Annotated in this window: 51 protein-coding genes (1 of these 51 cut by a window edge); 6 read left to right on the plus strand and 45 right to left on the minus strand. The window is 55.6% G+C overall.

Going from position 1 to position 57,671, the window contains the following annotated elements; all coding sequences use genetic code 11:
- Nucleotides 1-39 precede the first annotated feature (39 nt).
- The 3 genes from CFB04_RS07810 to CFB04_RS07820 all read right to left on the minus strand — a co-directional run bounded on the left by CFB04_RS07810 (nucleotide 40) and on the right by CFB04_RS07820 (nucleotide 4,347).
- The gene (locus tag CFB04_RS07810; protein WP_088534750.1) at nucleotides 40-1,524 is read right to left on the minus strand and encodes an OmpA family protein; all 1,485 of its coding nucleotides are present in this window, start codon (nucleotides 1,522-1,524) and stop codon (nucleotides 40-42) included.
- A 197-nt stretch (nucleotides 1,525-1,721) separates the two neighbouring features.
- Complete coding sequence (locus CFB04_RS07815) at nucleotides 1,722-2,108, minus strand: winged helix-turn-helix domain-containing protein (protein WP_088534751.1); 387 nt, start codon at nucleotides 2,106-2,108, stop codon at nucleotides 1,722-1,724.
- Between the two features lie 403 nt (nucleotides 2,109-2,511).
- On the minus strand, nucleotides 2,512-4,347 hold the full coding sequence (locus CFB04_RS07820; RefSeq protein WP_088534752.1) for a UbiD family decarboxylase: 1,836 nt from the start codon (nucleotides 4,345-4,347) through the stop codon (nucleotides 2,512-2,514).
- A 161-nt stretch (nucleotides 4,348-4,508) separates the two neighbouring features.
- On the opposite strand from CFB04_RS07820, the gene CFB04_RS07825 reads away from it, so the two are divergent.
- The 3 genes from CFB04_RS07825 to CFB04_RS17895 are packed head-to-tail and all read left to right on the plus strand — an operon-like array spanning nucleotide 4,509 to nucleotide 7,570.
- A complete protein-coding gene (locus tag CFB04_RS07825; RefSeq protein WP_088534753.1) occupies nucleotides 4,509-5,819 on the plus strand; it encodes a hypothetical protein in 1,311 nt (436 codons plus the stop codon).
- Nucleotide 5,820: 1 nt separating this feature from the next.
- Entirely contained in the window at nucleotides 5,821-6,282 is a 462-nt protein-coding gene (locus CFB04_RS07830) for a cytochrome c3 family protein (protein ID WP_088534754.1), read from the plus strand.
- Between the two features lie 46 nt (nucleotides 6,283-6,328).
- Nucleotides 6,329-7,570 (plus strand): hypothetical protein, encoded by a 1,242-nt coding sequence (locus tag CFB04_RS17895; RefSeq protein WP_157698758.1) that lies wholly within the window; start codon nucleotides 6,329-6,331, stop codon nucleotides 7,568-7,570.
- A gap of 112 nt (nucleotides 7,571-7,682) precedes the next feature.
- On the opposite strand, the gene nifS is transcribed toward CFB04_RS17895, so the two are convergent.
- The 3 genes from nifS to CFB04_RS07850 all read right to left on the minus strand — a co-directional run bounded on the left by nifS (nucleotide 7,683) and on the right by CFB04_RS07850 (nucleotide 11,264).
- Nucleotides 7,683-8,849 (minus strand): cysteine desulfurase NifS, encoded by a 1,167-nt coding sequence (gene nifS / locus CFB04_RS07840; RefSeq protein ID WP_088534756.1) that lies wholly within the window; start codon nucleotides 8,847-8,849, stop codon nucleotides 7,683-7,685.
- On the minus strand, nucleotides 8,846-9,703 hold the full coding sequence (gene nifU, locus CFB04_RS07845; protein WP_088534757.1) for a Fe-S cluster assembly protein NifU: 858 nt from the start codon (nucleotides 9,701-9,703) through the stop codon (nucleotides 8,846-8,848). Before nifU ends, nifS begins: the two co-directional genes overlap by 4 nt.
- Nucleotides 9,704-9,845: 142 nt before the next feature.
- Entirely contained in the window at nucleotides 9,846-11,264 is a 1,419-nt protein-coding gene (locus CFB04_RS07850) for a phosphoglucomutase/phosphomannomutase family protein (RefSeq protein WP_088534758.1), read from the minus strand.
- Between the two features lie 232 nt (nucleotides 11,265-11,496).
- On the opposite strand from CFB04_RS07850, the gene CFB04_RS07855 reads away from it, so the two are divergent.
- A complete protein-coding gene (locus CFB04_RS07855) occupies nucleotides 11,497-11,793 on the plus strand; it encodes a PxxKW family cysteine-rich protein (RefSeq protein ID WP_088534759.1) in 297 nt (98 codons plus the stop codon).
- A 123-nt stretch (nucleotides 11,794-11,916) separates the two neighbouring features.
- Nucleotides 11,917-12,387 carry an NUDIX hydrolase gene (locus CFB04_RS07860; protein ID WP_088534760.1) on the plus strand — a complete coding sequence of 157 codons (471 nt, stop codon included), beginning with the start codon at nucleotides 11,917-11,919 and terminating at the stop codon, nucleotides 12,385-12,387.
- Here the strand turns inward: CFB04_RS07860 and CFB04_RS07865 are convergent.
- The 39 genes from CFB04_RS07865 to CFB04_RS08055 all read right to left on the minus strand — a co-directional run bounded on the left by CFB04_RS07865 (nucleotide 12,365) and on the right by CFB04_RS08055 (nucleotide 57,142).
- Complete coding sequence (locus tag CFB04_RS07865; RefSeq protein ID WP_088534761.1) at nucleotides 12,365-13,201, minus strand: menaquinone biosynthetic enzyme MqnA/MqnD family protein; 837 nt, start codon at nucleotides 13,199-13,201, stop codon at nucleotides 12,365-12,367. The genes CFB04_RS07860 and CFB04_RS07865 overlap by 23 nt on opposite strands.
- A gap of 99 nt (nucleotides 13,202-13,300) precedes the next feature.
- Nucleotides 13,301-13,702: a glycine cleavage system protein GcvH gene (gene gcvH / locus CFB04_RS07870; protein ID WP_088534762.1), complete on the minus strand. Its 402-nt coding sequence runs from the start codon at nucleotides 13,700-13,702 to the stop codon at nucleotides 13,301-13,303.
- A 5-nt stretch (nucleotides 13,703-13,707) separates the two neighbouring features.
- Complete coding sequence (gene accC / locus CFB04_RS07875) at nucleotides 13,708-15,048, minus strand: acetyl-CoA carboxylase biotin carboxylase subunit (protein ID WP_088536747.1); 1,341 nt, start codon at nucleotides 15,046-15,048, stop codon at nucleotides 13,708-13,710.
- 91 nt (nucleotides 15,049-15,139) lie between these two features.
- Entirely contained in the window at nucleotides 15,140-15,610 is a 471-nt protein-coding gene (gene accB, locus CFB04_RS07880) for an acetyl-CoA carboxylase biotin carboxyl carrier protein (protein ID WP_088534763.1), read from the minus strand.
- Between the two features lie 67 nt (nucleotides 15,611-15,677).
- A complete protein-coding gene (locus tag CFB04_RS07885) occupies nucleotides 15,678-16,745 on the minus strand; it encodes a Xaa-Pro peptidase family protein (protein WP_088534764.1) in 1,068 nt (355 codons plus the stop codon).
- Between the two features lies 1 nt (nucleotide 16,746).
- The gene (gene aroQ, locus CFB04_RS07890) at nucleotides 16,747-17,199 is read right to left on the minus strand and encodes a type II 3-dehydroquinate dehydratase (protein ID WP_088534765.1); all 453 of its coding nucleotides are present in this window, start codon (nucleotides 17,197-17,199) and stop codon (nucleotides 16,747-16,749) included.
- Nucleotides 17,196-17,558, minus strand: coding sequence for a GTPase (locus CFB04_RS07895; RefSeq protein WP_088534766.1), 363 nt, complete (start codon nucleotides 17,556-17,558; stop codon nucleotides 17,196-17,198). The genes aroQ and CFB04_RS07895 overlap by 4 nt, the downstream gene beginning before the upstream one ends.
- Entirely contained in the window at nucleotides 17,555-18,355 is an 801-nt protein-coding gene (locus CFB04_RS07900; RefSeq protein ID WP_088534767.1) for a lipopolysaccharide assembly protein LapB, read from the minus strand. The genes CFB04_RS07895 and CFB04_RS07900 overlap by 4 nt, the downstream gene beginning before the upstream one ends.
- 2 nt (nucleotides 18,356-18,357) lie before the next feature.
- A complete protein-coding gene (gene aroB / locus CFB04_RS07905) occupies nucleotides 18,358-19,440 on the minus strand; it encodes a 3-dehydroquinate synthase (protein WP_088534768.1) in 1,083 nt (360 codons plus the stop codon).
- A gap of 18 nt (nucleotides 19,441-19,458) precedes the next feature.
- On the minus strand, nucleotides 19,459-19,974 hold the full coding sequence (locus CFB04_RS07910; RefSeq protein WP_088534769.1) for a shikimate kinase: 516 nt from the start codon (nucleotides 19,972-19,974) through the stop codon (nucleotides 19,459-19,461).
- Nucleotides 19,958-21,142 (minus strand): chorismate synthase, encoded by a 1,185-nt coding sequence (gene aroC, locus CFB04_RS07915; protein WP_088534770.1) that lies wholly within the window; start codon nucleotides 21,140-21,142, stop codon nucleotides 19,958-19,960. Before aroC ends, CFB04_RS07910 begins: the two co-directional genes overlap by 17 nt.
- A gap of 112 nt (nucleotides 21,143-21,254) precedes the next feature.
- Nucleotides 21,255-24,041 carry a type IV pilus secretin family protein gene (gene pilQ / locus CFB04_RS07920; protein ID WP_231934442.1) on the minus strand — a complete coding sequence of 929 codons (2,787 nt, stop codon included), beginning with the start codon at nucleotides 24,039-24,041 and terminating at the stop codon, nucleotides 21,255-21,257.
- Nucleotides 24,042-24,051: 10 nt separating this feature from the next.
- On the minus strand, nucleotides 24,052-24,579 hold the full coding sequence (locus tag CFB04_RS07925) for a pilus assembly protein PilP (protein WP_088534771.1): 528 nt from the start codon (nucleotides 24,577-24,579) through the stop codon (nucleotides 24,052-24,054).
- The gene (locus CFB04_RS07930; RefSeq protein WP_088534772.1) at nucleotides 24,566-25,159 is read right to left on the minus strand and encodes a type 4a pilus biogenesis protein PilO; all 594 of its coding nucleotides are present in this window, start codon (nucleotides 25,157-25,159) and stop codon (nucleotides 24,566-24,568) included. The genes CFB04_RS07925 and CFB04_RS07930 overlap by 14 nt, the downstream gene beginning before the upstream one ends.
- 42 nt (nucleotides 25,160-25,201) lie before the next feature.
- Nucleotides 25,202-25,750 carry a PilN domain-containing protein gene (locus tag CFB04_RS07935; protein ID WP_088534773.1) on the minus strand — a complete coding sequence of 183 codons (549 nt, stop codon included), beginning with the start codon at nucleotides 25,748-25,750 and terminating at the stop codon, nucleotides 25,202-25,204.
- Nucleotides 25,747-26,799, minus strand: a complete 1,053-nt coding sequence (pilM, locus tag CFB04_RS07940; RefSeq protein ID WP_088534774.1) for a type IV pilus biogenesis protein PilM — start codon at nucleotides 26,797-26,799, stop codon at nucleotides 25,747-25,749. The genes CFB04_RS07935 and pilM overlap by 4 nt, the downstream gene beginning before the upstream one ends.
- A 20-nt stretch (nucleotides 26,800-26,819) precedes the next feature.
- Complete coding sequence (locus CFB04_RS07945) at nucleotides 26,820-27,020, minus strand: helix-turn-helix transcriptional regulator (RefSeq protein ID WP_088534775.1); 201 nt, start codon at nucleotides 27,018-27,020, stop codon at nucleotides 26,820-26,822.
- Between the two features lie 237 nt (nucleotides 27,021-27,257).
- Nucleotides 27,258-27,899 (minus strand): pilus assembly protein PilX, encoded by a 642-nt coding sequence (locus CFB04_RS07950; protein ID WP_088534776.1) that lies wholly within the window; start codon nucleotides 27,897-27,899, stop codon nucleotides 27,258-27,260.
- A gap of 20 nt (nucleotides 27,900-27,919) precedes the next feature.
- Nucleotides 27,920-29,137, minus strand: a complete 1,218-nt coding sequence (locus CFB04_RS07955; RefSeq protein WP_088534777.1) for a prepilin-type N-terminal cleavage/methylation domain-containing protein — start codon at nucleotides 29,135-29,137, stop codon at nucleotides 27,920-27,922.
- 16 nt (nucleotides 29,138-29,153) lie between these two features.
- Entirely contained in the window at nucleotides 29,154-29,558 is a 405-nt protein-coding gene (locus CFB04_RS07960) for a prepilin-type N-terminal cleavage/methylation domain-containing protein (RefSeq protein WP_231934443.1), read from the minus strand.
- Nucleotides 29,533-30,027, minus strand: coding sequence for a Tfp pilus assembly protein FimT/FimU (locus CFB04_RS07965; protein ID WP_088534779.1), 495 nt, complete (start codon nucleotides 30,025-30,027; stop codon nucleotides 29,533-29,535). Before CFB04_RS07965 ends, CFB04_RS07960 begins: the two co-directional genes overlap by 26 nt.
- Before the next feature lie 2 nt (nucleotides 30,028-30,029).
- Entirely contained in the window at nucleotides 30,030-34,778 is a 4,749-nt protein-coding gene (locus CFB04_RS07970) for an Ig-like domain-containing protein (protein ID WP_088534780.1), read from the minus strand.
- Nucleotides 34,775-35,059, minus strand: a complete 285-nt coding sequence (locus tag CFB04_RS07975) for a hypothetical protein (RefSeq protein ID WP_088534781.1) — start codon at nucleotides 35,057-35,059, stop codon at nucleotides 34,775-34,777. Before CFB04_RS07975 ends, CFB04_RS07970 begins: the two co-directional genes overlap by 4 nt.
- 282 nt (nucleotides 35,060-35,341) lie before the next feature.
- Nucleotides 35,342-36,136: a DsbC family protein gene (locus tag CFB04_RS07980; RefSeq protein WP_088534782.1), complete on the minus strand. Its 795-nt coding sequence runs from the start codon at nucleotides 36,134-36,136 to the stop codon at nucleotides 35,342-35,344.
- Between the two features lie 97 nt (nucleotides 36,137-36,233).
- Nucleotides 36,234-36,725, minus strand: a complete 492-nt coding sequence (locus tag CFB04_RS07985; RefSeq protein ID WP_088534783.1) for a Tfp pilus assembly protein FimT/FimU — start codon at nucleotides 36,723-36,725, stop codon at nucleotides 36,234-36,236.
- Nucleotides 36,726-36,855: 130 nt separating this feature from the next.
- Nucleotides 36,856-38,226 (minus strand): sigma-54 dependent transcriptional regulator, encoded by a 1,371-nt coding sequence (locus CFB04_RS07990; RefSeq protein ID WP_088534784.1) that lies wholly within the window; start codon nucleotides 38,224-38,226, stop codon nucleotides 36,856-36,858.
- The gene (locus tag CFB04_RS07995; RefSeq protein WP_088534785.1) at nucleotides 38,223-39,824 is read right to left on the minus strand and encodes a sensor histidine kinase; all 1,602 of its coding nucleotides are present in this window, start codon (nucleotides 39,822-39,824) and stop codon (nucleotides 38,223-38,225) included. The genes CFB04_RS07990 and CFB04_RS07995 overlap by 4 nt, the downstream gene beginning before the upstream one ends.
- A 36-nt stretch (nucleotides 39,825-39,860) precedes the next feature.
- On the minus strand, nucleotides 39,861-40,661 hold the full coding sequence (locus CFB04_RS08000) for an A24 family peptidase (RefSeq protein WP_088534786.1): 801 nt from the start codon (nucleotides 40,659-40,661) through the stop codon (nucleotides 39,861-39,863).
- A 76-nt stretch (nucleotides 40,662-40,737) separates the two neighbouring features.
- Nucleotides 40,738-43,398 (minus strand): valine--tRNA ligase, encoded by a 2,661-nt coding sequence (locus tag CFB04_RS08005; RefSeq protein WP_088534787.1) that lies wholly within the window; start codon nucleotides 43,396-43,398, stop codon nucleotides 40,738-40,740.
- A gap of 232 nt (nucleotides 43,399-43,630) precedes the next feature.
- A complete protein-coding gene (locus CFB04_RS18435) occupies nucleotides 43,631-44,689 on the minus strand; it encodes a response regulator (protein ID WP_088534788.1) in 1,059 nt (352 codons plus the stop codon).
- 127 nt (nucleotides 44,690-44,816) lie between these two features.
- Nucleotides 44,817-45,980: a serine hydrolase domain-containing protein gene (locus CFB04_RS08015; protein WP_369833258.1), complete on the minus strand. Its 1,164-nt coding sequence runs from the start codon at nucleotides 45,978-45,980 to the stop codon at nucleotides 44,817-44,819.
- Nucleotides 45,981-46,013: 33 nt separating this feature from the next.
- Complete coding sequence (locus CFB04_RS08020; protein WP_088534790.1) at nucleotides 46,014-46,403, minus strand: DUF2914 domain-containing protein; 390 nt, start codon at nucleotides 46,401-46,403, stop codon at nucleotides 46,014-46,016.
- Nucleotides 46,404-46,491: 88 nt separating this feature from the next.
- A complete protein-coding gene (gene argJ / locus CFB04_RS08025; protein ID WP_088534791.1) occupies nucleotides 46,492-47,670 on the minus strand; it encodes a bifunctional glutamate N-acetyltransferase/amino-acid acetyltransferase ArgJ in 1,179 nt (392 codons plus the stop codon).
- 42 nt (nucleotides 47,671-47,712) lie between these two features.
- Nucleotides 47,713-50,403, minus strand: a complete 2,691-nt coding sequence (secA, locus tag CFB04_RS08030; RefSeq protein ID WP_088534792.1) for a preprotein translocase subunit SecA — start codon at nucleotides 50,401-50,403, stop codon at nucleotides 47,713-47,715.
- Nucleotides 50,404-50,621: 218 nt separating this feature from the next.
- Nucleotides 50,622-52,514: a tetratricopeptide repeat protein gene (locus CFB04_RS08035; protein WP_088534793.1), complete on the minus strand. Its 1,893-nt coding sequence runs from the start codon at nucleotides 52,512-52,514 to the stop codon at nucleotides 50,622-50,624.
- A 15-nt stretch (nucleotides 52,515-52,529) separates the two neighbouring features.
- The gene (locus CFB04_RS08040) at nucleotides 52,530-53,867 is read right to left on the minus strand and encodes a TldD/PmbA family protein (protein WP_088534794.1); all 1,338 of its coding nucleotides are present in this window, start codon (nucleotides 53,865-53,867) and stop codon (nucleotides 52,530-52,532) included.
- A gap of 38 nt (nucleotides 53,868-53,905) precedes the next feature.
- A complete protein-coding gene (locus CFB04_RS08045; protein ID WP_088534795.1) occupies nucleotides 53,906-54,358 on the minus strand; it encodes an N-acetyltransferase in 453 nt (150 codons plus the stop codon).
- Between the two features lie 222 nt (nucleotides 54,359-54,580).
- Nucleotides 54,581-56,242 (minus strand): DNA repair protein RecN, encoded by a 1,662-nt coding sequence (gene recN, locus CFB04_RS08050; RefSeq protein WP_088534796.1) that lies wholly within the window; start codon nucleotides 56,240-56,242, stop codon nucleotides 54,581-54,583.
- A 45-nt stretch (nucleotides 56,243-56,287) separates the two neighbouring features.
- On the minus strand, nucleotides 56,288-57,142 hold the full coding sequence (locus tag CFB04_RS08055; RefSeq protein WP_088534797.1) for an NAD(+)/NADH kinase: 855 nt from the start codon (nucleotides 57,140-57,142) through the stop codon (nucleotides 56,288-56,290).
- 135 nt (nucleotides 57,143-57,277) lie between these two features.
- Between CFB04_RS08055 and CFB04_RS08060 the strand changes: the two genes are divergently transcribed.
- Nucleotides 57,278-57,671 carry the start of a glycogen/starch/alpha-glucan phosphorylase gene (locus CFB04_RS08060; RefSeq protein WP_088534798.1) on the plus strand. The gene runs 2,126 nt beyond the window's last position, so the window shows 394 of its 2,520 coding nt (coding positions 1-394); it begins with the start codon at nucleotides 57,278-57,280; the stop codon falls past the right edge of the window.

The following is a 57,671-nucleotide window of genomic DNA, read 5'->3' on the forward strand; positions in this document are numbered from 1 at the left end:
CGGAAAACCGGAGGGGCTCTTTGGCAAATAAATGCTATGCTACTTCCGCACTACGCAGTCTATCACGGCGTTGATGCGACGATTTTTCTGCCGCCCTTCGGGGGTGTTGTTGTATGCGATGCGCCGGGTGTATCCGTACCCTTTTGCGGAAAGCCGCGAACGTTCGATCCCGAATTCCTCCGCAAGATATTTGACCACGCTTTCAGCACGCTCCCGGGAAAGCTTCATGTTGAAGTCGTGACCTCCTGCATTGTCGGTGTGACCTTCGACAACGGCTGTTGTTGTGGGGTACTTCTTCATGTAGTCGGCAACGCGGGCGATCTCCTCCCGGCCTTCGGGCCTTACCTTAGCGCTGCCGGTATCGAATTCGAGCTTCAACTGCGTACATAAGCGGTCAGGTGGTTTGATCTCACGGACATCGAAGGCACAATCGATAATCGCCTCTACCCGCCTGTTCCTCTGACGGTCCTCTTCAGTGGCGTTTTCGGCCACGGGACGGCTGGAACCAAGCCCTTTAGCTGTGAGGCGAGAACGGTCGATTCCGAATTTTTCGACCAGATAATCGACTACACTCTCCGCACGGCGCTGCGACAACTCCAGATTGTGCCCGGCAGCTCCAACATCGTCTGCGTGCCCTTCTATCACGGCAGTAGTGGTTGGGTACTGCTTCATAAACTCTCCAACCTTCGCCATCTCATCATGATACTCGGGACGCACAGACGCCCGATCGATGTCCGATTCAATATTGAGTGAAATGCAGTATTTATAGCGGCCGGGTGCCGGCTCCGCCGAAGGGGGGGGCTGTAAGGGCTCCTCACCTGCAGGAGGCTGCTCCATCCGAGCTTGAGGAGCAGGCGCACCTGAAGCCATCGGCTGCTTCGGCGGCGCTACGGTACCGGCAGCCGGCTTCTCGCCGGAAGGCATCGCAGTGGTGGGCCCGCCGGCTCCGGTGCGTTCCGCGCTGGAAGGCTTTTGCGCAACGCCCGCCCCTGCCCCGCCGAACTGCCAGCTCAGGCCGGCGGTGTACTCAAAGTTGTGGAATGTCCTGTCCTCACGCATGACAAGGTGGCGCAAGTCTCCGCGAAAAGCCATACTATCGCTTATAAACCACTTCACCCCGCCTCCATACGAAAACTGCTCATCAGTGAACGTCGGCTGCCTGTTGTAGTCAACGGAAGTTGCACCGTACCCGGCAGCGACATAGGGCACCATGCGTGCGTCAGGCAGAAGATGCAGGAGAAGTTCTCCCCCGTATCTGAACGCGTTGGCGTCTCCAGCGGCTCTGGTGCTTTCAGTGCGTGCGTAGTCGAAGAGAACCTCCGCCCCCAGATAACGATTGAAGTTGTAACCTCCCCGCACTCCCACCACCGGCCTTGTTTCAAGGTGCTGTTCACCATCGAAACTATAACCGCCGACCATGCCGGAGAAGGTGAAGCAGTCGGAGCAGATTCCCGCCGCCCCGGCTTGCGCTCCCCCGGATATGGCAAGTGCTAAACCGATCAAAAGGCCGGTCGATCTCTTCATTGGGCAAGCCTCCTTAGGGAAATTAGTATTACAGGGTGCAGGATCGATCCTGTAACGCCTGATAATTATATTTTCCTAATTTTGCCTGTCAAGTCGAAGCCTAATGTGAGGCAGGACTAAATTTAAAAAGATAGCGAGGAAGGAAGAAGAAAGCCCTTCGGAAAGGGCTTGTCGGCAGGCTTTCAGTGCATGTGTGCCTACAGCTCATTTTTCATGATGTAGCCCTGACGGAAGACGGTGTGTATAAGCTTGGAGTCAGCTCCGTAATCAATCTTTTTTCGAAGATAATTGATATAGACATCAACGATATTCGTGTTTTTCTTCAGTTCAGCACCCCATACATAGTCGGCGATCATGTCACGGCTCAAGATCTCATTGGGGTGAAGCATAAAATACTCAAGCATACGTGCTTCTTTTTCCGAGAGCTTGATCTCCTTTTCGCTCCGCCACGCTTTACATGTCACCGGGTCGACGCACAGATCATGGAAGGTAACCTCGGAAATCCTGTCCTTGTTCCCTCCCCTCCTCGTATAGTCCTTCACGAGATAGGTAGCGTCGTCCTCCTCCCATACCGAAATCTTCATCGATGGCCCTCTCTATCTAAATTTCATAGCATATGCGACGGATGCAGCTGATACCGGCTGTGAATCTCGATCCCAACGGATCGGTACGCGAAAAGACCGGAATTTGACAGGAACAATTGCACCACCTCGGGAGACAAAGGGAGATGTTTTTAATTTTATGCAAATCAGAAAGGAAAGACAATCTCCTACAACCCCCCGGTATTCCCACGCCGATAACAGCAAACAAAAGCTTTATTCCATAATTAATTTAAGGGAACTAACAACACAAGACTTGGCTAGCATGCGATACATTTCTGAAAATGCCTGATTAGCAAGAGGCATACCGGAGAAAGTTCTGTGAGGATGAGAGACGAAGAAGGGGAGCTGACTGGCGTTATGACATAAGCCGACGCGCAGTAGCGATTCAGATAATGCCGTGAAGGGGGCCACCGGGAGCACCAAGGGCGTCAACCCGGCGCTCCACGCCTGCATCCTCTACAAGGGGAGGGGCATGATGAGGTTTTATTCGGGCGTCTATGACGAGTGATCCGAGGCAGCCCCAGTGTTTGCAATGAACAAATGGATGGATTCCGTAGATGTCAGCAGCCGGATTTGAGCGGGTGAACACTGTCCAGAGGAAATTGTTGAGGGTTCGTGCCGCAAACTCACTATCATCCACAATCACTATCAGAGGGAAAGCGGATATGGGATCATCGGCACCGTATGCCGCACAGAATGCGGCCATATCCATCGTAAGGCATTCCCTGTATTCGCGGCATGACGGCCCTGTGACTCCGAGTACCCCCGGAAGACATACACGAGGATCCTTGAACCCCTCCGGAAGCCGCAGATCCGCAGGAATGGTGAGAGGAAGATCGCGCCGCTTCTCCCCCGCTGCAGCTATCACTACCTTGGATCCCTGATTCAAACCACTCCCGGAATAATCAAGTGTATCGATGGTTGTGCATGTCTGAAAATGAAGATCGCGCCGCCAGTCGACCCGTTCCAGCACGTGACGGAGAAAGGCCGGTATATCGTGAATATCGAGTTCCGGATTGTCTTCGTGGGCGGCGATCCACAGGTACTTGGCCAGAGAAAGCTGTCCCTGCCCCAGAATGGCATTTGCAAGGGTCAGCAACTCGCGCGGCTCGCGCTTCGCATACGGCACATACCGCTCTCTTCCTATGGCCAGGAGGAGCGGATGCACTCCCGCCGCATCCACGGCATGTACCGCATCGACTCCAGGAAGTACAGTCGGGATCAGGGGGCCGGTAAGCTCGTGGATGAAAGCACCGAATGTAGTGTCCTCCTGCGGAGGACGTCCCACCGAGGTAAATGGCCAGATAGCATCGCGACGATGATAGACCTGCTCCACCCGCAATACTGGGAAATCGTGCGCAAGACTGTAGTAGCCGAGATGGTCTCCGAAGGGTCCTTCGGGAAGAGTCCTCTCAGGATCGATAATACCGGTGATGCAGAAGTCCGCCTCGGCTGGTACCGGAAGACCAGGAAGCGATACCATAGGCAGCCTGTGCCCCCCTAGGAGTCCGGCGAACGAGAGCTCCGGCATCCCTTCCGGCAGCGGCATCACCGCAGCAACCGTCATGGACGGCGGCCCTCCGACGAAGATATTGACACGAAAGGGGATACCACGCTCAAGCGCTTCTGCATGATGGACTCCCATTCCTCTATGGATCTGGTAATGGACCCCCACCTCCCTGTCCTGCCGGTACTCTCCACCGGAAAGCTGTACCCGATACATCCCCAGGTTGGAGCCCCGCATCCCCGGCCTAAGAGCACTTTCGGTGTATACCTGCGGCAGGGTTATGAACGCTCCTCCGTCGTCCGGCCATGACTTCAACTGGGGGAGGTCACTGATGTTAGCGCGGTGAGCGAGAACGGCTCCCCGCTTTCCCAGTTTCGGCAACAGGTGAACGGCAGCAGGAACAGCCTTGAGATACGCGAAGGGAGCTTTGAAAAAAGCTGCCGGATTCACCTTCAGTTCAACCAGCCGGGCGATATCTTCGAGCGTATCCCGGAACAGATATCTCGCACGGGGGAGAGTTCCGAAAAGATTGCCGAGCATGGGGAAGCGACAGCCTTTCACTGCCGTGAAAAGAAGCGCCGGCCCACCTGCCTGATAGACACGCCGCTGGATCGCAGCAACCTCTAAATCCGGATCAACCTCGCGATTGATGCGAAGCAGGTCTCCACGCGCCTCCAGATCCTTGACGCACTCCTGTAGATTTCGATATCCCATTAGCCCACTTATTACGCTTGATGTCGTGCAGACACAGACGGCACATTAATACCACCCGAAGACTCAGTCAATAGGAAAACCATATAAGCAGGCATTAAGAAACAGGCAGCGCCTGCCGATACGAGAAGGCATATGCCTGATTCAGCGCCTGGAGTCTCTCCATGAGGTACATAGCCGGAATTTACGCTATTATGCTCGTCTTGCTGCCTTTCGACCTCTTTGCGGCAGACATAGGTGTAGATGCGATGTCTCTGTTCCGGCTGGAAGAACGAAACGCTCCCGCAGTCGACTCGCGACGAATCGCCCCTGCCACTCAATATTTCACGGTCAATCTCGGAAAGCTTGCGGACGGTAACCTGTCCCTGCATATCCATGGGTGGGGAAGGATCGACCTTGCTGACCAAAGCCGCAACGGCGGGAACACCGACGGGAACGTCACGTATGGCTACCTGAGCTATCGGCTGCCGCAAGGGGATGGACAATTGAAAGCAGGCCGTTTCTTCGTCTACGATCTCGGGCACGTTGAGCAGGTCGACGGGGCAGGCGCTCGGGTCGACCTGCTTCACGGATTCGTCCTCTCCGGATTCGCAGGGAAACCGGTGGGGCCCGGCGGTCCGACGGACAACAGGGGAGATTTCCTCTACGGCGGCCGGCTCGGCTACCGGTATGGTGGCTTTCTGGAGCTCGGTATCGCGGCTCTTCATGAACAGGGTACCGAAAGCAGACAGTACGTTGCAGCATTAAACGATCTGCGAAACGAAAAGAACTTTCACGAACTTATAGCTGGAGATATCTGGATTGCCCCAAACGGAATCGCCGACTACTCGGGGCGCATATTCTATGATCCAGGCGTTCGAGAACTGGCGGAACAGAACCATTTTGTGACGATCCGCCCTCGGACCGATTTGTCACTGGCCTTTGAGTACAATCAACAGCGTCTCGAAGGTTTTTTTGCCGTGACCGCTCTTCCCTCCACCGTATTTCGTCCCGCTCCCGGCACTGAAGTCGTCTCCTACAGCGCCGTAGCCAGTTACACGGCGACCAGCAGAATCGAGGTGTCGGCAGATGCAAAGCAAACGAAATATGATGCTGCAGAGCGGGGAAAAAGCAGAAAGTTCGGGCTGAACATAGATGTCTCGTTTCTGGATGGGAAAATCCGAACCGGGGGGGGGCTTCACCGGGTCGATTCTCAGGTGCCCCGAGTCACCTCCTACAATGAAGTCCACGGCTATGGGCTCTACACAGCGTCGAGATATTTCGGCTCGGCAGACATCATCACGCATCTTTTCGATGAAGCAATCTATGGAAAAACAAGCTCCGTCACCGGAACCATCACAACCGGATACCGCGTCACGCCCGAACTCGCCCTCTCCGGGGATATCAGCTATGGCTGGAGCCCGCAACTGGTCAACGATCTGCGCGGATTACTTAAGCTTACATATCATTACGAGAGCAGCAAAGGAGCACGGTAACATGAAGGGACGTCGTCTCTTGGCGATAATCGCAGTATTCAGCGGAATGATCATTTCGGCGGCCTGCAGCAGAATCGCCTCTCTTCCCGCAGGGCATCCGGAGCCGCTTGCGGAAGGGAAGGTTGCTTGCAGCGAGTGCCATGAGGATGCGGTTAGAGGCGTTCTCAAGCCCTATGCTTCCTTCGATCACTCCGTTTCCTTCATCAGAAGCCACCGGCTCTATGCCCAGCGCGACGACAGGCTATGCGCAACGTGCCACCAGAGCTCATTCTGCAATGACTGTCACGTGAACCGTGTGGAGATAAAGCCTTCGCTCAAGTATGGGGAACGCCCTGACCGGGAATTCATGCACCGAGGGGACTATCTCACGCGCCACAAGATCGACGGCAAGCTCGATCCGACAGGCTGTTACCGCTGCCACGGCAGGATGAACAACAAACAGTGCGTTGCCTGCCACCGATGACGGGCCGTCCATTTTCATAGTTACTTTTGGAACTGATGTGAGAGTGATGTTATCTTACATAGCTGCCATAGTGGCTGCAGTATCCCTCGCCGCGCTGTGGGGATGCGGTACCGCCAATGATACGGCACCCGCCGTCGACTCCACCGGCAAACATCCCACAAACTGGGTCGTCGGCCACAGGAGCGCCTTTCACCGCACGCCCGAGCAATGCAGGGAATGTCATGGACCGGATCTTGCGGTAAGAGGATCAACAGGAGGTATAACCAGAATAGGTTGTTTCGCCGCAACGTGGAACGGAATGAGCTGCCACGCCTTGGTGAACGGGCAGCCTCACGGGCCACGCAACCTCCCCCATGCAATCCCCTTCACCTCTCCCGGAACCCATGGCCCTGAGGCGAAGAGAGACCTGGTTGGTTGCCAGGAATGTCACGGTGAGCCAGGGATCTCCGGCAGCAATCCACGATTCAATGCAACGATCGGCTCCCTTAGCGCCGGATGCGAAGCCTCCGGCTGCCACATAACCAATGCGGCGCACCCGGTACCTTGGCTGACCCACGGCTCCGCCGGAAACCTCATGAGGGCATGCTCTCTCTGCCATGGGACTACCCTCCGGGGTGGAGTCGCTCGCTCCTGCTTCAGCGCGACCTGTCATCCTAACAGCGCGCCGGGCACCGTGCCCGTTGCCGGCCAATGCACCTCGTGCCACGGCAAGCCCCCCAACGGCCTCCCCGGCGCAAGCTCCCCCAACATTGCAGGAGCACACGCCAAACACGGCAACGTTCCGGGTATCGGCAGCATTTGCGAGACCTGTCACACGGGAGCAGGCACCGGAACCGCCAACCATGCCAACGGCCGAGCTGATGTCGCCTTTACCTCCACATATAATGCTAAATCGGGGCCCTCTGCATTTGATGGCGGAACCCAGACCTGCACAAACGTCAGTTGTCATGGGGGTGAGGCAATAAGCTGGACGCAGGCATTCGAGAGCGAGGTCCACGACGGGTGCATACGGTGCCACGCCTTCGGAACAAACCAGTACAACAGCTACCACTCGGGAAAGCATCCGGAGCACGAGCGTTCTGGCCCCAACGGCCTTCTCTGTACCGATTGCCATGACATCGAAAAGCTGCGGCAGAAACATTTCAGCGGACTGTCAACACCTCAGTTTGAGGGGACACCTAGGGACACCCTCCGGGATGAAGTTCGGTATAACGGCACTACCTGTTCCCCACCAGGACTCAGCCCTCTGGGAGCCTGCCATTTCGATCCTGTCGAACGGGCCTGGTAAATTCCGGCGTGCTGTTTCAAGCTTCAGATATCCTCGACGCCACTCCCAAAACAAAACAGGCCCATGCTTGATCCAGCATGGGCCTGTTCCTGCTACTGATACTGTATGGCCGTTACTTTGTATATTCCCGCCCGAACGGCGATATCTCCCGCAGTCGCTGAATGATAGGAGGCACTTCTCGAATGATGAGGTCGATCTCCTGGTCGGTGTTGAATCGCGATAGCGAGAAGCGGATGGAGCCGTGAGCGCAGGTGAACGGAACCCCCATCGCCCGCAGTACGTGGGATGGTTCGAGCGACCCGGAGGTACAGGCACTGCCGGAGGACGCGCAGATTCCTTTTTCGCTCAGCAGGAGCAGGATAGCTTCCCCTTCCACAAATTCGAATGCAATTGAAAGGGTGTTGGGCAGCCTTTCGGCACCATCGCCATTGATCCTTGCCTTCGGAACAAGCTTCATCAGCTCCCGCTCCAACCGGTCCCGCATACCCCGTACTCGGGTATCCTCGTCCTTCAGGTGCATTCCAGCCAGTTCACACGCCTTGCCGAGCGCGATGATGGAAGCCGTATTTTCAGTGCCCGCCCGACGGCTCTTCTCCTGGTGCCCGCCTATCATGAACGGCCGGAACGGCACTCCCTTGCGGAGGTACATGGCGCCGCACCCTTTCGGTGCATGGAGTTTGTGACCCGAAAGGGCAAGCATGTCTATGGTCGAAGTTGCCATATTCAGCGGTATCTTCCCCACAGCCTGGACAGCGTCGGTGTGAAAAATCGCCCCCTTTTCCTTTACTATGGCACCGACTTCCTCGACAGGAAAGACGACCCCTGTTTCATTGTTTGCATACATGACAGATACAATGGCGGTGTCATCATCGACAGCCCGCTTCAGTTCGTCGAGATCAAGCCTCCCCGATGAATCTACGTTCAGCTCCGTCACCCGGTAGCCCCGTTTGGAGAGGTTCCGACAGAGGGTAAGGACAGCAGGATGCTCGACGCGGGTAGTTATGATGTGCCTGCGTTCAGGAAAAACTTCAAGGGCTGAACGAATCGCCGCATTGTCGCTCTCAGTTCCGCAGGAAGTGAAAATAATCTCGTCTGGCGATGCTCCAAGCAGCGCTGCAACGCGGCTTCGTGCTTCATCCACTTTTTTCTGGACCTGCCCGCCAAAGAAGTGCATCGAACTGGGGTTGCCGTACAGTTCGCAGAAATAGGGGCGCATCTCCTCGAATACGGCCTCATCGACTTTGGTGGTGGCGTTATTGTCTACATATACCTCCTTCATCCCTCCACCTCCTCGATTACTATGTCGTCCGCAACCAGCTCCCGCAGCCGCATCTCGACGAACTTAGCGGTGTTGCCGGAAGACACGCACCCTGCACATGCCTTGCGGAAGGCGATCTGAACCCGGCTACCGTCGATGTCGATCAACTCAAGGTCCCCACCGTCAGCCCACAGCTGCGGACGCACCTCTTTCTCCAGAGTTTCCTGGATCAGCTGCATCTTACGCAGGTTAGTGAGCCGCTCCGGTTTCTTCGGAGCTTCTTTGGCCTGTCCACCCACCACTTCGGCAATCAGCTCCTTGATGCGCGGGATACAGCCGCCGCAGGCACCCCCTGCCTTGGTAAAGTGGGTCACCTGCTCTGCCGTGTGGAGCTTGTTGGAGGCAATTACCTTCTTGAGGAACTGATCGGTAAGCCCGAAGCACTTGCAGACGATCTCTCCTTCCATCGCTGCATGATCATGGTCCTGATGAGTAGGAAGCGGTCCTCCCCTGTACTTGGCAATGGCCACTTCCAGGGCTTCCTGCCCCATGACGGAACAGTGCATCTTTTCTTCGGGCAGCCCACCTAGGAAATCTGCTATTTCCTGGTTGGATATCTTCAGCGCCTCGTCGAGGGTCTTTCCCTTAACCATCTCGGTAAGGGCCGACGAAGAGGCGATTGCGCTTCCACAGCCGAAGGTCTGGAACCGGGCGTCGACAATCCGCTCCTTCTTCTCGTCAAGCTTGATAAACAGCTTGAGTGCATCACCACATGCAAGGCTGCCAACTTCTCCGACTGCATCCGCATCCTCTATTTCACCAACATTTCTCGGATTCAAGAAATGATCTTTAACTTTTTCAGTGTAATCCCACATGTTTCCTCCAATAAAGATGTATAGTCACGGACTGGTGATTATAACCCGAACGGCTTATTTTTCTCAACGAAAAGCCCGGATGGGATAAAAAAACGCCACGGACCTGCGTCCGTGGCGTCCGTCTTTCATGTTCGTACTCGCGCTACGAAAGGATAAAGTCACGGCCAGCTGTCATAATTGCCTGCAGACGCTCGAACGAAGATGCCTCACCGTAAAGCCTGACTACAGGTTCCGTTCCCGATTTGCGAAACAGAAGCCAACTGCCGTCGTCCAGAATGAACTTGTTTCCGTCTATGGTTACAACGTCCCTCACCTTTACCCCTGCGAAGGCTGCCGGAATCTCTTTTATTTTGGTCGGAAAGGCTGCTTCAAGCTCCGGCGAGAGGTTCAGGTTTTCCCGCTTCGTCACGTATCGACCTACCCGTTGATACAACCGCTCCAGTAGCGCCTTCACCGACATTCCTTCACGGGCGACCATCTCTGCAACTAGAAAGCAGGCCAGTATCCCATCCTTCTCCGGGACATGCCCCATTATCGATAGGCCGGCGCTCTCCTCCCCACCGATAATGATTTTGTTCTGACTGATCAGTTCGCCGATATACTTGAAGCCAACAGGTGTCTCGTGGATCTCTATCCCGTGGTGATGAGCGACAGCATCGACAAGATGAGATGTTGCGACGCTGCGTGCTACTCCCCCCTTCATCCCACGCACACGAACAAGGTAGTCGAAGAGCAGGGCTATGATGTAGTTCGGCTCAATGTAGGTTCCATCTTCATCTACGATACCGAAACGGTCGGCATCTCCGTCCGTTGCGATACCGAGCTTAACATCAGGATCTCCCTTCACGAGTCGGATGAAATCCTGGATGTATTTCTCCGCCGGCTCTGGTGGAAACCCTCCGAAGTAAGGGTCTCTATGGGAGTTGATGATCTTGAACGGCACCCTCCGCTCGACTAGAGGCTTCTCTAGATAGCCACGGGCAGTTCCGTAGAGGGGATTGAGTGCGAGAGTGCCGAGACGGGCGAGGGACTCGAAGTCGACCTTCTCCTTGAGAGCGTCAAGGTACGGCTGCTGCGGGTCTATTTCCTCTATCAGTCCGTCACGGGATGCCTGCTCGAATTCAGGTCTCTCCGGGCATATCTTCCCGACCATCTCATTCGCTCGACGCTCAATATCCCTGGTGGTGTCAGGAAGAGCCGGCCCTCCCCAGGCAGGAGAGAACTTGATCCCGTTATAACGGGGCGGGTTGTGACTCGCTGTAAAGTTGATGCCTCCCGCTGCCTTTCGTCTTAGAATCTCGTACGAAATCACCGGCGTCGGCGTATCCCGATCGCACAGAAAAGTCTTAATATTCGCTCCCGCCAGAATACGTGCCGCCTCACGTGCAAATTCATCCCCCATGAACCGGGAGTCGCAGCCAACGATGAGCCCCTTGTCTTTGTCCGGTCCTGCCGCCACATGGTCGGCGATGGCACGTGTAACGACCCTCACGTTGTCGAACACAAAATCATCGCATAAAATGCCGCGCCACCCCGATGTGCCGAAAGCGATACCCCCCATCCCTCCTCCTTTTCTGTCAGGCAGGAAACTACTGCTCCCAAGTGCGAGACGCCCTGCAAATGTGATAATGAATGGCTTGAAAAAACCTTTGACAAGGTTAATATAGAGGCATCCGTGAGTCAAGGGAAAGGGCCGGAAGCAGGGGGTTTTTCCTGTTGACTTTTTTCTTTCCTAATTGGTAGAGTAGCTCTTGCCAACGATTTCGCAGCAGCAACAAGAGGAGGATTAACTCATGCAGTGTCAAACGGTTCTTCCTGGTACCGAGTGTACTTTCTGGGGGAAACAAGGGTGTGCATTTTCTGACGGAGCTTGTCAGGTTGTGGTCGAGAATTGTGAGGGATGCGAGCGGGTAGTCGAAAGTTCGATAGGCAAGGTCTGTAGTGCCTATCCTGCTCCCCAGAAAAAATGGCAGACCGGTCTCTGCAACTTCGCAACACACGTAAAAGTGGAAATCAAGAGCGAAGAGACTAAAGTCAATCCTCTCAAAGCTTCCAAAAAAGCTTCCGGGGGCGGGGGCAAGAAGAAGTAACAGCTCCTGGACCGACACGGAAAAGGGAGGGGTTTCCCCCTCCCTTTTTTATTGCTTCCGATCCGCGCGTCCTCTGGTAAACTTTCCTCCAGCGATTTTAGACCCTTCTCTCCTGAGGACATCATGGCTTATGAATTTTTAAGCTGCCCGACATGCGGCGCGAAGCTTAAGGAGTACCGTAACCCGCTGCCGACCGTTGACATCATCATAGAAGTCGACGAGGGCATTGTCCTCATCGAACGGAAGAATTCTCCTCTAGGTTGGGCACTGCCCGGCGGATTTGTAGACTATGGGGAACCTCTGGAAAAAGCCGCCATCCGGGAAGCTTTGGAAGAGACATCGCTGCGGATCTGCAACCTGAGGCTTCTCGGCTGCTACTCGGACCCCGCACGAGATGTTCGTCATCACACCATCTCCGTCGTCTATGTGGCGAGCGGACACGGCATCCCTTGTGCGGCTGATGACGCCGCAAATCTACAAGTCTTTCCTCTTGATTCAATTCCGGCAAAACTTTGCTTCGACCATCGGCTGATCTTGGACGACTACCTGCGCCGCAGAAGCGAGGGGATGCTTATTCCGATAAATTCGGACTAAAGAGGCGGATCTGCGGTCTTTCTGCTATGATCCCCAGCTCAGATGCATAGCCGAAAAAGGTATCGACCCCTTTCAGGTGTTCAGGCGTCAGCTCATATGAAATAATCCGCCAGTAGTCGGCAAGATCCTCCTCACTCATCCAGCTCCGTTCTGCACACCTTGATGCTATGCGGGCATAGGTGCCGTAAGCGCGTTCCTTTGCCTGAACAAGCTCTCTCCATAAAGCAGCAACCTCATTAGGCTTCCCCAACGCAGTTTTCTCCGTAACAAGCCAGAGGGCAAAAACGAAGGGAAGTCCGGTGAATCGCCACCACAGCTCGCCCAGATCATAAACATGCAGCCCATGAAACTTCATGCTTTCCCGAAGCGCGGCATCCCCTATCAGGAGCAGAGCGCTGAAATCCCTCAACGCTTCTGCGAGCGGCAGGCCGGTGCGCTCCATATCGTTGAGGAAGCCGAATTGCTTTCGAAGGATGATCTTCAACAGGTTAACGGACGTGTCGGAGTCGGTGGTAAGACCGATGCGGGCGCCGTCAAGCTGCTCCATCGGAAGTCGCGAAAAGAGCAGCACGCTTTTTACGGGACCTACGGAGCTTATGGACAATTCAGGAAGAAGCAGGTATTTCCCTGGTGATTTCCCATACTCTATGGAAGATGAGGGACAGACATCAATTTCCCCACTGCGGAGTAGGGCGTTGAGAACGGACGGAACGCCTCCTACAAAAGAGTACTTACTGCAGGCGGGGCTATCCAGGAGTGCTGAAAAAATTGGTGTACAATTGGCATATTTGATATGGCCTATGTTCAGGGTCATGTGCAACTCCGAAGTTATCAAGGGAAAACGCGGGGCAAAAAAAGAATCAGGCGAGAAAACTCTCGCCTGATCTCTATCAATACATACTGCCGTCAGTCTTTACTCTTCCCCTTCCGGTTCACCGTCTGAAGTGGTTTCTGTGTAATCTTCAGCAGAAAGCAGTGAATTCAGTTCCTCAGGGTCAGACATCTCTACAACGACAAGCCACCCGCTGTCATATGGATCGTCGTTGATCAGTTCGGGAGCATCCTTAAGCTCCTCGTTAATCTCCACAACCTGCCCGCCGATAGGGGCATAAAGCTCCGCAACCGTCTTCCGGGCCTCTACCGAACCGAATGAATCATCCTGCTCCAGTTCGTCGCCTACATCAGGAAGATCAACACCGGAGACCGGTCCCAATTCATGCTGGGCGAAATCGGTAAGCCCGATCACGGCCCGGCGCCCTTCCAACCTTATCCAGACATGCTCCTTGCTGTACTTCAGCTCGTCGGGAAACTCCATGATGATTACTCCAACACGATCCGCTCAAGGAAACTCGTGTCTATATTCCCTTCTATGAAATCCTTGTTGGCCATGATGCGCTTGTGGAATGGGATCGTCGTCTTGATGCCTTCGACTATATACTCGTCCAAAGCACGGGCCATTCTCCGGATTGCATCTTCACGCGTCTCTGCATGTACTATCAGCTTTGCGATGAGCGAATCATAGTGAGGAAGCACGGAATAGTTCTCGTAGACGAAAGAATCCACCCGCACTCCAAGCCCCCCCGGAGTATGATAGGCGGTGATCCGGCCCGGGCATGGCGTGAATTTCACCGGATCTTCGGCATTTATACGGCACTCGATTGAATGGCCGTTTATTTTTATATCACTCTGCTTGTACCGAAGCTTCAGGCCGGCAGCCGACCTTATCTGCTCCCTGATGATGTCCACACCGGTCACCATTTCGGTTACGGGGTGCTCCACCTGGATGCGCGTGTTCATCTCCATGAAGTAGAAGTTGTTATCCTTATCGACAAGGAACTCCATGGTACCTGCACTGTTGTAGCCCACTGCACGCGCTGCGCGGGTGGCAGCCTCTCCCATTGTCTTCCTCAGCTCGGGTGTACTCACCGAGGAGGGAGCCTCTTCGATAAGCTTCTGATGCCGACGCTGGATCGAACAGTCTCGCTCACCGAGGTAGATCACGTTACCATGCTTGTCGCCGAGAACCTGAATCTCCACATGACGGGGATTTTGGCAATATTTCTCGATGTAGACTTCAGGGTTGCCAAAGCCCGCTTGGGCCTCGGCACGCGCAGTAGCAAAGGCATTGGGAAGAGCGGCGGGTGAATGAACGATTTTCATTCCCCTGCCTCCCCCCCCGGCAGTCGCCTTTATAATTACGGGAAACCCGATTTCCTTTGCAATCCTTACAGCTTCGTTGACGTCACTCACACCTTCCTTGGTGCCGGGCAGAATGGGCACTCCTTCCTTGATGACGGCCTGACGGGCGCTGATTTTGTCACCCATGAGTCGCATACTCTCTGAGGAGGGGCCGATGAAGGTTATGCCGCAGTTCTCGCAGATTTCGGCAAAAGCTGCGTTCTCCGAGAGAAAACCGTATCCCGGATGAATCGCCTCGGCGTCGGTCAGTTCGGCAGCGCTGATAATGGCATTGATGTTAAGGTAGCTCTGAAGGCTGGGAGCGGGACCGATACAGACGCTCTCATCGGCCAGCTTTACATGGAGCGACTCGCTATCGGCGGTTGAATAGACTGCAACTGTCCTGATGCCTAGTTCCTTGCACGCACGGATAATGCGCAGGGCTATTTCGCCGCGGTTGGCGATAAGTATCTTATGGAACATGTATATCTCCAGGGAAAGAAATCTTTCCGTATCGCTGAAACGTCGCTCCTGCTTTTCGGGCACATGGACCCGTCAGCATGGGCTATGTGCGTTATACGCGCTCGACCATGAAGAGGCTATCGCCGAATTCCACCGGCTGAGCATTTTCCTTCACAATTTTGACGATCTTGCAGCGGAACTCCGCCTCTATCTCGTTCATCAGCTTCATGGCCTCGACGATGCACAGGACCTGCCCCTTCTCGACAATCTGCCCTACCTCCACATACGGGGGTGCATCGGGAGCCGGTGCCCGGTAAAAGGTCCCTACGATGGGGGAGGTTATAGCGTCTCCCTGCTCCTCGACAGGTGTGGCCGCGGAAGCGGACTGCGCCGGTGCTGCAAGGGCAGCGGGAGCTGGAGCGGAAACCGCCTGCGGCATGGCTACGGGCGCGGCAACCTGCACGTATTGAGTCGCGCTTCCCCGCTTGATCCGTATCTTGTCCTCGGCATTCTCCAGCTCGAACTCGCTTATGTCGGTTTCCGTCACCATCTTTATCAGCAACTTGAGATCCTTGATATCCATCCTCTTCTCCTTTCTTCATAACAGAAGGCCCGGAGTCCCGGGCACGCTGTGCATTTCGTCCCTGACCTCAAATGACAATGAGATCCTTGGGCACTTTGCTCAAGACGCGGTAACCGTCAGCTGTAACAATTACCGTGTCTTCTATTCTGACTCCTCCCCATTCGGGGATATAGATGCCCGGTTCAACAGTGATTACCATCCCTTCTTTCAGGACTCCATCGCTCCGGAACGAGACGGTTGGCTTTTCGTGTACCTCCAGTCCAACGCCATGCCCGAGACCGTGCCCGAAACAGGATCCATAACCCTTGCTTTCGATATGGCCGCGCGCTATGGAATCCAGCTCCTTAAGCGCAACCCCCGGCTTTACCCCCGCCAGAGCAAGATCGTGGGCGTCCTTTACGATCGAGTAAATCTCGCGCTGACGTGAATCCGGTTTCCCTATGGCCACCGTCACCGTTTCATCCGAATGATAACCGTCGAAACGGGCGCCGAAATCGAGAGTAACAAGTTCACCGGCGGCAATGACCTTTTCGCTGGCGCGCCCGTGAGGAAGAGCTCCCCTTACACCGGAGGCGACGATAAAATCAAAGGCCTTATCCTCCGCCCCTTTCTGTTTCATCAGAATTTCAAGTGCTAGGGCAACATCCCGCTCAACCGATCCCGGTCTCAGCTGATCCAGAACCTGGATCAACGCCTCGGATGCTATGGATGCACTTCTATCAAGAAGTTCAACCTCTGCCGCATCCTTCAGGAGCCGCAGTTCATCAAGCTCCGAACCTACCGCAACCAGCTCCACCCCGGGGAGAGCGGCGGATAGAGCGTCATGAAACGAGACGGTCATATGCTCCGCCTCGATTCCCAGACGACGGCTACCCGCCTTCTGGACGCATTCAGCTATCCCCTCTACCTTGGACCGATATGTGACGGTGGAGGAGCAAAAAACCTCACGTTCTGCTTGGGTGGTATATCGGGAATCGGTGAGAAACCACCCCTCGTCATGCCGAATGAGCAGTGCGCCATCACTGCCGGTAAAACCCGACAGGTAGCGGATATTCGGCAAATGCAGGAAGAGAAGGGCTTCGACCTCAAGCCTCTCCATGAGGCGCCGGGCCGAAAGGATTCTGTCTTTTAGCATACTAGGGACCTTCTGACAATCCTTTTTTAATATGATTAAAAATGGCCCGAAGCCCCATCAGATAACTATCTACGCCAAATCCGGACACCTGCCCGACAACAACCGGGGCCACGTAACTGCGGGTCCGAAACTCCTCGCGCCGGTGGATGTTTGAGAGGTGCACCTCCACGGCAGGCACAGCAACGGCTGCAAGGGCATCCCGTAATGCGACACTGGTATGGGTGTAGGCAGCGGGGTTGATGACAATTCCATTCACCGAAGAAGCCGATGCGTGTATCTTGTCGATTAGCGCCCCCTCCGAGTTCGACTGAAACGTTTCCACTTCTACGCCGAGTTCGACGGCAAGCTCACTGATTGCTGCATCTATCTCCGCAAGTGTAAGGCTCCCGTATACTTCCGGCTCCCTTGTCCCCAGCAGATTAAGGTTCGGGCCATGCAGCACGAGCAGTTTCATCGCTCCAGTTCCTCCCGAAGCCGAAGCGAAGCCTGCCGAAGCAGAAACCTTCCCTTGCCGGCACTACTGTTCCGATCCGTAACCAGAACGAGAAAAAAATCGCGGTTTACATACCGTATGAGAATCGAAGCCGCTGATGTAGAGATACAGACTTCTTCCATACTACCACACCCAAGGCTCTCGGCGAGATTCCTGGTCTGATTCATGACCGCGACATATTCGACCGCCAGCGCCTGGATATCGAGTGACGACTCCGGCAGGTATTCATCGATAGCGATGCCGTCGCATCCCATTATTACGGCGCCCAGCCCTCCGCCGACCCCATCGACAATATTGCTAAGCGTATCCCGAAACTTCATCTCCGCCTCCTGATTGCCGCCAGCCAGCGTTCCAGGGTCTCAAGGACCTGCGCCTCTTTACCCTTTTCCGGAAGGAGAGCGCCCCCCTCGATCCGTTCTTCCATGGCCCCGCCAGGAGAAGCGTCGACACTGCTTCGGCCCATGGCTGCAGAAAGCTCCTCCGCTCGCCGCTTCATCTGGTGATTTTCCGGATCGGCAGCCAGCAGTTCCGTGTATACCTGCAGCGCAAGCTCTGGCAACCCCTGAGCGGCATATAACTCGGCCACTGTGGCCGTCGCCAGCGGCCCTCCGCCGATTCCCGGAACTACCACCTCGTCGTTCAGTTCTTCTACCGCCATGCCGGAAGAGGGCTCCCCATCCTCCACTACTTCCGTCAGTTCCTCTATTTCTTCCAGGTCATCGGCTTCGGCACCGGAGGGCGATATCAAAGCAGCCTCCGCTGGATGCTCGCCCGCTCCACCAGAAATGTCAGGCCCCCTGGAAAATTCGTCCAGTTCCGAGAGCAGCCGGCGAGCCAGGAGGTTTTCGGGCATCACCTCGACTACCTTGCGGAGGGCCTGCCTGCTCTCCGTATAGAGCCCCTTCTCGAAACAAGCCCTGCCCAGCGCCATGTAGCCACCGATGTAGTCGGGGTGAAGCTCGCACCCTTTCAGCGCCACTTCCAGAGCTTCATCGAGAAGTCCCAGTTTTCGGTATACGTCTGAGAGAGGCGCAAAACAGTATGATTCAGGATCCCGCGCGAGAATATCCTCATATTTTTTGCTGGCAGCCATAAGAGCGGCGGTATCGTTCCCCATGGTCACTCTCCCTTACCTCCGCCATTGAACAGGGGTGAAACGTCGGTGATTCTGGTGATTTCAAAGTCCCCGACCCCCCGGTTGAAAACGAAATTGATCCCTCCATCGCGCACTTTCTTGTCCCGCATCAGGACCTCTCGGTACTCCGCCTCATCGAACCCGGGCAGGTCGGTGGGGAGGCCGAGGGAATGTAGAAGCGCAGCGATCCGGCGCGTATCGTCGCCGGAGGCAAGTCCCAAGGCCTGGGAAAAGCGCGCGGCCTGCACCATGCCAATTGCCACCGCTTCGCCGTGAGAATAGGTACGATAGCCCGTCAACGTCTCTACCGCATGGCCCATCGTATGGCCGTAGTTGAGGACGGCGCGAACGCCGGATTCGGTTTCATCCTGCTCGACTATACCCGCCTTGATGGCACAGCAACGCCTGATCACGAAGAGCAGTGCTTCGCGGTCGCGCGCCAGGAGCCGGTCCGAGTGATTGGTCAAATACTCGAACAGCTCTGCGTCCAGGACAACCCCGTACTTGACTATCTCCCCGAGGCCGCCGCGATACTCTCTGTCAGGAAGGGTGTAGAGTGTCGAGACATCCACAAGCACCAGCCTGGGCTGATAAAAGGCGCCGATGAGGTTTTTCCCCTTCGCGTGGTTGATGCCGGTCTTTCCCCCAACGCTGCTGTCTACCTGGGCCAGCAGTGTAGTAGGCACCTGTATGAAGGGGATTCCGCGAAGATAGGTTGCTGCGGCAAATCCCGCGATATCCCCGACCACTCCACCGCCGAGGGCCAGTATGAACGAGTTCCGCTCCATTCCGAAATCGATGAGAGAATCATAAATGGCATGGAGGCTTGAACTGTTTTTGTATTCCTCCCCATCGGGAATCTCTATGGATGTGACGGCGTATCCCGCCCCGGACAGGGCCGACGCGACGAGCCCCCCATACAGAGCACCGACTGTGGGATTTGTCACCATGGCCACCTTTGTACCAAGGTTCAATTCACGGCAGAGATTCCCGATTCTGTCGAGTACCTCTTCGCCGAACTGTATCAGGTAGCTACGATCTGCCAGACCAACCTGAAGAGAATCCACTCTAGAGTTCCTTATCCTTTATTTTAGCCATACTAAAATTTCTTCTGCGATTGATTCCGGAGCTCTTCCGGTCGTGTCGATACGGACGGCAGCATCTTGGTAGTACTGTTCCCGCTCAGCCAGCATTGCCATGACTTTCTCGGGAGACTTGTCTTCCCGCAGCAGTGGGCGGCCCTCGTCATGACGAAGCCGCTCCACGACTGTCTCGACCGAAGCGGTGAGATTGATGACGATGCCGCTCTCTCGCATGAGACGGCGGTTTTCATCCCGCAACACCACGCCTCCGCCCGTCGCAACAACAAGAGGGTCTTTGGTTGCCAGCTTCCCGAGAGCCTCCTGTTCCCGGTCACGAAAATATGTTTCACCATGACGTGCGAAAATATCGGGTATCGACAAGCCGGAATCAGCTACAATACAGGCATCGAGATCAACGAACCTACGTCCCAGCCGATCGGCCAGGATCCTGCCGACAGTACTCTTCCCAGTCCCCATAAATCCTGTCAGAAAAACATGTTTATCAGAAACTGCGGACATACTGCATGTGCCGTTCGTAAGTTCGGCGAATTTCCGCAACCGAGTCGCCGCCGAATTTCTCGATAAATGCCCCGGCTATCTCCATAGCCACCACTGTCTCGGCCACCACCGCTGCCGCAGGCACGGCACAGATATCGGAACGTTCAACCGTCGCCTCGATAGTTTCCTTGGTAGACATGTCCACTGACCTGAGAGGCTTGTACAAGGTAGGGATCGGCTTCATCGCCGCCCGCAGCACAATCTCTTCGCCGTTGCTGATTCCCCCCTCTATTCCGCCTGCACGGTTGCTCGTGCGGTAGAAACCGCCGCTGCCGGGTCTCTTTTCCGCGATTGCGGGGTCATAGGAGATCTCATCATGAACGCGGGAGCCGGGATTTCGGGATGCTTCGAATCCCATGCCTATCTCAACTCCCTTGATTGCCTGGATACTCATAAGAGCCATGGCAAGCCGGGCATCAAGCTTTCTGTCCCACTGCACATGGCTTCCGAGACCTACCGGTACGCCGGAGACGAAGATTTCGACTACGCCTCCAAGAGAGTCTCCTTCGGCCTTGGCCTTATCTATCAACAGCTTCATTTCCTCATCCACACGCTGATCGTAGGTATAGAGTTCGGAGCGAGCGGCAAGCTCACGCAATTGCGCTAAAGGCGCATCGGGCCGTACGGCCCTGATCCCCCCCAGTTCCGCAACAAAACCGGAGACGGTAATGTTGAATTCCTGGAGAAAGAGTTTTGCCAGAGAACCCACGGCCACGCGGACAGCGGTCTCCCGGGCGCTGGACCGCTCGAGAATATTTCGCACGTCGTCGTGTCCGTATTTGATCGCTCCTGGAAGATCGGCGTGACCCGGACGTGGACGGGTGACACGTATCGATTCGTCGCGGCAGGAAGGATCGACCGACATCTTCTCCTGCCAGTTGGCCCAGTCGCGATTAGTTACGGCGAGAGTGACCGGAGAACCTAGTGTTTTCCCCCAGCGCACACCGGAAAGAATCTGGACCCGGTCCTTTTCTATCTGCATTCGGCCGCCCCGGCCATACCCTCCCTGCCGACGCGCGAGGTCGGCATCGATCGCATCTGCTGTGACGGCAACGCCGGCGGGCATGCCTTCCACAATTGCGGTAAGCTGGGGGCCGTGCGATTCGCCGGCGGTAAGATATCGTAGCAACACGCTCTCCTTGAACCTAACAGAAATGCCAGGGGCGCAAACCCCTGGCATTTTTAGCACACTATAACGATTTCCGCAAACAAACTCGATTTGTCTTGAGCCCGCGGACCCGCTATCCGACGATCCTCGGGGTGATGAATATAAGCAGTTCCGTCTTGGTTTTCGTCTTAGTGTTGGATTTGAAAAGCCAGCCGAAGAGAGGTATGTCCTGAAGGAAGGGCACACCTCTGTCCTCCTCCGTATCACCGTCAACATAGATTCCGCCTATGACAGTAGTCTCACCGTTTCTGATCTGGAGCTCTGTCGTTGCTTCCTTCTTGTTGATCGGTGGAGGAGAGCCAGTGCCTGCGGAGTTATTGGATGCCTTTATCTTCATCCCGATGTTGCCGTCGGCGGTAATGTGCGGCGTAACCTCCAGTGTCAGCGCCGCTTCAACGAACTCCGTTTTGGTCCCTTCGGCCGACACCGTCTGGTATGGGATAGATTGCCCCTGGGATATCTTTGCAGCTTTGTTGTTGAGCGTTACGACTTTGGGAGTGGAAATGATCTTGATCTGTCCGTTCGTCGCTGCCGCCGAAAGACGCAGGTCAAGCTGAACATTGCTCGTCAGCCGGCCGAAGGACATGCCGATCGCCGCGCCAGGGCCAGATGTCCCCGTTGATGGGGGAGGGATGACGATCCCGCCGAAGCCGGTATCGAGCTGCTCCAGAAACGCGCCGGAGCCGTCACGATAGTGAATCCCCCACTGTATTCCTAGCTCCCTGGTAAAGGTAGAGGTAGCTTCAACTATGCGGGCTTCTATCATCACCTGCCTCTCCGGAATGTCTATGTTCTTCAGGAGGGATTTCATCTTTTCAAGGGCAGGAGCGATATCGGTCACTATCACCCGATTGGTGCGTGCATCCTGTGAAATACTTACTCCCTCGCGGGATGTCTTAAGGTTATTGAGCTGTGCCACTACATCGCCGACCGAAGCGTAATTGATGTCGAAAATTACCGTTTGCAGTTCCATCGCCCGCTCGCGTGCCCTCTTCGACTCCTGCTCCCCCTGCTCCATGCTTTTGAACTTACCGGCCGGCTTGATCTGGACGATGTTGCCATCCCGTTTCATCTCTAGGCCCTTCGACTCAAGGATCACATCGAGCGCCTGGTCCCATGGAACGTTCACAAGCCTGAGGCTTATGGTTCCGGTAACATCGTCCGAGATGAGGAAATTGAGGTTACTAACCTCCGCGATAAGCTGGAATATCTTCCTAATGTCGGCATCCGAAAATTCCAGGGACACCCTTCTGCCTGTGTACCTTTTCCCATCCCCCGCCACGGTCACCGACTGCGGCTGCTCTGCGACAGGCGAAGCTTCATATTGATCGCGTACAACGTCCGACATGAATGAAGGCTGCTCTCCTGCTTCGGAGTTCTTGAAGTCCCAGTTGACAGTGCGGCCCTCCTGCTTGATGGTGAATGGTGCGGCAGAGCGCATTTTGACGAGAATCCTCGCCATCTTTCGGCCCTTGCTGGTTACCTGATAGGGAGTTATGGAGAGCACCGGCGTCACGAACGACCTGGCATCCAGCATCCTCTGCAGCTTCCTCGGCACCTGACAGTTATCAATGGTAAGCAGCCATCCCCGGGGGCTCTTCGTCGGCTCTCCAACCTTGCATGCCTCGTCCAGGACGATTGAGACACGGGAATAACCATCTACCTGCTTGAATTCCACATTTTCGACAACGGGCACGGCAGGCTCGGCCGGGCGAGCTTGCCCTGGAGGAACCGGTGCAGGAGCGGTTTTTTCAACCGCCGACTCCCTTTGCTTCCTCTCGGGCAGCTGTTCCAGCACGACTTTCAGCCCCCCCTGGCGTGTAACAACCTGTCCCGGCGGCAGATGCTCGCCCGCAGCATCCAGAACGACCCGTACTTTCTCGGGTGTCAGGCCAATCCTCGCATTTGCTACCCCGAAGTTGTTAATAGGGACAACCCGGGAAGCAGATGCTCTGGTGATGCCAAAGAGGTCAATCACCATCCTGTCAGGCTTGGCCAGACGAAATGTAGCAACCTTCTCCGGCACATCGCTGAGGTCGATCTCGATACCGTCGCGGACTTTTCTCACTGCAGAAAGATTTTTCCCCTGGAGGCCCGGTTTCTGCTTTTCAGCAGACTCAGGAGATTGAGCCGACGGTTTTTCGCCGGGCTTGTCCGTCTCCGTAGCAGGTGCCTCAGAGGGTACGGCTACAGGGGGTTGGGCTACAGGGGGGGGAGCGACCACTGAACCGGTCTCTTTCTGCAGCGCAATTCCCGTCCCCTTAGCCCCAGCGTCTTCTCCGGCACTTGGCTCTTTCTGTGCCTGGGGTGTAACTTCAGCCGATGAAGGAGTCTGCACGGGGTCCGCAGAAGCATCAGCCTTTATCTCCGGAGAAGGTACAGCAGCCGGTGCCGAATACTTTGCCTCCGCCGCATCGGCAGATGGATCAGAATACTTTACCTGCAGCCTGTCCCTCTCCCCCAGCGGCGTGACAACCGCATCCTCGTCCCGCTCCTGCATTATCTCCACACGGCTGAGAAACCCGCTGCCGTACCCGTGCTTGGTTACCAGTATCTGGCGGATGTTCCCCCTGTTCACCTCAATCGGGGCAGTGATATCCCCTGGTTCAGTCTGTGCGAGATCTATGACGGTTTTCGGAGGAGATGAGATTTTGTATGACGTGTAGGTAAGAGGCCTGTCGGCGTAAATATCCACCAGCAACCCGTCAGCGGAAACCTTGACCTCGCGGAGCACAACCGAGGGGAGCGTGCCGTCGGAAGCATCGCCACCGGCAAGAGGCTTATGAGCGCAGCCCATCACCCCCGCCAGGAGAATGGAGCCAAAAGCTATGCCTAGAAGCCTTCCTGAGCCGAATACCATTGAAGCCTCCTTACTTTTTCTGGGGCAGGGAAAGCACTACCGTGCGCTTCCTGGCGCGACCGTTATCGGCCACGTATTTTTCTTCCACTTCGACCGCAGCCGCGGAAATCCTGGTTATGCGACCATTGCTGGTGCCGATGCTCATTCCCGGCTTCACCACATATCCCTTTCCATTCGGGTCGATGATGAGGGCGGAACTCTGCTTGTGACCGATGACAATGCCGGCTACCCGGAACCTGCTCAGCTCAAAGCTCTCCATGGGAAGGCCACTTCCACTCCGGGAATGGTCGGTTGCAGGCGCAGGCTTCGGCGGCTGTGCTATGAACGGTTTGAACGGATCTTTCGCCTTGCTGAAATCAAACTGCTGCGGATTTTGCTGCACCATTGCCGAAGAAGTCTGTTTCTGGACCGGCTGCTGCTTGGCAACCTGTTCCGGCTTCGGCGGAGGGGATGTCTGGACCTGCTCCTCTTTCTTGCAGCCCCACAACAGAAGGGCAAGAAGAAGCAGGACCACGATTGCATCTTTATTTTTTCTCATCCTTGATCTCTTTCTTGTCGAGAAAACGAAAGGTTGTGGCGAGACAGTTGACTTTGACTGTTGTTCTTCCCCTTTCGTTCTTGATATCACCGAACTGCACGTTACTGATGTTGACAATCCGCGGAAGATCTCCCACTGCTACAAAAAAGTTGGCCACTTCATAAAAAGAACCTGAAACCGAGATGTCGACGGGAACTGCTGAATAAAAATCCTTGGGCTCCTCCGGCTTCGGCCGGAACAGAAGAAAGTCGAGGCCCGCATTTTTTCCGACGGAGGAGATGCTCGTGAGCAGTCCCGGGATTTCCTTCTGGTTGGGGAGCTCAGTGAGAGCCCTCTCCAGCTCCTTCTCCAACTTTGCGTAATCATCCCGGAACTTCGGTAAGTTATTGGCAATCCGACGATTCTCCTCAACCTTGCTCTGAAGCTCGTCGCGCCGGCCTTGCAACTCCTTCAGCTCCTTCATTTTGGGCTGCTGGAGTGCGAGAAAGAACACACCCGCCTCAAGGATAAGAACAGCGACCAGAAGGCCTAATTTTTGCCTGTTGGGGAGCTTCAGGATTTTGTCTAGTCTCGGATCCATACCGTCCTCAGTTACTGCTTATTCGAAAAAGCCACTGATTCTTCATTGTTTAAGGCTCTTGATGGCACAGGTCATATCGAACCTCTTCATCTTCTGTCCACCTGCATCCGTCTGCTCCGACACCATGAGTTCCACATTGGTAAACTCGTCGGAGCTCTGGAGGTTGCGCATGAAGTTGGCGATAAGGTCCTCGTTCATTGCAACACCCGATATGGAGACGTCCGCACCGCTTTCCGCATACCTGGTTAACCAAAGCTGCTCCGGAACCGCTCCACTGAGTTTGGCGAGCCGGCTGGCAGGGCCGGTTTTCTGTTTGCGCAGCTGATCGAGCACGCCAAGCTTCTTCTTCACCTCTGCTTGCAGTTTCTTCAGATTGTCTATCTCACCGATCTTTTTCTTGAGCAGTTCGATTTCCTGCTCGGCGGCTGAAATTTCCTGCTTGGCAGTTGAAATTTTGAGGAGAGTGACCGAGTAGACCGTCACCAATACTAGAAGCATGGACAGTACGGAAACAGCAGCTATCAGGATCTGCTGCTGCATGATCTCTTTCTTTTTTACGGCACGTACCGGGAGAAGGTTGATTTTAATCATTTGTCCCCGAACCTCCTCAATGCCAATCCGACGGCAACGGTAACGACAGGACCCATCTCCTGAAGATAATCGGGGTCGAACTCCTTGTCGTTACAGATGATCTTCTGAAAAGGATTGATGATCTCCACCGGAAGCCCGAGGCGTTCCCCTATGACATCGACGAGCGACGGCGTCTTTGCACATCCGCCGCTCAGGAAAACCTTGTCGATCTTTCCATCGGGTGCAGCGGAATTATAAAAATCGAGGGCCCTCCGCACTTCCATGGCAACGGTATCATTTATCCTGCTAAAAATGGCTTCCAGCCTTCCTGCATTGTCTGTCTCATGGGACAGCTTGATGTGCTCAGCTTCGGCTGCATCCACCGCCAGTTGCTTCTGGATTTCCTCGGTGTAAAGGTTTCCCCCCAGCTGCACGTCCCGAGTGAAAAGCGATGAGCCTGCTTTGACGATGTTGATGTTCATGATGCTGGCGCCGATATTTATCAGCGCCGATACCTCTGCCGGCTCCGGATCGTAGTTCAGCTCAAATGCGTTCTGAAGCGCAAAGGCGGTGACATCCATCACGGCGAGTTTAAGTCCCGCTTCGGAGAAAACAGAAATGTAATCGTTAACGATGTCTTTTTTGCTGGCAGCCAGCAGGACCGACATTTTAGTAGGATCAGTCTCGTCGGAGCCTAAAATCTGGAAGTCGATGTGCACATCGTTTATGTCGAAAGGAATATACTGTTCCGCCTCCCACTGGATCTGGTCATCCAGTTCCTCCTGGGTCATGAGCGGGATCTGGATTTTCCTGATGATGATGGAGTTACCAGAGACAGAGCTGGCAACATCGCTGTTCTTTATTGCCAGACTTTTGAGAAGATTGCGCACTCCCTCGACAACAGCGGATGTATCCATCAGGGTGTTGTCAACGATCGCCTCCGGGGGAAGGGGCATTATTCCGATGCTCTGAAGGGCGTAGGTGCCTTTCTGCTCTTTAAGGCCTACTACCTTTATCGAACCCGAGCCTACGTCAACCCCGATTACCTCTTTTTTCTTCGACAAAAACATGACGTATCCCTGTCCTGGTGCTAGTCCTGAAAGACCTTGTCTTTTTCCGCTAGTGAGAACCCCAAAGCGAGAATGATCTTACGCTTCGTTTCCATCCGGCACTCTTCCCCGCGCTCGATCCTGTCGATGGTGATCGGTGACACTCCCGCCAACCGAGCCAACTCCGCCTTGCTCATCAGGTTCGCAACCCTGATTTTCTTCACATGATTTTTTGTCTTCATGCCGCCACCATACGAAATATGTTCTTATCTGGTATTTCGGCATGAATTTATAACAATTGAATTTAATGTCAACAAATTTTGCATAATTATATGTAATTATGCTTCAGTGACTGCGGAGGGAAGCTGTTGCGCATGTAATCTTGACTACACGGAATAGGAAGGTCGTTGTCAGATGGGGCGCTATTCTTTTGTTATTGTCCCTTCTTCGGCATGCCGGAGAAAAAACTTTATTTCTTCTTAGTAAGCGTAAAGGACTTCAAATATGGCCTTTTCCGCTGAAGCGCCCTCCCTTTCACCCTGAACCTCAAATGTATAGAGCGTCGGCTGCTGCATTACCGAGGGATTGTTGTTGACGGAAGCCACGCCTCCGCCAGCTTCGAGGTCGAGTCCGCTGCTGTCGGACATCCCCGGAACGTTGTTGACAATCTTTGCATACAGGTTGAATCCGGTGGTATCTCCTCTCAGCCTGAAGGTCATGTCGGGAGCCAGTTTCGGGTCGATCCCTCCCGCCCTGCTGGCAGCATTACAGGCCGTCCATCCCGCACTGTCCGTGGTTACCTTCTGCTTGAGGCACAGGTTTGGAGCTGTAACGTTAAGGTCGATATTGCTGAATGTGCTCGAAATCCTTGTGACTGCAGCAGTCGCAGAAGTGTACGTCCCAAAATTCATTACGAGTGTCGGCAGGATGTCCTTGGGGTACAGGTTCGTAGCAGCCGCATAGCTAGCTTCGAACGAGCTTTTATAGCGTTTTTCAGCTCCGGACATTCTCGTCTTTACGGTAACCAGGTAGAGCAGCGACATGGTTATGGCAAGAGCAAGCATTGTCAGCATGAGTGCCGTTACCATCGCTATGCCGTCTTCATTCCTGAGAGTACGCATATGCCACCACCCGCCCCCGCTCAATTAAGGTTCCCCAACGGCACCACAAGCGTGTATACCCGCCAATGGTACTTCTCCCAGTCCCTGATGTTCTGGTTCTCGAAAACAAAGCTCCTGCCAAATGGGACTCCGTTAATGGTTTCCCCTACCCAGATCCTGTCGTCAGGATATCTGAAGGTATTTGATTTCCGCCCTTCCTGCGCAAGGATGTAAACCCTCACCTCGCGTACCTGAGCACGTATAGCCGCCGCCCTGTCGGCACCAGTGGGAGGCGTATCGGAGTGAAGGTTGACCACCCCGTCACCATCCGTGTCGAGAGAGTGCACAACCTGCATGTCTGCCACGCAGTCCAGAAGCGGGTATGGAGCCGAAAAACCACCCCCGGGATCGGGCTCGCTCGGATCAGCGGAAGCCGGCTTTTGACCCGCTATGGAGCGATAAAGTATACCGACCCCTTCGGCGATATTGGACGCATCCAATGGCTTGGCGCACATTTCAGGCATGCTTTTGGTGTCTTCGGGGCGTTTGATATAGTAGTCGGAACGATTGAAGGGCATCCGCAACGGCCGAGTGTCTTCCTCACCGTCTTTGGGAGAAACACCGTATACCATGTGAGTTTCCAGCATCTCCCGCGGACGGAAACCGGAGGGAAAATCCGCAGGATTAGGGGAATAGCTGACGGTGAATCCGGAGGAATTAAGGAGGACCTTGTTTGACAGAATCCCATTTGCATAGCTGTTCCTGAGAACTATGAGCCGCTCCTTCGCAACCATCGAATTCGACGTGTATTTCGTAAAGGTAGCCATGTACCATTTCTTAGCGGTGTCATTCAGCCCTGTCATCGTAGATTTCACGACCAGGTAATCCGACCCGTTGAACCCAGCGTTGTCTCCGCTGGTGACGGCGCGGGGAGGAGATCCGGGTGCGTCGTTGTACACCTTGGAATCCACACCCGGAGCGGGATTACCGGTGGCGAGGATAATTTCGGCGTAGGTCACTCCAGTCACGTCCCACGGTAGGCCATACCCCGCTTGAGCAAGGTCTCTACGCAGCATCTCAAGACCCACTATCCCCTCGATCTCCGACTCCGCGCTTTTTGACTCGTGCAGAGACCTGCTGATAATCCTGTCGAATGAAACACCTGCAAGCGCAAGGATGATAACGAAGATCCCCATGACGATCACGAGTTCGGTCAGGCTGAATCCATCTCTGCTCTTCAAAAGCGAAGCTGTTCGCATATGCTCCCCTGGGCGGCTACCGAGATACTACGGCGACGACCTCATGATTCGTGGTCATATTCTTGAACGCCCAGCGTACATTGACGCGAAGCCTGTACGAATCCTCAGGCACCCTGCTCGTCAGGGCCTGCCGTGTGCGCTCTATGCGAAAGTTCCTGCTCCCCGCACCCACCTTTACCGAGACAGTAGTGAATTGCGCGAAGGTTTGAGGAATGGGATCGAAGTGCTTCAGCTTCATCAGATTGTGCATCTGCTGTTCGCCTACCGCGACGGCACGATCCCGCAGCCCTCCCCTGAGGTTGTGCTCCATTGCCACGTTCACAGCCTGAAGAAGCCCGAGGAGCCCCACGATGAGGATTACCATGGCAACAACCATCTCTATGAGGGTAAATCCGTTACTGGAGAGTAATCGAGCTTTCAACACAACTTCCTCCGGAGACTCTTTTCCCGAGATCGACACGAGTGGGTGATACGATGAGGCTGTCGACTGCAGCCGAATTCGCCTTAGTGGGCTCTATGCAGACAAAAATGGCTCCGGACTCGCTGGTGCCCGACATCCCGAAGGTGTCGAAGCTCAGCACCAGCGGATTGTCTGCCGTGCTCCACGCCATCGGGTAGACGAGCCGACGCTGGATGACGGGTACAGCAGTGATGTCATCGCCGGGATAGGTGGCAAACTCAGTGGCAGTGATCTTTGCAGCGCGCTCTGTTTTTTCGTAAAGTGCCTTCTGTCGCAACTCAGCCAGGTCCACATGGATTTTCTTCACCTGCTCTTCGATGGCGGATTTACGGCTCATCTCGTTAAATTGCATAACTCCGATGGAGACCAGAATCGCAGCTATAGCCATCGTGACGACCAATTCAACGAGACTGAATCCTCTCGTACCCATCCTCACCTTTCCTGTATGTGAAGTATCTTCTTGACCGGCTTGTTATTGGCATTGGTAACGACAGGCGGCGGATCTCCCGGTGGTTTGCCCGGGAGGGGAACAGCTGTTCTCCGGCCGGCCCTTGCGGTGAAAGCGCTCTTGATATCCACCTGCTCGAAACTGCCGGTGGACAATTGCAGCACGATCTTCCCGACCATGGCTCTAGAAGGAACAGCCGCGCCGGTATTGTATTTGGTCGCCCAGACAAGGGAGCTTCCCCCGAATCCGCACGGGTCCGCTGTCGGCTTGTACGACGTGAAAAAGACAGAGCCGTTGGTCAACGCAACGGGATCTGTGACAACCCGTTCAGCCTTGTTTGTGGCATCCACTGCATCGAGATCGATGAACCAGCCGTTGTTCCGGGCGGCATCCAGCGCATCCGTAGCTGCATCTGAGGTCTGGTCGGTAAGGTTTTCGCGAGCGAGCGCAGCTGCAGAGCAGGTGGGATTTAGCCTGTCCTCCGCGGTGTTTACATAACATGGCTCTTTCACGCCGTAGATGGACCGCCTGCTCCCTTCGTCGTCTCCGTTGAAGTAGTATCTGCCACTCCCGAAGTAGAGCCAGAAGTTGTGGCTTTTCCGGTCGGTTAGTCGTGCGACGGCCGTCGTAACCGGCCCGGTATTGTCAATAACCTTGCTAATGCTCCATTGCGCCGGGTCGGTATTTTCCTTTGTCAGCAGCCGCATAACTCCACCCTGGGTCCAGTTCCCCGCATCCGGCTTCACATAACCGAAATATAGAGCATCGTCCTTGTAGTGCCCGTTGGAGTAAATGTTCCATCGATCGGCATCGGTCTGCGCTCCGAGCAGGGAGCCGGCGAAAGCCGTCGAAAGGTCACTGAAACTGTACGGAGCAGCAGTAGCATCGATAGTGCGTAGAAGAGCACCAGTTTTCAGGTCGAGCACAAACAGCTTGAGGGGCTTGTCCGATTTGGCCAGGAACTGATGCGTATCGGTATTTATGGGGCCGGTAGGTCCCGTAGCCACCACGGCAAACCATTTCCCGTTCTTGTTCCTGTCACCGATCCGGATAATGGCAGGACCGGTTGTGGCGTATCCGAGATCTTCATGGGAGAACTCCCACAGCAGGCTAGGATTTGCAGGATCGGTAATGTCGAGGGCGAAATAGGATGAATAGCCCACAGCTTTGTTTGCCGGATCGCTTGGGTCATCGATGGGAGTCTGCACGCAGTTGGCACCGGAAGCGCATGTTTTCCGGGAAGCTCCTCCCAACCCCATGCTTCCGATGAGAATAGAGCGCCATGAGGTTTTGTTCAGATCGAGATTGTTGCTGGAATCCACGGCTGAGATGTTCTTGTCGCAGAGGGAGTAATCACCTGCACATCCGGTAGGTATCCCGATGCTGGCGTCCAGGAGCAGAGTTGGACCGTCAATGTAATAGAGATGGTTGTAAGAAGGATCAGCCAGATACTTCAGATAGGGAAGCGCATTTTTCGGGATGAATGCCCATTGCTCCTCGCCCAGGTTCTCTTCCGTGAGTCGTGCCTTTCGATCTCCCAGGGGAGTCACATCCAGCTTTCCCAGCTTGAATGCATGGAGCATCCCGTCATTCGCCCCTACATATACCATCCCGCGGTTACGGTATTGGTTGGAGTTGACGAACGATCTATAGGAAGAATCGCTGTACCCCGCACTGGGGGGGGAGTCATAGGTATTGAGCCTGCTGAATGACTGAAGGCGTGGAGTTGAAGAGATGATGTCGCCGAGCTTCCAGACCCCGGTGACGCCGCCTGATGTAACCGTACGGCTACGATAACCCGTCTGGTCGACTCCTTTCGCATAGTTTATGATCTTGGTCGCTTCCAGCTCGTTTGCCGCCTGCAAAAGGGACTGATTGGCTGCTGTGGCAGGGTTGAAGGCAGCGGCACTTGTGAAATTCAACAGAGTGCCGTTGGTATGAGTGTATATCGTTCTTGCCGTATTACGTTGATGCAGTAGCTTTCCCGCCCGCCAGAGACTCTTTACATCATCCGGGGTGACCGTTTCGCTTGCGGCATCGCCGGAGCCGTTACCATCGGTGTCGGTAAGAAGATCCACCACTGTCTGACCATTTTCGAAACGGAAGCGGGCGACCTTGTCCTGTCTCAGGTCGAGGACCTTGTCAGCGTCCGAGTCTTCCCTGACGGTACTGTTATTGAGTCGCGGGTCGATGTAGTACCAGAGGTTCTGCATCTCCCCTATCCAGCTCACCTCGGAGCCTTCAAAGGCCTTCCTCGGATAGAACACTGCCTGAAGGATATTGGCGCCACTCCCCTCACTGTTGCTGAGGATAGATGCTGCCGTGCCTGAAGAAACTCTGGCCAGGATGTCGAGAATCGCCCTTTCAAGCTGCTGGGCCAATGCAGTGCCGTTCTGTGCTTCGTAAAAGGTATCCGGGACTCCGTCCCCGTTCTTGTCCCATTTGGAAGCACGGTCAGGTTTGCCGGTGTTGTCGTAATCATCGAACCCGCCATACTTCGCAGTTTTCTTCAACAGGTCTCGCCCAACCGGTGAGTCATCGAAGGCAAATACGGCATAGGTGGTCAGGTTCTGTTTACCCGCAATGGCCGACTTCCCGAGCGTACTGCTCCTCAAATCGGTGTTGTGAGCCCAGTAGGCCACCCCTTCCAGGTAATAGGTGCCTCCATCGGTATTGGCATTGCTGCTCCATTGACTCGCATACCCCTCCTGGGTGGCAATGCTGTCCATATACGTTCTCACGTCAAATGCTGCGTCCGTTACCTTGCCGTCTGCGTTCCAGTTGCCGCCGGGGATGTTGCGATCCTTGGTAGCTTCTCCATCCGTGAGAATCAGCACAAAGTTCTTCTGGCAGGGGTACAGGATCGGGTCCTTTCCCGAATATGTTCCACCGTTGTATGCACTGGTCGTTGCCTGGAAATAGCGGGTGGCTTCGTAGAACGCTTCACCGAGCGGAGTCCAGGTGCTGGGGTCTGTATTTTCGATCTGAGTGAGCAGGTTCGTACCGGTCGCTCCGATATCGACAGCAACGTAGCCGCCATCCTTTACGCTGTTTCTCTGATCTTCGTAGCGATGCCCGGTATTGAAGAACATGATGCCGAAGTTGAGCTTGTCGGCGTAGCGCAGTATAAGGCCTTCCTGAGGCGGTTGATCTCCAACGTATATCTTGACGTTATAGCTTCTGTCGTTGGAAATGTCGTTTATGACCTCTGTCGAGGTACCTTCCTCGATCTGGTAGTTGACGTTGTTGTAACTCTTGTAGTAGTCCCTGTCGGGGGAATTGGCCGCATAAAGATAGTTGGCGGTACCTGCCGATCGTGGTTGCGTCTTCCCTCCAACGAGCACCTTTCTCACAATATCGATCCTGCGCATCGTGAGCCAGTTCAGGAAATTCCCAGACCAGAAGCTGCCGTTATCCTGTGCCCTTGAAGTGTCCACCCTGAAAAATCCACCCGAAGAAGTGACGTACTCGTACATCTTGTTCGAGTCGAAGTAGCCGTAATAGTTAGTTGAAGGATTATAGCTCCTGTCGTACGAACTATTCCCGGTACCGGGAGTCTTGTAGGCAAACTCATACATGCTGCCCGAATTGTCCACCAGCAGAAGGACATTGGGCTTCACTGCGGTTGAACTGTTGGTAACGAATGGAGGTATCTGGCAGTAGTAATTGGAGGAGAATTGCGCCGGTGCACGAACCGTGGTGAATGTCCATGTCTTGGCTTGGGCCATTGCATTGGCCGCAAGGTCGGTTACTCCCGTAGTTATGGTAGCCGTGTACGTCGTCCCGTATGCCAGAGGGGCCGATGGGGTGAACCTGGCGGCAAAGGACGAAGCATCATAGGTGACGCTTCCGGTAACGCCGTTATTTACGGTGAAAGTGGAAGTAGTCACTGTAGCCGGGTCCAGAGCTTCACTGAAGGTCGCGACCAACGCCGTTCCCACAGCAACATCGGTAGCTCCGTTCAGGGGAGTGACAACCGTGACCGTCGGAGGAGTAACGTCGCTTTTAACCGTCCTGAAGTCCCATACATAGTTTGCCGCAAGCGAATTTCCGGCGGTGTCTCTTACGCCTGTCGAGACGGTAACTGTGAAGGTGGTAAACTGCGGCAGATTGGAAGAGGGAACGAAAGTCGCCACCCTCCCTCCGGCATCAAGGCTGACTGTCCCGGTGACCCCGTTGTTAACCGTTATATTGCTTGTAGTTATAGTTGCCGGGTCCATCACCTCACTGAAAGTTACGGCAATCGGGGCGGAAACGCCTACATCTACGGCCCCGCTGACGGGCGATGTAGCGGCAACTGTGGGAGGAGTAACATCGGTAAGGGGTTTCGCCATCGTGGTGAATGCGAATTTATATGCCGCAAGCATCTGTTTGTTGTCATCGTCTGAAATTTGTTTAGCCAGTGTTACCGTATATTTCGTGCTGTAATTTAAATTTGCGGCAAGATCGATTTTGAGCTGGTATACCCTCACACCCAGAACCATATACTCACTGTATCCCCATCGAGCGATGGTTGCTCCGTTGTCTATGGTGATTCGATCCTTAAAGCTGCCGGAGTCCATGGATTCGTTGAAGAAGACGTATATTGATTCTGTAGCGTCATTAACATTGACAGCAGCATTTGAGGGAGTTGTCGATACAACCTGCGGCTCTCCCCATCCCCACGCTTCATCGAAACCGGCTGCAACGCATAAAACCAGCATCGTCAGAAAAGTCAGCATCAGTCTTTTCATCTCGGCATCCTCTCGACCAACACAACTTCTGCAACTCCGCCCCGCTCTGTAACGCGAACGATGGAATGAAGCGGGATCTTCTTAAGAGAAATCCGCCTTCCTTCACTCAAGGCCAACGTTTTGTCGTCCATTGCAAAAGAACGCGTCCCGGAACGGGGGATATCAATGGCAAACCTGCCCCCCTTAATCCCGGCAAAATATCCCTGGAAATCCTCTTCAGCATTGGCAGTTATCGGTGTAACGAGAAGGAGGAGAGCATATAACATCGCGCGGAACTTCATTGGCTTCTCCAATAGCTTTGTAGCGGATGCCCGGCAAGAGCACCCCCTTGCATCGTTGCTTTCAATTTTGGTGCCGCCGGAAACATAGTTCATAAGTCCTAAAGATCGCTATGCTTTTTGGGGAACAGAAAAAGGGCTCGCGGAAACCATGAAATAATTTCATAGTATCGGCACGAGCCCTTGGATATGAAGCGGTATATTCTCGAAATGAAGAGCTTAAGGTATCCGCAAGAGTGAGGTCACCACACAATCAGGATAGAAAACCGGCGGCACGGCATGAGACTACTTTACCTGTTCCTGCGGCGACACTGTCAGCAGCTTCTTGATCTCAGCCGCCTCCTTGTAGCCAGGCATGATTCGCCCGTCGGATAGAATTAGTGTAGGAGTGGCGGTGACCCCGATGGATTCCGCAAATTTGATGGTACTGTCCACCGCCTCCGCCCCCTCCTTCCCCTTCGGCGCGGGAAGCTTTTCTCCGGAAAAGGCCTGATCGAGCAGATAGAGAGGATTCTCCCCGGACAGGATCGTTCGGGCCTTGTCATATGCCTCAGGGTGCATCTTGAGGGGAAAGAGCTTTATGTATATCGCCAAATCAGGACCCATGTACATTAGCTTGACCAGCTCGCGATGGAGCTTTGCGCAGAAAGGGCAATCGGGGTCCGTGAAGACGAACAGCTTCTTCGTGCCTTCGGGGTTACCCATCAGAACCGAATCCGTCAATGGAATGGTTGACGGGTTGACCGTTGCCGGCTTTGCCGGTTGGGGCTTGGTGCCGACTATGTTTTTTGTCGTGACGTCAAATATCGGACCCGCAATGAGGTGCTTTTTGCTGAAGTCCAAGTATGCGACCCCCTGCTGTCCCTTGCTCTCCAGAGTCAACTCGAAGAGTCCGGATATCGGAGCCGGCTTCACAACCTTAACCTCACCCACCCCTTTGAGGATGCTGTTCGCCTCCGGAAGAGAAAGGGTGTGGCAGGCACCACACTCCTTCTTCCCGTCGCCGCACTGTTCATGCGGGACGGCAGATGCCATGACGGGAACAAAAAGCACAAGAAGGAGAATAAAGAATTTCGGCATAAGTGGTTCCTTCGAGGTAGTGTGAGGGGCGCATGCAGGTATGGAGGTAAAGATATCAGAAGAAGGGGCTGCTGCCTAGAGCATAGGTGAGAGGGAATCACTTGAGATAAACAAATTCTGCCTTACAGCTCTTGCCTGCCATTCGCTTGCCGATTCTGACGCGAGTCTTGGAGATTACGATGGAGTCTGCGCCCGCAGATGCGGAATCCTGATCCACGCACACCGTCACAGGGGAGTTACAGACCCCCCACGTGTCGTAGGCCACGGTGCATTGGCCACCGCCGCTCCACGTGACGGGATGGACAAGATCACGCACCTGAACGGGAAGTACCGTCGTATCCGTTCCCGGATAGATCGACATCTTTCGCTCCGCGAACTTGACTGCACGGGGGGATTTTTCAAGAAGGGCCTTCTGTCTGATTTCCAGGAGATCGGCATACATCACGCGGATCTGATTTTCCACCGAGCTCTTTATAGCAGCATTCCTGTATATCAATCCAGCAATTGTGACGAGTACTGAAATAACTGCCGCCACGATGACCAGCTCGAAAAGGGTTAATCCTCCCTGATTTTTGAACGATAGGCGCATATCTGCTTCTCCGACAGTGTGTGTCGAATACGAGACATGCAGATCCTACATTAATATCTTTGTGCGGTAAATACGTATTTATTAAAAGGGACAAAATATTTTATTCAAATGTTCCACAGGCAAATACCAGTCATTCCAGCCCGTATTCCTTCAGCTTGTACAAAAGAGCACGGTGGCTGATTTCAAGGAGCTTGGCAGCGTGAGTCCGGTTACCGCCGGTTCTTGTTAAAGCCCTTTTTATAAGGCTCCGCTCCATAAGCTCCTCGGCACGCTTTATCGACAGACAGCCGGATGAACCATCAGGAGCAGGAGCAGATAATACATGCTGCAGCTTCTCCGGAAGCATGCTCCTTTCTATCACATCCCCCCCACACAGGATCAGACTCCGTTCGATGCAATTTTCAAGCTCTCTCACATTTCCCGGCCATTCATATTCCATCAGAATCGAAATCACCTCGGGAGAACAGCGCACCTTCCTGTCGGGGCTGAATTTCTCGATGAAGTGCCGCGAGAGCAGGGGAATGTCCACGACACGCTCGCGCAGGGGAGGCAGCGAGATGGTAAAGACATTGAGCCGGAAAAACAGGTCTTCCCTGAACCGCCCGTTAGCCGACTCCTGCTCCAGGTCCCGGGCCGTCGCTGAAATGACGCGCACATCTATCCTGCGGGAAGATTCGGAGCCGAGAGGGCGGACCTCCCCCTCCTGCAGTACGCGAAGAAGCTTCACCTGAAGCGGCAGCGGCATCTCTCCGATCTCGTCGAGGAAGAGAGTGCCTCCGTGGGCCTGCTCGAAGAGCCCCCTCTTCCCCTCTGTTGCATCGGTGTAAGCTCCTTTCACGTGCCCGAACAACTCCGATTCCAGAAGGTTCTCAGGAATTGCACCACAATTGACTGCAACAAATGGAGCAGAGGCACGGCAGCCGTTGTAGTGGATCGCTCTGGCCACCAGCTCCTTCCCTGTGCCGGATTCCCCCTGAACCAGCACTGTGGTTTTGAGATCGCAGAGCTTCCCCACCAGTGAGAAAATCTCCCTCATTTTTCCGCTTCTGCTGATGAGTCCTGCGAAGGAAAATTCCTTCCTCACTTCTTCCCTGAGCAGCAGGTTCTCTGCCTTCAGGCGCTCACGCTCTTCCGCTTTTTTCAGTACCAGCATTACCTCGTCCTGCCGGAAGGGCTTGGAGATATAATCGTACGCTCCATTTTTCATGCATTCGATGGCGGTATCGATGGAGCCGTACGCCGACATCATGATGATGGTTGCGCATATTCCGGACTCCGCGGCATTGCCCAGGAAAGCCAGACCATCCATACCTGGCATCCTGATATCGCATAGAACGAAGTCGTACGATTTGACCAGAGCCATGGAAAGAGCGGTTTCTCCATCAGGGGCTCCGTCGACCGAATACCCCTGCTTACGCAACATAACCTGCAACATGTGACGCATGTTCTCTTCATCATCCACCACGAGAATTCTCTGCCCACCCTCTGGATGCCTCTTCATCCGTTCTCCTTCCCCGCGTTGCCGGAAGCCGGGACAGGCAGCAGGATGAAGAAGGTACTCCCACTCCCCTCCTCACTCTGTGCGACTATCCTCCCCCCGAACGAGTCGATGATGCGAGCACAGATGGAAAGTCCGAGCCCCGTCCCCTCTCCCGGTTCCTTTGTTGTGAAAAAGGGATCGAAAATCCTGCCCAGGTCTTCGGAAGGAATTCCTATTCCGTTGTCTGCTATGGCAATGATCACCCAGCTACCGGTATCAGAACGAGGATAGTCCGCGCAGAATGCGCCATGAAAATCCTCGCGGCGTCTTCCCATGACACGTACAGGTGGAGCAGGCGCCTGATATCCGGGAAATTCATTGGGGTCCGCTTGGCGGGTTTCCACCCGGACTTCTCCCCCTGCCGGCACGGCATCACGGGCATTCAGCAACAGATTGACAAGCACCTGCTGAAGTTCATGACGGTCCACCGCGATCGGAGGCAGCTCGTCCTCCAAACCGAGTGTCAGCCGGAGCCCCTTCAGGACCCCCTGCGCTGCAAGCAGATCGATAGCCGAGGAGACCACCACGTTCACCCTCACCATCTCCAGCGCAGCGGTGGAGGGGCGGGCGTAGTCAAGAAGGCCACGCACGATACGGTCTATACGGAAAGCCTCATCTTCGATACGGCACATAAAATCCAGTCTGCGGGGGTCATCGCACACCTCGTCCCGCAGGATGCCTGCAAAACCGATAATGGCAGCGAGTGGCGTACCGATTTCGTGGGCCGTTCCTGCGGCAAGCAGCCCCACCGACGCCATCTTTTCCGACCGGACTGCCTCTTCCCGGGCGGCCTTAAGCTCAGAGTTGGCATTCTCCAGAGACCGCACATGGTCATCCACCTCCTGACGTTTCGCCTGGAGAGCGGACACCATTACGTTAAAGGATGCGGCGAGTTCTGCGACCTCGGCAGGACCGGGGACATGCACCCTTTGCTCATAGTCCCCCGCCGTCACCCGTTGCGTAGCGGAAAGCAGCCTGTCAAGGGGAATGGAAACTGTTCTCCTGAGCATGAAATACCCGATACCCACCAGAAGGAGTGAATCGAGAAGAAAATACGCGAGAAACAGGTTTCGGGAATCATCCAGCCGGGCACGTTGCCGGGCAAGTGTAAGGGAAAGCCGGGCCGCTCCGGCCACCCTTTCCTCTTCCTTGATCGGAGCATAGGCAATCAGAAATTTCCCGTCGGATGAGAAGAGCAGCGACTCTTCCCCCATCCGCACAGTCTCCCGCAGGCGCTGGTCCGCATTCTCGGTGGAAGGTCGAGCGAATATGCCTGCTCCAACTGCATCAACCAAAACCACTGACGAGACATCGCCGTCCTGCATCAATCTTTCGGTGAAACGAGCAAAGGTCGCATCATGTGCTGCATCGGCAACATTACGCGGGATAACTGTGAGCAGGCTCCCCAGGAGCAGTCGCGCTTCCTGGCGCTTCTCCCCCAGCAGGTCGTTCTCGGCCGTCTTGTAAGATATGAGGCTGAGAAGCAGCCAGGTGAGAAAAAGCAGAAATAGGAGGGAGGCAAGAAATGCAAACCCGAGACTGAAACGGAAAGCTTTCATCTTTGCAGCTCCATGCACGTCTCGTGAAGAGCTCCCCTAGCGGAACCCGAGGGAAAGGTACCAGGTGATGAGCTGCCTGCCCCAGAAGATGTATATAACCGCCGCCATTGAGAGAAATGGCCCGAAGGGAATTGCAAGTTTTGAGTCCTTCTTGTTTGTCACCATCAGGGCGATGCCGATTATCGAACCGAGAAGGGAGCTGGTAAAAAGTATGAAGGGAACGGCGCGCCAGCCGAGAAAAGCTCCCATCATGGCGAGAAGCTTGATGTCACCCCCCCCCATACCCTCTTTCTTAGTTAAAAAATGATACGCAGTGGCAACCAGCAGGAGGCTCCCTCCACCGGCAACGATACCGATGAGGGAGTTCAGCCAGCCTACGGTTTGCGATGGGTGTAGAGGATCGAGAATCGCGAAGGAAGCAGCAAAACCGGCGATGATGCCCGGCAGGCTTATGACGTCGGGGATTATCTGATGCTCCAGGTCGATGAAGGTAATCGCCACGAGAGCCCAAAGAAGCAGAGACAGCACTAGAAAGGTGAGAGAAGGCCCGAACTTGAGAAAAAGGAATAAGGTGAGCAGGCCGTTCAGCAGCTCTACGAGAGGGTACTGCAGTGATATGCGGCCGCCGCAGGAGCGGCACCTGCCGCGAAGCAGCAGGTAACCTATCAACGGTATGTTGTCATGCCACCTGATGGAGGTTCCACATGCGGGGCAGTGGGACGGGGGAAATACGACCGATTCCCCCCGCGGCAATCGCCATATGCAGACATTGAGAAACGATCCGACTGCTGCGCCGAACAGGAAGACAAATAGGTAAAGGAGGAATGACTGCGACATGGGCCCCATCCAGGTCTGTGTTGTATCTTTGTCGGTTACTCGGCCCGGACCTTAAGCGATGGAGTGCACCCGAGCATTATTTAAGGCGACGTATCTTCTCCAGGCTATCTTCCAGAAGCCTTTTCTTGCCGGAAAATTCGGCCACCTTCTCCCGCTCCTTGGCTACCACATCCGCAGGCGCCCGCTCGACGAAACTCGGGTTCTCAAGCTTCTTCGCAAGGAATTCCAGGTCCTTCTCGATCTTCCCGATCTCCTTCAGAAGCCGCTTCTCTTCCTCCTCCACATCTACCAGCCCCCTTAGAGGAACCACGATCTCCACGTCCCCCGCCACCTGCAGAGCAGCGTCGGCGGGCTTTTCGAGATCAGCTCCGATAACGAGTTCGGACACCCTGCCCAGGCTCTTGATGTAAGCCTCGTTCCCCCGCAGCATCGCCAACGAGGAGGAAGAACTGCAGCTAAGGAGCACTGAAATCTCCTTGCTGGGAGGAACCTCCATTTCACCCCTGATATTTCGAATGCCGCTGACGACGGCCATCATCTTTTCAATTTCCGCAGCAGCCTCAGGGTGTTCGCGGGAGCTGCACGCTTGAGGGTAATCGGCCAGCATGATGCTCGGTGCAGCTTTTTCACCCGGCAGGGCCTGCCAGATCTCTTCGGTGATGAAGGGAATGAAGGGATGAAGCAGGCGCAGCAGATGCTCCAGGGTGTACCAGAGGACATACTGAACCGTGCGTTTCCGCTCCGGGTCGTCGCCATAGAGATCTTTTTTGGAAAGCTCCACATACCAGTCGCAGAACTGGCTCCACGTAAAGTGGTAGAGGTCCATGGCCGCCTCGTTGTAGCGGTAGTCTGCAAGAGCGGCATTGACCCGGCCGGCGGTATCGTTGAGAGCGTTGAGGATCCATTTGTCGGCGTCGGCAAGTCTGAGGTCGCCGTACGACATGGAGCCGGGATCGAAGCCCTCCAGGTTCATCAACGTAAAGCGTGCGGCATTCCATAACTTGTTCACGAAGTTCCGGTACCCGGCAATCCGCTCCTCCGCCAGCTTGATATCGCGCCCTTGCGCAGCGAAGGCGGCCAGGGTGAAGCGGAATGCGTCGGTGCCGTAAGCGTCGATGATCGTGAGGGGGTCGATGACGTTCCCCTTCGACTTGCTCATTTTCTGCCCCTGGGCGTCACGGACAAGGGCATGGATGTAAACCTCCCGGAACGGCACCTCCCCCATGAAGTGAATCCCCATCATCATCATTCGCGCAACCCAGAAGAAGAGGATGTCGAAGCCGGTGACGAGGCAAGACGTGGGGTAGAAGGTACCCAGCTCCGGCGTTTTCTCCGGCCACCCCATTGTGGAGAAGGGCCAGAGCGCCGAGGAAAACCAGGTGTCGAGAACGTCGGTTTCCTGAGTGAGTGCGCCGCTGCCGCAGTGGGAACAGGATGCAGGGTCGGTGCGTGATACGGTAATGCCGCCGCACTCGCCGCAGTACCATGCAGGTATGCGGTGCCCCCACCAGATCTGGCGGGAAATGCACCAGTCCCTGATGTTTTCGAGCCAGTCGAAGTAGGTGTTCTCCCACTGCTGTGGGATGATGCGGGTCCGTCCCTCCTTCACCGCCGCCAGAGCGGGCTCCGCCAGGGGTGCGACCTTTACGTACCACTGAAGAGACATATACGGCTCGACTACTGTCTTGCAACGGTAGCACCCACCTACAGACAGAGCGTGGTCCTTTATCCCGTCCAGGAGCCCCTGCGCTTCCAGGTCCTGGAGCACCTTCTTCCTGGCCTCGAACCTGTCGAGTCCACGGTAGGCGCCTCCGTTCTCGTTGACGACTCCCGATTCGTCGAAGACGTTGATCCGCTCAAGGTTGTGCCGTTTTCCCACCTCGAAATCGTTGAAATCGTGTGCAGGGGTGATCTTGACCACTCCTGTCCCGAAATCCATGTCCACGTAATCGTCGGCGATGATGGGAATGCGCCGGTTGACGAGGGGAAGTAGCACCGTTTTCCCGATAAGGTCACGGTACCGCTCGTCAGCCGGATTTACGGCTACGGCGGTATCACCGAGCATCGTTTCGGGCCGAGTGGTGGCGACGACAAGGAAACGGTCGCTACCCTCTACCGGATAGCGGAGGTGCCACAGGTGGCCTCCCTTCTCTTCGTGCTCCACCTCGATGTCGGAAAGCGCAGTGTGACAGCGGGGGCACCAGTTTATGAGCCGGTTGTCGCGGTAGATCAATCCTTCTTCATAGAGGGAGACGAATACCTCGCGCACCGCACGTGACAGGCCTTCGTCCATGGTAAAACGCTCACGCTCCCAGTCGCAGGACGCTCCGAGCCGTTTCAACTGGCCGATGATCTGCCCGCCGGACTCCCCCTTCCATTTCCAGACGCGTTCGATAAAGGCTTCACGCCCCAGTTCGTGGCGGCTTTTTCCTTCCGCCGCCAGTTGCCGCTCCACCACGTTTTGCGTGGCGATGCCCGCATGATCGGTGCCCGGCATCCAGAGAACATTGCAGCCGCTCATACGCTTCCAGCGGCAAAGGATGTCCTGGAGGGTATTGTTGAGGGCGTGCCCCATATGGAGCGCACCAGTTACGTTAGGAGGAGGGATGACGATGCTGTATGGGGAACGGTTGGAAACGGCCTCTGCATGGAAGTAACCATTCTCCTCCCACTCACGGTACCATTTTCCTTCCACTGCCTGTGGTTCGTAAACCTTCGCCAGTTCTTTCTCGGTCATGTCGCTACCTCGTTACTTAAATTACCAAAGCTTGCCACAGAGACTCAGAGGCACGGAGATTGATTCCTGCAAAAAAGTGAGAACCTGGAAGATATCTGGTGGATACCGAAACCCTCCGCGTCTCAAAAGGCTCTGTGTCTCCGCGTATTTGTGGCGGATTCGAATCTTTCTAAAATAAAAAGGGGATCGTGAAATCCCCTCCGGCTTCATGCTTCTGATGACCCTGGGGCCGTCAGATCCCTTCCTTTATCTTCCGTATCTCTTCCTTTATAAGGGTTTCAGCCAGATCCGGAACCACTTCCCATACGACCCGTTCGATCACCTCGCGAGATATGCGTGAAACAATTGCTGTCAGTTGCTCCTCGCTCAACTCGGGGAGAGCCTTGGAGGGGGTAGCCCCGGGAGATACGCGAGAAGCTGTTTCGACTTCCCCAGCGGGGGAAACTGATTCCGCGAAAAAATATTCCTCTGCTCCCGCAGGGGATGGAGCAGGCTCGGGCGCGACACCTGCGGGGAAAAAGGGTTGCCCCTCCGTATCGGTTTCAAAACCCGGCACCGGCGGTGCGGCGGACGCATCTTCATCCCCTGTCGATAGCGCAAATGGGTCGAAAGGAGGTTCCTCCGCGAGCGGTGCATCTGCTCCTGAATGAGCCGACTGGTCGTCTGAAAAGGCATCCCAAGAAACCGGGGCTCCTGTAAATTCGATAGTCTCTTCGACCGGCCCTGCAGCAGGTTGCTCCTCATGCTCCTTTGACTGATCAGCCCCTATGCTGGCAAGGTCTATCATCCCCCATGGGTCATCCTCTAGAGGGACGACTTCGGCAGTGCCTGCAAAATCGCCGGCCGGTGCAGCACCAGAGAGGGTATTGGGAGCAATTCCAGGTTCCACCGCCATCTCGCGTGCAGAAGACTTTCGTTCCCTGCCGAGTTCGATAAGCGAGCGCACCTTGTCGATAAGGCCCTGGGATTCGAACGGCTTCGAAATAAAATCGTCGGCGCCTGAAATACTGGCCTTTTCCGGGTCGAAGGGCTCGAAGGCTCCTGTAAGCAGGAGGATGGGCGTCCCACGCAGCCGATGATCCCGCCTCACCGCCTCGCATACCTCGTATCCGGACATCCCTGGCATCAGGGCGTCGAGAAGCATTATGTCGGGAAGGATTTCGACGGCCTTCTCCACCGCGGCAATTCCGTCGCCCACGATGGTAAGTTCGCAGTCTTCACCCGCAAAGATGATGCTTACCACCTTCTGGATAGTGATGCTGTCATCAGCGAGGAGCAGTTTATAGCCCATCGATTCTCCTCCGTCGGAAGCAGGGAAGCGGATGCTGCGAAGATGCAGATGTGCAGGCCGCAGAACGCGTCATTTCGGCAGGAAAACTAACATAGGGTACCTGGAGTGTCAAGCATTTAGCCTGCCATCACAGGGGACTTGAAGTCAGCTCCTGAGTCCAGGGAAAAGGCCCGTACAACTCGGCAGCAAGGGAGGAAACCCGCTTCCGCAGTGCATTGAATTCTCGGGTGTTCCGGTAATCTAGGCGGGAGGTCAGCAGCACGACGAAGAGATCTGCATCCGGATCTATCCAGAGCGACCCACCGGAATATCCGGTATGACCAAAGGACCCCTCGGAGAAGCCCGTGCCTTTGGGGGATGAATAGGGAGAGGCAATGTCCCAACCGAGACCACGAATGACGTTCCCGCCCCGGGAAAAGTAGGGAGCCGTCATCTGTCGCACTGCGCGATTCGACAGGATCTGCCGACCGGCGTGCTCCCCTTCGTCGAGAAGCATCTGGGAAAATCGAGCTAGGTCCTGTGCGGTGCCGAAGAGGCCCGCATGTCCGGCCACCCCCCCGAGCTGCCGTGCATTGTCGTCCTGAACCTGCCCTACGAGAAGGACGTTGCTTGAGGTGAGCGTCGCGGAGCAGCGGGTAAGTCGGGAATCATCGGGCTTGAAGGAAGTATCCTTCATACCGGTGGGGATGAAGATCTGTTGATGGGCATACTGATCCAGCGAAAGACCTGTCGCTCGGTGCACCATCTCGCCAAGCAGGATGAAGTTGATGTCGGCGTACCTGAAACGGCTGCCTACCTCTCCCTTCAGCTTCTGTCCCGCCGCCCCCTCTACTGCATGCTGCAATGGGTCGACAGGCGATAGGGAAAAATCGTCGAGCCCGGACGTGTGGGTGAGCAGATGCATGACGAGCAGGTCATCCTTGCCTCTCCCCGCAAATTCCGGAAACCACATGGTAACCGGGTCTACCAGACTAAGCCTGCCCTCTTCCGCCAGCTTTAGTATTGAGGGGGTAGTTGCAACTACTTTGGTCAGGGAAGCCAGATCGAATATCTCATCAACCTCCATCGGCCGGGCGTCCACCGCGGAGGATGTCCTGCCGTAGGCGCGCTCGAGGTGAATCTCGCGATGGCTGCCGACGATGACGACCCCGCCGGCGATGAGCCCCCGAAGGATCGCCTCGTTCATAACGAGATCAAGTTTTTCGCTGCGGTGCGGGTCGTAGGAAGATGCCCAGGAAAACCTAGAGAAGAGAACTATGATAAGAATAAAGACTACAGAAGATCGTGCCACTACCATACCTTACAATGTGTCGCAGCTGGAACCTCAGTTCATCCTGAACTTGACACTCTTGAGAACACTACCGCCACTATCCACGGCATCCACCCGCCACTCGCCGGCCGACCCCTTCCCGACCGGGTGCGAGCTGGAGGCGCGCCACCTTTTTCCCTTCACCGGAAGTTCATATTCCGCCACCGGCTTTTCGTTTTTATACCAGATATGTTTGATGACCGTGTGCTCTTCGGCTGATCCGCCGAAGATTCTCGTAAAACAGAAAAGCTCGCGGGCGGGAGTGGATGAGATGCGATGCACCGAGTCGACAGGTCTTCCGTCGATGAGCCGAGTGGTCACCGCCATTTCGGTCACCTTCAGATCGGCCCCGGCAGCCGGGGTGCAGATACAAAGAGTCAGCAGGATTATGGCTAGAAATCTCATCGCTTATGACCTCTCCACTGCCTTATCGTCGTCGAGCTGGAAACATTAAGCTTTTTTTCTGAACACTTGCTCAGCAAGCCGGACACTATCAGGTGCGGTAGTCTGCATTGATTTTTACATAGTCATAGGAAAGATCGGAAGTGTACACCGTTGCCGTTCCTTTGCCGACCTTCAGATCGACCGTCACGGTAAACTCCTTCCTGTTGAGCACCTCTGTCCCCCTCTGCTCCGCGTCCCCGCCGGCAAAGACCCCATCGCTGGCCATCTGGACATCATCGAAAAATATATCGACACTATCCGGGTCGACAAGGGCGCCGGAATAGCCGACAGCTGCGATGATCCGCCCCCAGTTGGCATCCTGCCCGAAGAAGGCAGTCTTCACAAGGAGAGAATTTGCAATGGCCATGGCTGCCTGCTTCGCCTCCGCCACGGAGCTGGCATTATTGACGCGTATGGTGACGAACTTGGTCGCCCCTTCTCCATCCTTCACGATCTGCTTTGCCAGAGAAAGGAGGAGATCATGGACGAGCCCGGCGAAGCGGGAAGCCTCGGGCATTCCCTCACCGATCAGCGGATTTTCCGCCGCCCCGTTGGCCATGATGAGTGCGGTATCGTTAGTGGAGGTATCACCGTCAACACTGATTACGTTGAAGGAACTGTCGCACGCCTCACGGAAGATCCGTTGCAGGCAGCCAGGGTCAACGGCGGCATCGGTGACGATGAACGCAAGCATCGTAGCCATGTTGGGCATGATCATTCCGGCGCCCTTGGCTATTCCCGCAACAGTGTAGGGAACTCCCCCAGCCTCGCCGCTTCGGGTTTCAAGCTTCGGAAACGTATCGGTGGTCATGATGGCACGAGAGATATCGTCAAGGGTGCCGGTGGAAAGCCCTTCGATAAGCTGCGGGATTGCAGCCGTTATGCGATCCATCGGAAGGGGCTGGCCGATCACACCTGTCGAGGAAACAAGGGCTGCCTCATCGGGAATGCCGAGGCCTTCCGCCACCAGTTGAGCCGTTTTCCGTGCGTCCTCCATCCCCCGGCTTCCTGTGCAGGCATTGGCGTTTCCGCTGTTCACCACAAGCGCCTGGCATGGCGCCCCCACCCGCTCCATGCAAAGGAGGACGGGGGCGGCTTTAACCCTGTTGGTGGTGAAAACAGCCGATACTGCAGCCGGCGTCTCGGAAAAAATCAGCCCGAGGTCCAACCGCCCCGGCTTCTTGACAGCCGCTTCGACAGCTGAGAATTTAAAGCCCTTCACCTCCATATCGCCCCCTCATCTCCCACTATGCAACCATTCGTGCGCAACCTACTTGCCGCAGCACTTCTTGTATTTTTTCCCACTCCCGCAAGGACATGGATCGTTTCGCCCCGCCGTCTTCTTGGCCTTCACCGGCTGCTGGGCCACTTCCTCGCCGCCCGCACTGAAGACAAGCCGCTGCTTCTTCTGCTGCTCCTGCTCGATCTGCTCCACATCTTCCTGCCGGGCGAGCTGAACCCAGAATATCTTCTCGACAACCTCCCCCCGAATTCGGGTAATCATGTTCATGAAGAGGTTGAACGCTTCCTTCTTGTACTCCTGTTTCGGGTCCTTCTGTCCATACCCGCGCAATCCGATCCCTTCCTTGAGGTGATCGATGGAGAGGAGATGGTCCTTCCACTGGGCGTCGATGGTCTGAAGCATGATCACCTTGATGAGGTGATCCATCACCTCGTCGCCGAAGTCGGTCAGCTTCGCGTCGAACAGTTCGCGGACCTTCTCCCTGAGAAGTACCCGGAAGTTCTCGGAATTAAGGCGCGTCATCGTCTCTTCGGGAATATCGAGCTGGATACCGAACAGGCGGTAAGCACCCTCGTAGATGCCGTTCCAGTCCCACTCGGTGGCGGAAACCTTTTCTATGGCATATTCCCCCGCCAGATCCTCAACAGTTTCCTCCATCATCTCGAGGAAACTCTCCCGGATCTCCTCGCCTCCGAGGATCTCGCGGCGCTGGGTATAGATCACCTCGCGCTGCTTGTTCATGACGTCGTCGTAATCGATCAGATGCTTGCGGATGTCGAAGTTGTGCGCTTCCACCTTTTTCTGGGCGTTTTCGATGGCCCTCGTGATCATCCCGTGGGTTATCGCCTCCCCCTCCTCGATCTTGAGGAGGTCCATGATCTTGGCAACCCGCTCCGACCCGAAAATGCGCAGCAGATCATCCTGAAGCGACAGATAGAAGCGGGAAGAGCCTGGATCCCCCTGACGACCGGAACGGCCCCTCAACTGGTTGTCGATGCGCCGCGACTCGTGCCGCTCAGTACCAAGGATATGAAGGCCTCCCAGGCTTACAACCTCATCGTGCTCCTTGGCGCATTGCTCCTTGAACTTCTGCAGCACCGCCTGGTAATCCTCTTCGGTCGCCTCCGGGTTGCCCGATCGCCACTGCTTGGCGAGCCCGTCCGGGTTACCTCCGAGAACAATATCGGTACCACGGCCCGCCATGTTGGTAGCGATGGTCACCATCCCCTTACGCCCCGCCTGCGCCACAATCTCCGCCTCCCGCTCGTGCTGCTTCGCGTTGAGGACGTTGTGGGGAACGCCGTCCTTCCTGAGGAAGTCGGAGAGGACTTCCGATTTCTCGATGGATATCGTGCCCACAAGCACCGGCTGCCCCTTGGCGTGGCACTCCTTGATCTCCTCGATCACCGCCTTGAACTTCTCCCTCTCGGTCTTGTAGACCACATCCGGGAAGTCGGGGCGCAGTAGCGGCCGATTGGTGGGTATGACCGTTACGTCGAGCTTGTAGATCTTGTGAAATTCTTCGGCTTCGGTATCGGCGGTACCGGTCATCCCGGAGAGCTTTTCATACATGCGGAAGTAATTCTGGAAGGTGATGGTTGCAAGGGTCTGGTTCTCATTCTCGATGACCACACCTTCCTTAGCCTCGATGGCCTGATGAAGGCCGTCTGACCAGCGGCGCCCCGGCATGAGACGGCCGGTGAATTCGTCCACGATAAGGACCTCACCTTCCTTCACCACGTAATCGACGTCCCGTTTGAAAAGGGCGTGGGCGCGCAGCGCCTGGTTCACGTGGTGAAGTATCTCCATGTTGCGCGGATCGTAGAGGTTGTCGATGCGAAGGAGCTTCTCAACCTTTAGGACCCCCTCCTCGGTGAGGGTCGCCGATTTCGCCTTCTCGTCGATCGTGTAGTCGCCGGTGTAGGCCTTGCGCTTTCCGGAGAGAGTATTCGCCTCCTCTTCCTTCACCTCACCCTTTTTCAGCTGGGGGATTATCCGGTCGATGATGTAGTACTTATCGGTGGAGTCCTCGGTGGGTCCGGAGATGATGAGCGGAGTCCGCGCCTCGTCGATGAGGATCGAGTCGACCTCGTCGACAATGGCGTAGTAGAAGGGGCGCTGGACGTAGTCTTCCAGAGCGAACTTCATGTTGTCGCGCAGGTAGTCGAAGCCGAACTCGTTGTTGGTGCCGTAGGTGATGTCGGCGTTGTATGCCTCACGGCGTTCGTTGTCGTCGATCCCGTGCACGATGACGCCCACAGAAAGGCCGAGAAAATTATAGATCCGCCCCATCCACTCGGAGTCGCGCCTGGCAAGGTAATCGTTCACCGTCACGACGTGAACTCCCCTACCCGTGAGCGCGTTCAGGTATGCAGGCAGAGTAGCGACAAGTGTTTTCCCCTCCCCTGTCTTCATCTCCGCGATCTTTCCCTGGTGAAGGACCATCCCGCCGATCAGCTGCACGTCGAAGTGGCGCATGTTGTGGACACGCTTTCCTGCTTCGCGGCAGACTGCAAAAGCCTCCGGAAGAAGCGAGTCAACGCTTTCCCCTCTAGCTATCCGCTCCTTGAATTCAAAGGTCTTATTACGTAGCTGCTCATCTGACAGCTTGGCGAGTTCCGGTTCCAGCGCGCCGATCTTTTCAACGATCGGCCACATCCGCTTCAGCTCGCGCTCATTCTTGCTGCCGACAAGCTTCTTGATCAGGTTTCCAAACATTAAAAAACTCCATGAGAGAGAGTTGAGTTGCAACGAAAAAGGCTACCACAATCGGCGTGAGAGCTCAACATAAAAGGTCCGGCTTGATCCTTGTGGCAAGCGACTTTACGGCTGCTCCGCAGAAAGAGGCTCCCGGTGCGCCGCACGGGAAATCTCTTCAGGAGGGAACGCTTCCTTTTTTTCGCAGAGGAGAAAACTTTGACAACGGAGGTAGCTAATCAGTGATGGATACCACGAGGAAGCTTCAGCTTCATACCGAGCTTGTTCCCCAGCTCCAGAGCGCCCGGGTCGAGAGGATCGAGGGAAAGTGCATGCTTCACCGCCTCCCGGGCTTCACCCTCCCGTCCCCTTGCCATAAGAAGAAACGCACGGGCGGAGTGCTCCATCGCCAGATCGGGCTTGAGCAGGCGGATGGCCTCCAGATCCCTCAGGGCCATTTCGTGGTAAAGGGGGCCCATGCTGTACAGGAGGAATACTCTCGCCAGCACAGGCTCCTGGTTCGCGGGATTGAGGGCAATCTCGCGATTGATCTGTGCAAGGGCATCCGTTGCCGCAGGACCACGAAACCGATCCAGGTACTTGAAATCGTAAAAGTTGGGCTTCGCTACCCGGTATTCTCCGGCAGCTATGAGCCTCTCGCGTGCCGGTGTTCTCTTCAGATAAACGGCAGAATGGTTGTCCCAATAGACGAGGGCCCATTGCGGGTTGTCGTTCAGATGAAGAGGGAAACGCTTGCTCAACATGTCATATTCGACGACGGCATAATCGAATCCGTATCGCTCTTCGGCTGCCTTCCATGCTGCGGCACTTTCAACGATGTCAGTATAGCTGCCGTAGAAGGCGGGGTTATAGAGCCTGCGGTATCGGCCGTCGAAAAAGACCTTGCGCTCCGGAGCACGCCAGATGATGTACCCTCCCAGGGAATAGCTGTTGAACATGGTCCCGGTGACCTGCTCCCGGTCAAGGAATTGGAGTGCTTCTTCAGGAAAGGCATCCTCCTTCACATCTGCACCCAGCACATACGTCGTATTCCCAAGAACCGAGAGCGGGACAACCAGGACGATAGCCCCCGCCACAAAGACATTCGCCCATTTTTCCGCGCCGGGGATCCGGGTTACCACCGCGACGAGTGCCGTTCGCACAACCGTTGCAAACGCCGGCGCTGCCACAAGGGCAAAAAACTCTACCATTCTTATCTGCAGCACCGACTCGACGAGGAACAACAGATAGAGAAGCAAAAGGTAGATGTTTCTCCACCCCCTCATTGCGACGAAATATAATGCGGATACGAATGCTAGTATCTGGAAAGCGAGGGTATATTTCAGCCCGAAACCCCAGAGTATCTCGGGAGACATCGGCTGGTACTCCCCCACCAACGCCTTGTACGGATCACTGGAAAGGTCCAGCGTGAGAGTCCAGATTCGCCATGTTTCCGGATTTACCATGGTGGCCGCAAGCAGCCCCACGAGCACCAGAACGTTGGTCCTTATGCCGGATCTGTCGCGGACTGCCCTGTCGACGGCAAAGAGAAAGAAGATGACGGGACCGAAAACGGCGCCCACGCTCATGTTCGCCCAGAATACCTGGAAAATGGGTAGCAGGAAGAGCAGTTTCTGGTTCCCTGCATGGCGGCTGCGACCGAGAATGAAGAGAAAGAGTGCGGTGAACAGAAGGGAAAAGAGATATGGCCTGACGAAAAGACGGAACCGGATCGCGAAAAGAACAGTGACGAGAGTTATGATGGCTGCGGCAAAACCTGCCCGTGAATCCGGCTCCGCATCCCGCATGGTCCGGTAAAGAAAAAAGAAGGTGCCTGAAAGCACCAGAGCTTTGAGCAGATTAACACCGGCGATCCCACCCGTATGGTAGGAGAGGAATATCAGGAGATCCGCGATCCATTCGCCGCAATACTGAGATTTTCCGGCAAATGTGTATGAGAAGGTATCCGTGAAAAAGGGCTTGCCGGTTTCAAAAACGCTCTCTCCCAGCTTCAGGTGCCACCAGAGATCGTAGTCGGCGTACCGTGTCATGGAGAAAAGTACGAGGAGCACTGAAAACAGTATAATCACAAGGTACTGCAGCCAGTCCCTACCTCCTTCAGAAACAGTCATTACCGCAAATCCCCCTTATTCCCCGCTTACGTCCAGAGCAGCTATGCGAAGAGCCGGGGCTCCCACCGAACCGTAGAACCGCAGGTCGTTTCCGACCTGCTCGACGTTGCGAAAAAGCTCAATAACATTGCCTGCGATGGCAACTCCTCTCACGGGAGCGGTGATCGTGCCACCTTCGATGAGGAACCCTGCCGCACCCACAGAAAAGTCACCCGATATCGGGTTGGCGGTATGCATGCCTATCACGTCGGTAATGAGCATTCCACGCTCTATACCCGCGCACAGATCAGCAGGGGGCGTCCGGCCGTTTTCGATGAAGAAGTTCGTTACCCCCATATGGGGTGCGCCCTTCACACCACCCCGCGTAGAATTGCCGGTGGAGTCGGTACCGAGCTTACGGGCGTACAGGGTATCGTAGAGGAAACCCTGCACCACACCTTCGGCAACGAGAGTCGTGTTGCGATGCGCCACACCCTCACCGTCGAAAGGAGTAGTGGCCATCCCCCCGGAGAGCGTCCCGTCGTCCCGGATACTCAGACAGGGAGCAAAGAGCAGTTCTCCGGTCCTGCCCGCGAGAAGGGATTTCTGCTTCAGAACATGTTCAGCAAGGAAGGAAGGGGCAAGGACTTCCAGAAACTCGGTTGCCACGTGGTTGTCGAGCACGACGGGGCATCGCATTGTTGATATGCGGCGTGCGCCGAGCCCCCCCACAGCCTTAGAGGCGGCACTGGCAGCCACCGCAGCGACGTCAACTCCGCTGAACCTGGGGCTGAAACCGAAATCCCACCCCATCTGTGAATCGTCACCCTCCTCGGCGACTACCGAGACGCTGCTGGAAACAGACGTGCCGCGATAGCTGCCTCGTACCCCCCGGGAGTTGACAATCATGACTTCATAGTTCGATTCGCCATAAGTCGCTTTCCTCACACGCTTCACCCGCGGATCGAAAGCAAGGGCAAGGCGCTCCAACTCCATGGCCCGCGCAACCTTTTCAGCCTCATCCACCCCCGCCATCTCCCCGTCGAAAATATCGGGCATCTCGCGGTAGGTCTGGGGCTCCGGAAACCCGTAGAATTCGTCCGGGGTCTGGCTCGCTGCGCCTATGACCGCATTGTCTATCATTCGTGAAAGCGCGCGCTCTTCCAGGCTTGTAGAGTAGGAGAAACCCATTCCGCCATTCCTGAGGACGCGGATGCTCACCCCGACGGGGGTGGAACACTTGAAGGTATCCACCTTCTGCTCCTTTACCTCCACCGACAGATTGCGGGAGGTGCCGAGCATGATCTCGTACCCTTCGACGGAACGTTCCTTGAGAAGCTTCTCTATGACGGCTATGGCTGCAAGGTAGTCCATTGGTTCCTCCCCGGAGATTACTGCAGGTCCATGATCATTTACTGCAGGTCCATGATCATCGCTATCTCGTCGCAATCGGGAAACTTCACGCACTTCATGCAGTCTCCCCACACCTTGTGGGGTAGTTCCGACTTGTCGACGATCCTGAACCCGAACTTGGCGAAAAAATCCGGCTTGTAGGTAAGACAGAAGACCCGCCTGAGGCCGAGCTCCCGGGCCTCGTCGATGCAGGCTTGCACCACCCGGGTACCGATGCCGCGCCGCCCTGCGTCCTCCGCCACCGCCACTGAGCGTACCTCCGCCAGGTCCTCCCAGACGATGTGGAGCGCAGCCGTCCCCATCAGTTTACCATCTTCCTCGACAACATAAAAATCCCGGAGCGCTTCGTACAGTTCTGCCAGCGATCGGGACAGCATGTCGCCGCGACTCGCGAAGTGGGTGAGAAGCTTCTGGATTTCCTTCACGTCCTGAATACGGCCTTTACGGAGCATCTTTTTTCCTTTCAACGAGAACCTTCGGCCTGCCACAGAGACACGGAGGCAGAGAAAAGCAGGGAATCAATGACAGCTACGCCTCTTGAAGAGCACAATCAAGGGCTGCGGATTTTGCGCCAGATCGTCGCACCCGCAGGAGCGACCGCGGAGGCGTAGCAGCGCTACGCCGCACAAGGGAGTAACGAGGAGGGCGGCGAGATGGCGTGAAAGCCGCAGCCCCTATCCCCGTGCGCTCTCTATCATCTCCCGGGCATGGTCCAGTGTAGTCTCGGTTATCTTCACCCCGCCGAGCATGCGTGCCATCTCTCCGACCCGCTCCTCCCCCTGCAGGGGCGTTACGGAGGTTGTGGTGCGGCCGGAATCGACACGCTTCTCCACACGGTAGTGATGGTCCGCATATGCCGCTACCTGGGGAAGATGCGTGATACAGAGAACCTGCTGGACCGCAGCCACCCGCTTCAGCTTCTCCCCCACAACAGCCGAAGTCGCGCCGCCGATTCCCGTATCCACCTCGTCAAAGACAAGGGTGGGGACGTCGCTTTCCGGATGAATCTGCTTGAGCGCCAGCATTAGTCGGGAGAGCTCCCCCCCCGACGCTATCTTCACAAGCTGGCGAGGCTCCTCCCCCGGGTTTGGAGAGAAAAGAAATTCGGCCTTTTCATAGCCTGCAGACCTGGGCTCGGCGAGTGTGGAGAATGATACGGTGAAGACCGCATTCTTCATCGCCAGTTCGTTCAGTTGACGTTCCATTGCCTCCTGAAGCTTTGCAGCGGCTTGGCGGCGGCCAGCGGAAAGCTCGCCCCCTTTCTCCCTCAGGCGGTTTTGCAGCTCCGCCAGAGAACGGTCCATCTCCTCCCGCGACTGCTCCCTGTTCCGGAGCTGCTGCAGCTCATGGTCGATCCGCTCTTTGTAATCGAGAATTTCTTCAATGGTCGGGGCGTATTTTTTCTTGAGCCGCCCTATCAGGTCGAGGCGGTCCTCCACCTGACCGAGGCGTTCCGGGTCGGCCTGCACCGCTGCCGCATAATCTCTCAGGGCCAGGGCGGCGTCCTCCAGCTGATAGGCCGATTCGCTCAACGATGCAAGAACTCCAGTCAGTGATTCGTCTATGGCACTGATTTCCGTTACATCACCCGTGACTCGTTGCAATTGCCCCAGCAGACTCGCGTCCCCGCCGTATAGAAGTTCGAATGCCCGCTGGCTGTGGAGGAGAAGTTTCTCCCCATGAGCAAGAAGCTGCCGTTCGCGCAGCAACTCCTCCTCCTCCCCGGCCACCAGAGACGCCCCGGCAATCTCATCAGACTGGAAGGAAAGCATGTCCTGGCGACGCTCCACATCGCGCTCTCCCTCTTCCAACTCCTTCAGTGCGCCGAGCACCCTGCGGTACTCCTGGTACAGCAGGGAAAACTCGCCGGCGAGAGGTTCAAGCCGACCATATCCGTCCAGCAGCGCCAGATGGTTTTCCGGACGCAGCAGTGTCTGGGATTCGTGTTGCCCGTAAATGTTGATGAGGAGCCGCGCAATATCCGCGAGGGCAGCAATGGTGGAAAGTCCGCCGTTGATGAAAACCCGGTTTCTGCCGGAACGGGAGACGACCCGCTTCACCAGCAACTCTCCGTCGCATTCGATCCCCGTTTCGGCAAGGGTCGAAAGGATTCCGGGAAAAGATGAGAGGTCGAAGAGCGCCTCGACCACCGCGTCCTCCTCCCCCGTACGGATCAGGTCGGCAGAAGCCCTTCCTCCGAGTACGAGATTGACGGCATCGATGATGATCGACTTCCCGGCTCCGGTCTCACCTGTCAGGATGCTCAGGCCAGGCTGGAAAGGCACATGCAGGGTATCGATGATGGCGAAGTTTTTGATCGTGAGATCGGTGAGCAAATGGTCGGCCTCTGGGTACGGTACTATCTGGCGGGCAGGTATGTGTTACCGCTCGCCCCACTTCAGTTTGGTCCGCAGGACCTCGAAATAGTCCTTGCTTTGCGAAATGACGAGCCGCGTGCGGTGTTCGGCCCGCCTGATCATGATCCTGTCTCCCGCCTTGAGCTCCATCCCCACCTGACCGTCAAGGGTGAGGAAGACATCCTCGTTCATCGACCTGAGGATGATGCTGATGCGCGCACCGGCATCCACCACCACCGGTCGGTTGGTGAGTGTGTGAGGACAGATGGGGGTAATGACCAGGCAATCCAGGGCCGGATGGACGATGGGGCCGGCCGCTGCCAGGGAATAGCCTGTGGACCCGGTGGGGCTGGATATGATAAGGCCGTCCGCCTTGAACGTCGTGAGGTGGTAGTCGTCGACGGATGTTTCCAGGTCGATGATCCGGGCAAGGGCACCCTTGTTGATAACGACATCGTTCAGCACCTGGTGCGAAGAGATAACCTCCCCTTCCCGGGTAACCTCCGTTTTCAGCATCATCCGTTCCGAAACCTGAAAATTGCCGGCAATACAACGCTCCAGGGCCGGGTACATCTCATCGAGGGTAATCTCGGTAAGGAATCCGAGGCTCCCGAGATTGACTCCGAGGATCGGGACCTGGCGCTCACCGATCAGCCGGGCGACGGAAATGAGAGTGCCGTCGCCGCCGAGAACTACGACAAGATCCGCACTGTCCGGTATCCTTTCCGGCTCCGTTCCCGGCTCGAATTTCAGGTGCCGAGCAAGGTGCGCCTCGACCACCGGCTCCAGCCCTCGGGCTTCCAGCCAGGTCACCAGCTCTTCGGCAACTCCGAGGCAACGGGGGTCGTGGACTTTCGCAAAGATTGCGATTTTTTTCATTTTGCGGGCCTATGAATGGTGATATAAGGTAAAATTTAGTAGCATACAAGGCATAGCTCTGTCCAATGGAAATTCCGGAACACTCCCTGCTGCAAAGATTGATAAAACCGACGTCCGCAGGTCGAAAGGAAAGGAATGGAGAGCCTCGACACCCCACCTGAGCTGGTCCCAGAACTCGACACCACGATGCAGATCATAAAGTCCTTTCTCGAGCACCTGGAGTACACGCTCGGGAAGGACAAATACACCGCCAGCCGCTTCGACACTTACAATGCACTGGCGTACGCTGTCCGCGACCTTCTCGTCGAGCGATGGCTCGACACCCAGCAGGCTTACTACAACAGCGACCAGAAGCGGGTCTACTACATCTCGATGGAATTTCTCATGGGCCGGGCCCTTGCGAACAGCCTCATCAACCTCGGACGGCTCGATGACTTCCGGGAAGCAATGACTTCGCTCGGCTTCGACTTCGACGAGATCATAGAGGTCGAGCAGGATGCCGGGCTCGGCAACGGCGGCCTGGGACGGC

The sequence above is a fragment of the Geobacter sp. DSM 9736 genome (assembly GCF_900187405.1).
Lineage (GTDB): Bacteria > Desulfobacterota > Desulfuromonadia > Geobacterales > Geobacteraceae > DSM-9736.

Excerpts from the sequence above, each read along its gene's own strand:
- pilM (WP_088534774.1), bottom strand. The coding sequence starts at position 26,799 with ATGTTTTTGTCGAAGAAAAAAGAGGTAATCGGGGTTGACGTAGGCTCG.
- CFB04_RS07935 (WP_088534773.1), bottom strand. The coding sequence starts at position 25,750 with ATGATTAAAATCAACCTTCTCCCGGTACGTGCCGTAAAAAAGAAAGAG.
- aroQ (WP_088534765.1), bottom strand. The coding sequence starts at position 17,199 with ATGAAACTGCTCGTGCTGCATGGCCCGAACCTTAATCTGCTGGGGACA.
- CFB04_RS07810 (WP_088534750.1), bottom strand. The coding sequence starts at position 1,524 with ATGAAGAGATCGACCGGCCTTTTGATCGGTTTAGCACTTGCCATATCC.
- CFB04_RS07965 (WP_088534779.1), bottom strand. The coding sequence starts at position 30,027 with ATGGGTACGAGAGGATTCAGTCTCGTTGAATTGGTCGTCACGATGGCT.
- argJ (WP_088534791.1), bottom strand. The coding sequence starts at position 47,670 with ATGGAGGTGAAGGGCTTTAAATTCTCAGCTGTCGAAGCGGCTGTCAAG.
- CFB04_RS08045 (WP_088534795.1), bottom strand. The coding sequence starts at position 54,358 with ATGCTCCGTAAAGGCCGTATTCAGGACGTGAAGGAAATCCAGAAGCTT.
- CFB04_RS07830 (WP_088534754.1), top strand. The coding sequence starts at position 5,821 with ATGAAGGGACGTCGTCTCTTGGCGATAATCGCAGTATTCAGCGGAATG.
- CFB04_RS07975 (WP_088534781.1), bottom strand. The coding sequence starts at position 35,059 with ATGAAGTTCCGCGCGATGTTATATGCTCTCCTCCTTCTCGTTACACCG.
- CFB04_RS07980 (WP_088534782.1), bottom strand. The coding sequence starts at position 36,136 with ATGCCGAAATTCTTTATTCTCCTTCTTGTGCTTTTTGTTCCCGTCATG.
- CFB04_RS07825 (WP_088534753.1), top strand. The coding sequence starts at position 4,509 with ATGAGGTACATAGCCGGAATTTACGCTATTATGCTCGTCTTGCTGCCT.
- CFB04_RS07860 (WP_088534760.1), top strand. The coding sequence starts at position 11,917 with ATGGCTTATGAATTTTTAAGCTGCCCGACATGCGGCGCGAAGCTTAAG.
- CFB04_RS07885 (WP_088534764.1), bottom strand. The coding sequence starts at position 16,745 with ATGCTAAAAGACAGAATCCTTTCGGCCCGGCGCCTCATGGAGAGGCTT.
- CFB04_RS07985 (WP_088534783.1), bottom strand. The coding sequence starts at position 36,725 with ATGCGCCTATCGTTCAAAAATCAGGGAGGATTAACCCTTTTCGAGCTG.
- CFB04_RS07820 (WP_088534752.1), bottom strand. The coding sequence starts at position 4,347 with ATGGGATATCGAAATCTACAGGAGTGCGTCAAGGATCTGGAGGCGCGT.
- CFB04_RS07930 (WP_088534772.1), bottom strand. The coding sequence starts at position 25,159 with ATGGATCCGAGACTAGACAAAATCCTGAAGCTCCCCAACAGGCAAAAA.
- CFB04_RS07925 (WP_088534771.1), bottom strand. The coding sequence starts at position 24,579 with ATGAGAAAAAATAAAGATGCAATCGTGGTCCTGCTTCTTCTTGCCCTT.
- CFB04_RS07855 (WP_088534759.1), top strand. The coding sequence starts at position 11,497 with ATGCAGTGTCAAACGGTTCTTCCTGGTACCGAGTGTACTTTCTGGGGG.
- secA (WP_088534792.1), bottom strand. The coding sequence starts at position 50,403 with ATGTTTGGAAACCTGATCAAGAAGCTTGTCGGCAGCAAGAATGAGCGC.
- CFB04_RS07815 (WP_088534751.1), bottom strand. The coding sequence starts at position 2,108 with ATGAAGATTTCGGTATGGGAGGAGGACGACGCTACCTATCTCGTGAAG.
- CFB04_RS08005 (WP_088534787.1), bottom strand. The coding sequence starts at position 43,398 with ATGACCGAGAAAGAACTGGCGAAGGTTTACGAACCACAGGCAGTGGAA.
- CFB04_RS08000 (WP_088534786.1), bottom strand. The coding sequence starts at position 40,661 with ATGTCGCAGTCATTCCTCCTTTACCTATTTGTCTTCCTGTTCGGCGCA.
- CFB04_RS07945 (WP_088534775.1), bottom strand. The coding sequence starts at position 27,020 with ATGAAGACAAAAAATCATGTGAAGAAAATCAGGGTTGCGAACCTGATG.
- accB (WP_088534763.1), bottom strand. The coding sequence starts at position 15,610 with ATGGATATCAAGGATCTCAAGTTGCTGATAAAGATGGTGACGGAAACC.
- CFB04_RS08040 (WP_088534794.1), bottom strand. The coding sequence starts at position 53,867 with ATGGACTACCTTGCAGCCATAGCCGTCATAGAGAAGCTTCTCAAGGAA.
- CFB04_RS07970 (WP_088534780.1), bottom strand. The coding sequence starts at position 34,778 with ATGAAAAGACTGATGCTGACTTTTCTGACGATGCTGGTTTTATGCGTT.
- CFB04_RS07895 (WP_088534766.1), bottom strand. The coding sequence starts at position 17,558 with ATGAAGTTTCGGGATACGCTTAGCAATATTGTCGATGGGGTCGGCGGA.
- pilQ (WP_231934442.1), bottom strand. The coding sequence starts at position 24,041 with ATGGTATTCGGCTCAGGAAGGCTTCTAGGCATAGCTTTTGGCTCCATT.
- CFB04_RS07955 (WP_088534777.1), bottom strand. The coding sequence starts at position 29,137 with ATGCGAACAGCTTCGCTTTTGAAGAGCAGAGATGGATTCAGCCTGACC.
- CFB04_RS07990 (WP_088534784.1), bottom strand. The coding sequence starts at position 38,226 with ATGAAGAGGCATCCAGAGGGTGGGCAGAGAATTCTCGTGGTGGATGAT.
- nifS (WP_088534756.1), bottom strand. The coding sequence starts at position 8,849 with ATGAAGGAGGTATATGTAGACAATAACGCCACCACCAAAGTCGATGAG.
- CFB04_RS07850 (WP_088534758.1), bottom strand. The coding sequence starts at position 11,264 with ATGGGGGGTATCGCTTTCGGCACATCGGGGTGGCGCGGCATTTTATGC.
- CFB04_RS08055 (WP_088534797.1), bottom strand. The coding sequence starts at position 57,142 with ATGAAAAAAATCGCAATCTTTGCGAAAGTCCACGACCCCCGTTGCCTC.
- nifU (WP_088534757.1), bottom strand. The coding sequence starts at position 9,703 with ATGTGGGATTACACTGAAAAAGTTAAAGATCATTTCTTGAATCCGAGA.
- CFB04_RS07900 (WP_088534767.1), bottom strand. The coding sequence starts at position 18,355 with ATGGGGAACGATACCGCCGCTCTTATGGCTGCCAGCAAAAAATATGAG.
- CFB04_RS07995 (WP_088534785.1), bottom strand. The coding sequence starts at position 39,824 with ATGAAAGCTTTCCGTTTCAGTCTCGGGTTTGCATTTCTTGCCTCCCTC.
- gcvH (WP_088534762.1), bottom strand. The coding sequence starts at position 13,702 with ATGGAGTTTCCCGACGAGCTGAAGTACAGCAAGGAGCATGTCTGGATA.
- CFB04_RS07910 (WP_088534769.1), bottom strand. The coding sequence starts at position 19,974 with ATGTCCGCAGTTTCTGATAAACATGTTTTTCTGACAGGATTTATGGGG.
- CFB04_RS07950 (WP_088534776.1), bottom strand. The coding sequence starts at position 27,899 with ATGCGTACTCTCAGGAATGAAGACGGCATAGCGATGGTAACGGCACTC.
- CFB04_RS08035 (WP_088534793.1), bottom strand. The coding sequence starts at position 52,514 with ATGACTGTTTCTGAAGGAGGTAGGGACTGGCTGCAGTACCTTGTGATT.
- CFB04_RS17895 (WP_157698758.1), top strand. The coding sequence starts at position 6,329 with ATGTTATCTTACATAGCTGCCATAGTGGCTGCAGTATCCCTCGCCGCG.
- CFB04_RS08020 (WP_088534790.1), bottom strand. The coding sequence starts at position 46,403 with ATGAGATTTCTAGCCATAATCCTGCTGACTCTTTGTATCTGCACCCCG.
- CFB04_RS18435 (WP_088534788.1), bottom strand. The coding sequence starts at position 44,689 with ATGGGCTATAAACTGCTCCTCGCTGATGACAGCATCACTATCCAGAAG.
- CFB04_RS07865 (WP_088534761.1), bottom strand. The coding sequence starts at position 13,201 with ATGACCCTGAACATAGGCCATATCAAATATGCCAATTGTACACCAATT.
- accC (WP_088536747.1), bottom strand. The coding sequence starts at position 15,048 with ATGTTCCATAAGATACTTATCGCCAACCGCGGCGAAATAGCCCTGCGC.